Here is a 55,582-nt window from a genome sequence, read left to right on the forward strand (position 1 = left end):
CCGCGAGCAGCGCGTGACGGGCCGACGACCGGGCCCGTGCCCGGTCCCGGGCCCCGCCCGACGGAACGACCTTGCTCACCTGCGCGCTCCCCACCCCACCGCACCGCACCGCACCGAGGCTCCGGGCTGCGGCCGGGAGCCGCAGGGCAGCCTACGGCCTCCGGGCGGGCACGCACGAGCGCCGGCCGTGGGGCGCCCGGTGCCGTCCGGCCGCGTGGGCGAGGGCGGGGGCCCGGTGCCGTCCGGCCGCTTGGGCTGGGGGAGCGGGCAGCGTGGTGTGGGCTGGGTGGTGCGGGCACGGGGGCGCGGGCTGCGGGCACGAGGCTGCGGGCACGAGGGCGCGGGCTGCGGGCACGAGGCTGCGGGCACGAGGGCGCGGGCTGCGTGGTGCGGGCACGGGTGCGGCAGCGCGGTACGGGCGTCAGGGCGGGTGTCGGCGCCGGTGCGGGCGCCCGTCGGGCCGTCCTGGTCGTGCGTCCGTGCGCGGGCCGGCGTACCCGCGCGCTGACGGGCCGTCACGGCCGGTCGGCGCGCGGCGGCCCGCCGTCGGTCCCGGGGCTCTGGGTGTCAGAGGCGGGGGCCGGGCTTCTCGTCCTCGCGGTCGTCGTCGCGTTCGCCCTCCGCCTGGGACGGGGTCGGGTGCGGCGGCGACTGGCGCTCGGGCGTGCCCGGCTCGTCGTCACGCTCGCCCTCGGCCTGCGACGGTGTCGGTTGGTCGATCATGGTGCCTCCTGCTGCCGGGGCCCGGCCGTCGGTCCGGCGGGCCGGTCGCCGAGTACCCCGCCCGGCGCCGGCACCACCCGCCCGGTGTTCCTCCGCCCGGCGCGGTGCTGCCGGTCCGCTTCCTCGGTGCCCCGCCCGGCGTCGCGCCGCCCGTCCGTCGCCGCGGTTCCGCGCCCTCACACGCCCACCGCCCAGTGACCGTGCGGTACGCACCCCGTGCGCTCAGCGCCCGTGCCGGGCCACCGCTGTCCGCAGGGCCGCGCGGATCTCCGGCGGCGGGGGCGGGCCGTCGTTGCCCGCGCTGGCGGTGACCGCCTCGGCGACCGTGCGGAGCTTGGTGTTGGAGAGCTGGGACGCCTCCCGCAGGATGTCCCAGGCCGCCTCGGACGTACAGGAGTGGACGGCCATCAGCACGCCCCGGGCCTGGTCGATCACCGGACGCGAGACGATCGCCTGCCGCAGTTGCTCGACCTCCTCCTGGAGGTCGTGCAGCCGCTCCGAGCGTTCCAGCGCCACCGGCGAGGACGAGGACGAGGGGGCGGGCCGTGGCTCCGAGGTGCGCAGGGGGTCGTCGGTGTCCAGGCCGGCCAGCTCCAGGGTCCGGCGGGGCTGGCCGCGCCAGTGCCCCGTGGTCACCGTCAGCGTCCCCCGGTGACCGTGCCCGTCGAGGAGGTCCAGGAACTGGAGCCCCGCCGTGTCCATGAACACCACGTGCCGCATGTCCACGTCGACCCGGCCGGTCCCGGGCGGCAGCCCGGCCAGCGCCTCGGCCAGCAGCTCCGTACACCCCTGGACCAGCTCGCCCCGGGGGACGAGCAGCGCCCGCTCCTCCGCCACCCGGCACTCGATGACCAGGTCGGCCGGCCTGTCCGTCAGACGTGGTGCCGCTGAGGTCATGTCACCGCCTTCTCGGTCCTCATCGGTGTCGCAAGTGCGCCTGCCCGTCGTCGGCGTGAGTACACCCGCGTACGGGGGTTGGCCCGGCGGGAGCTGGGTAGGGGCGCCTGGTCCGGGAGTAGGGGAGAACACAGTGGGCACTCAGGGCGAGGCGCCGTCCGGGTCCGTGCGAGCGGCGCCGGGGCTGACGGTGTCCCCGCTGCCCGGGCGCGACGGCGTGCGGGCGGCGGGGGAGATCGTGCTGACGACGCGCGAGACATGGCAGCGGGCGCTGGAACAGGCGGTGCGTGAGGGTGGCGACGTGCATGTGGAGATGTCGGGCGTGACATTCGTCGACGTGGACGGGGCACACACCCTCGCGGACGCCGCCCGCCGGCTCCCGGAGGGCCGGCGGCTCGTGCTGCACCGGCCGCCTGCCACACTGCGACGGGTGCTGGAGATGTTCTGGCCCGACCAGCCGGCGATCGAGGTGTCGATGTCATGAGTACCGTGACCGAACCCACCGCCGGCATGCCGGAACCCGGCGACAGCGACTTCGTCCACCCCGCGCTCTTCTACCGGGGCGACGACGAGTACCTGGCCGGTACCGTCCCCTTCGTCCGCGAGGGCCTGGCCGGCGGCGAGCCCGTCGCCGTGGCGGTCCCCGGCGAGCGGCTCGACCTGATCCGCGACGCGCTCGGTTCCGACGCCGCCGCGGTACGGCTGCTGGACATGCGGGAGGCCGGACGCAACCCCGGCCGGATCATCCCCGGGGTGCTGCGCGCCTTCGCCGACGCCCAGCCGTCCGGCCGCCGGGTGCGGATCATCGGCGAGCCGATCTGGGCCGGCCGCAGCGGCACCGAGTACCCCGCCTGCGCCCAGCACGAGGCGCTGATCAACGACGCCTTCCGGGGCCGCGCGGTGACCATCCTGTGTCCGTACGACGCCGAGGGCCTGGACGCGCGCGTCCTCGCCGACGCCCACGCCACCCACCCCGTGGTCATCCCGGCCGGCTCCCGCGCGGAGGCGGTCAGTACCGCCTACGACCCCTCCGGCGTCGTCGCCCGCTACAACGAGCCGCTGCCGCCGGCGCCCGACGTCCCGGTCGTCTCCTTCCTGGCCGACACGCTCCCGGACGCCCGGCACACGGCCACCGCCGAAGCCGCGCGGCTCGGCCTCACCGGGATCCGGCTCGACGACCTGGCGCTGGTCACGGCCGAGCTGACCACCAACAGCGTGGTGCACGGCGGCGGCGCCGGTGCGCTGCGGGTGTGGGCCGAGGACGGGTACGTGGTGTGCGAGGTGCGGGACTCGGGACGGCTCGCCGACCCGCTGGCCGGGCGCCGGCCCGCCGCCCGCGACCAGCGCGGCGGCCGCGGCCTGCTGCTGGTCAACCTCGTGTCGGACCTGGTCCGGACGCACACCGGGCCGGACGGTACGGCGGTGCGCTGCTGGTTCGCCGTGTGACCGGCGGGCCGTGACGTCAGTCGGCGGTCGCGTGCAGGTCCAGCGGCTCGATCTGGCCCTCCAGCATGGTGCCCAGGCCCTGTACGGCGCAGATGTCCGGCCGTTCGGCGATGTGCACCGGCATGCCCGTCGCCTGGCGCAGCATCTGGTCGAAGCCGGGCAGCAGTGCGCTGCCGCCGACCATCATGATCCCGCGGTCGGCGAGATCGGCGACCAGGTCCGGCGGACAGTCCCGCAGCACCTTGCCGAGACCGTCCAGGACGGCCGTCAGCGGCGTCTGGATGGCGTTGCGCACGGCGGCGGTGTCCACCTGCACGCTGCGGGCGAGGCCGGTCGCCACGTCCCGGCCGTGGATCTCGGTGGAGGCGGGGCCCTGCGCGGTGAGCCCGTTGCCGCACAGGGCGACCTGGAGCGGCCGTACGGACTGGCTGGGCAGCACCAGTTCGTGGTGGTGGCGCAGGTGCTGGACGATCGCGTGGTCGACGGCCTCGCCGCCGACCGGGATGCGCGCGGCGGTCACGATCGAGCCGAGGGAGAGCACCGCGACCTGCGTGGCGTGCGCCCCGCACACCATGATCATCGTGGCTTCGGGCTGCTCCACGGGCAGTCCGCAGCCGACCGCCGCGGCGATGAGCGTGTCGACCAGCTCCACCCGGCGGGCGCCGAGTCCGACGAGCGTCTCGACGGCGGCCCGCTGGGCCAGCGGATCGGCGCCGTGCGGGGTGCAGACCGCCGCCCGCAGCCGGGGCTTGCGGCGCAGCGAGCGGCGCACCTTGTCGCCGAGCAGGTGCCGCAGCATGCGCTGGGCCATCTCGATGTCGACGATCGTGCCGCCGGAGACGGGCCGGACGACCCGGATGTAGTCGGGGGTGCGGCCGGTCATCTTCTCCGCCAGCTCACCGACCGCGATCAGCGCGCCGGTACGGGTGTTGACGGCGGCGGCGGACGGCTGGTCGACGACGAGCCCGGCGCCCTTGACGTACACGCGGGTCCGTGCCGCCCCGAGGTCGACGGCGAAGTGGCAGCGGCGCAGCTGCTCCAGAGTGGCGGTCATGGCAGATCCTCCCGAGAGCGCAGACCGTGGGGCCGGCGGGGGGCCGGCCTCCCTGGCATCGTGCGGGCGGACCCGGACCGGCGCCTGTCCGAGGGGGCCGGGCGGGGGGCCGCTGAACGGGGGGTGGTGGCGTGGACCAGTCCCCCTCTTGGCCCTCAGACTCTTCCGGGACCTTCTAGTCTCCTGCTCTCCCTGGTCGTCCCTCCCGGTCTTCCCGGTCTTCCCGGTCTTCCTGGCCTTCCCGGTCCTCCTCGTCCTCCCGTCTCTCCGGGTCGAACGGCGGAAAGCCGGCCGGCGTCTCCGGGGCGGGGCCCGTCTCCGGCAGCGCGCCGGCCGCCTCGTCCGGCAGGTCCTCCGGTTCCGACAGCAGCGGTGTCCACCGGTCGTCCTCCGTCGGGAACGGGCCCTCCGGCAGTTCGTCCGGCGCGGCCATGTCCGGGGACCCGTCCGACGCGTCCCCCTGGCAGGCCCCGGGTTCGTCCACCGGCACGGCGTGGTCCTGGCGCAGTTCCCGGCCGAGGGCCAGCAGCTCCGGGTTGCCGCCGCCGGACAGCTCGTACTCCTCGTACGCGTCCAGCGCCTCGTCGAGGCGGTCCAGGCGGCGCAGCGCGATCAGGTGGAGGCGGAGGAAGGTCTCGTGGAGCGGATGCGTGCGCAGCAGGTCGGCCAGGCTGCGGGCCGCCCGTTCGGCGTCGCCCAGCGCCAGGTCCAGCCCGGCGAGCCGGGCGTGCAGGGCGAGGCGGAGCTGCTGGAGGCGGCCCCGGGCGGTGCGGGCGGCGGGGCCGGGCAGGCCGGGGAGCGGGTCGCCGGAGCGCCAGAGCGCCAGCGCCTCGGCGACCAGCTCCCGCGCCTCGGTGTCGGCGCCCGCCGTCTGCGCCCGGTCAGCCGCCCGGACCAGTTCCTCGCAGTGCACCACGTCCACGAAGTCGGCGCTGGTGTGCAGCGCGTACCCGTGCGAGGGGGTGGCGAGCACGCCGGGGCCGAGCGCCTCCGTCAGCCGTTCCACCGCCCGGCGCACCCGGGACCGCCAGTCGCGCGGCTCGTCGGCCGGGTCCCACAGGCCGTACCGCAGCTCCTCGTGGGTGACCGTACGGCCGTGCTTGAGCAGCAGTACGGCGAGCAGCGCGCCCGCGTCCGGCGGCAGCTCCGGGGAGCCCTGCGGCCCCTCGACGCGCAGCGGGCCCAGGGCGTAGTAGAACCGCTGGTCGTACGCCTCCCGCGCCAGCCGGGGCAGCTCCGGGTCGGTGAGCAGGTCCCGGCCCTGGCGCTGCGCCCCGAGCGACGGGGACATCAGCAGGTCCAGGGCGTGCGCGAACGGGCCGCGCAGGGCGGGCGGCAGCAGGACGAGCCGCCGGGAGTCGACGGGCACGGTCAGCCGCGAGGTACCCGACGTCAGCAGCAGCACCACCTCGCACAGCGCGCGCAGGTCCTCCGCCCGGCCGCCCGGCCGTCCGCCCCGGCCCGGCGCGAAGAGGCTGAGCCGCACCGTGCCGTCCGGCAGCAGCACCAGCCGGGACAGCTCCGGCGCCCCGTGCACGGTGCCCGCCTCGTGGACGGCGGTGAGCGCCCGGGCCAGTTGCGCGGCGACGCCCACGGTCAGCGGCGCGGGCAGCCGGTTGCCGTAGGGGCGGGTCAGGGTGTTCAGGGCGATGCCGTCGAGGTGTTCCATGACGACGTAGGGCGTGTCGTCGTCGTCCACGCCGGCGTCGAGGACGGCGACCACGTTCGGGTGCCGGATCTCCCGCAGCAGCCGGGCGTCGCGCAGGAACGCCTCGCGCCGGGCCCGGTCGGTGACGGGGTCGTGCCGACGGACCGTCACCGTCCGGCCGGTCCCGGTGTCCTCGGCGAGCCACACCCGGCCGGTGGGGTTGAGGCGCCGGATCAGCCGGTAGCGGTCGGCCGGCCGGCCGGGGGGCGACTGCGGCGTGCGGACCATGCCGGTGTTGCCGACGCCGCTCAGCCACCGGGCGCCGCGCTCGCTGATCTCGGCGATCGCCTCGCCGCGCGGGCCGGTCTCGGTGCCGTTCGCGGCCGGGGTCAGGGCGGGGATCTCGCCGGGGAACCGGCCCGCCCGCTCCTCGATCAGGTCGCCGGTGCGCAGCAGCAGGTCACGGGTGCGGGCGCGGGCGGTGCGCGGCAGCCCGCGCAGCAGCAGGCCGCGTACGCCGGGCCGCCAGGCGTACGAACCGGGCGGCCCCGGCAGGGCGGAGAGCAGGCCGCTGAGGATCACCTCGGCCAGGTGCGCGGGGCGCGGCTCCGGTTCCACGGCGGCCTGCACCAGCCGCATCACCGGCAGGTCCGGGCGGCCCAGCGCGAGGTGCCCGGCCAGCCGGTACGCCTCCTGGGACGCGGTCGCCCGGAACCTGAGCACCAGCTCCTCGGCGGGCAGCAGGGCCACGTCGGTGCGGTCGTCGGCGTCGGCGGGCAGCGGACGCAGCAGCGCCGCCGCCGCGCCGGGGTGCCCGGCGCCGCCCGGACCGGCCACCAGCGCCGCCCAGTTGGCCAGCCACTCGGGGCCGGGTTCGAGGACCGGCACGGGCACGGCGCCCTCGGGCGGGGCGTCCTCGGCGGTGTCGTACGGGGTGAAGGTCAGCGCGGCGCTGGGCGCGGCCCGGTAGGGGGCGGAGAGCCGGCCGGCGACCGGCGGCAGCGCCGTGTCCCGCCACAGGTGTTCGGGCAGCGGCTGGACGACGGCCAGCGGCATCCGGCGCGCCCAGCGGCGCAGCGCGGCGAACCAGCGGGTGCCGGCCGGTCCGGCCCGCCACTGCGGGCCCATGCAGTCGCTGATCAGGAGGGTGACGGTCCGGCCGTCGGCGACGGCGTGCACGCCGTCACCGGCCACCGTGCCGTCGGGCAGCGCCCGGTGCAGGGTGACCGTGCGGAAGACGCCCGACTGGGCGAGGGCGGTGTGCAGTTCGCGGACCAGCGGACGCCAGACCGGCATCGTCGGACCGTCGTCGTACACCAGGTTCAGCCGGAGCCAGCGTTCCCGGGCGGGGCGCATGACCGGCAGCCACCAGCGGGGGTCGGCGCCGAGCCGGGCGATGCGGTCGGCGGTCGCCGCCTCGTCGACCTCCCGGACGGCGGGCGCGTCGGTACGGCGCCGCAGCGGCCGCAGGGAGCGCTGGAGGGCCAGCGGGTGCGGCAGCATCGGCGGCGCCGGGGCCAGCACGGCGGCGTGCGGCCGGGCCTCCGGCGTTCCCGTCCCCGCCTCCTGCTGCCCCGTCCCCGTCGCGGGAGTCGCCGGTGTCCGGGAGGGCAGGTGCAGCGGGGCGCGCGGCGGGGCCGGGGGGCAGGGCGGGGACGGCGGCTGCCGCCGATGCGGGCGGGTGTTCGTCTCCGGTGTGCGCGGCGAAGGCGGGGCGGCCGGCGCGGGGGTGTCCGGGGGCCGTGCGGGCGGGGACGCCGGGGGCGGGCCGGCGCGGTCCGGGGCGGGCGCCATGTGCCCGGCCAGCCAGAGCAGTTCCGCCAGCTCCAGCGGGGTCGGGCGCGTGCCGGAGGCCGCCCGGCCGAGGACGTCGGCCAGGCGGGCCACGGGCTCCGGTACGCCGGAGGGGTCAGAAGGCATGCGGCTGCGGGGACTGGCCCAGGTACGGCATCAGCTGCTCGGCCAGTTCGTCGAGGGAGCCGGCGGCCAGACCGGAGGCACGGGCCAGGTAGATGGCGTTGAGGAGCTGGTCGGTGGCGAGGTCGCCGCTGCCCACCCGGGACAGGAACCGGTCGATGAGCTGCCGGGCGTAGGCGTCCGGCTCGCCCAGGTGCGCCCGGACGATCTCGGCGAGGTGCCGGTCGTCGGGCTGGCGCAGCCGCAGGGTGACGCAGCGGCGCAGGAAGGCGGGCGGGAACTCGCGCTCGCCGTTGCTGGTCAGCACCACGAACGGGAAGGCGTGGCAGCGCACCCTGCCGTGCCGCACCGGGACCCGCCGGTCGGTGCCGTCGGCCATCACCTCGGCCCGCCCGTCCGGGACGTCGCGGGCGGCGCGCACCAGTTCGGGGATCTCGTACTGGCCTTCCTCCAGCACGTTCAGCAGGTCGTTGGGCAGGTCCAGGTCGCTCTTGTCGATCTCGTCGATGAGCAGGGCCCGGGGCCGGGCGTAGGGGAGCAGGGCGGTGCCCAGCGGGCCGAGCCGCAGATGGTTCTCGACGCCGGCGCCGGAGGCCGCCCCGGGGCCGCCGTCCTCCTCCGTCGCCTGCCGGGCCGCGTAGAGCCGGGAGAGCGGGTCGTACTGGTAGAGCCCGTCGTGCAGGGTGCTGCGGCTGGTGATGTTCCACCTGAGGACCGGGCCGAGCCGCAGTTCGCGGGCGACCGCGTACGCCAGCGACGACTTGCCGGTCCCGGGCGGCCCGGTGACCAGCAGCGGACGGCGCAGGTACAGGGCCGCGTTGACCAGTTGCACCGTCTCCTCGGTGGCCTGGTACGTGCGGGCGCGGTGGGTGCGGTCGGGCGAGGTGGCGGCGGCGTCGTCGTGCTCGTCGGGCGGTTCGAGCACGGGGTGCCCGTCGAAGGCCCGCCACGGCGGCGGCGGGGGCAGCCGGGTGATGCCGTCGTGCGGTTGCGTCGCTCCGGTGTAGACGGGCCACAGGGCCATGGGGTTTCTCTTTCGGGTTCGGGGCGCGGCGGTGCGGCCCGGCGGGTGGTTCGTCAACCGAGGGGTGCGACGGGCGAGTGCAGGCAGGCGGCGGGCTCGGAGAAGCAGCGCGGATCGTCCCACAGCAACTGCACCTCCCGCGCCCAGTGCCCCTCCGGATCGTCGGCCGCGTACGCCTCCTCGCGCAAGTCCAATACCCGGCGCGGCAGTTCGGCCGGAGGCACGCCGTCGACGGACTCGGTGAGCCGGTCCAGGAACGCCGTACCGGCGCACGGGCCGCCGCGGTCGCCGTGGTGGCCGTGGTCGTCGTCGGGACAGTCCGAGCGGCGCCACAGCAGGACCGGGACCGGGAAGTGCAGGCCGGTCGCGAAGTGCTCCCGCACCGCGGCGGGCGGGGCGGCGAACCCGGCCAGCGCCGCGTCCCGCAGCCGCGGGCGCAGGCTGCGGGAGTTCTCCCGGGTGCCGCACTCCACCCGGTGCAGCCGGACGCCCGACGCGCCGTCCAGCTCCTGCCACCGCTTGGTCAGCTCGTGGCGGAGCCGGCCGCTGCGGTGCCGGGCGCGCTCCGCGACGACCAGGGGGTGCGCGCAGCCCAGCGGGGTGGAGTCGTAGGCGCTGCACGCCCAGTGCGCCACCGGCTCGTTCAGCCACTCGGCCGGCAGGACGAAGGTGATCAGCGCCTCGGCGTCGCGGTCGAGGTGGTTGAACGCCTCGTCCACCCGGTCCTGGACGTAGGAACGCACCGCGTCCTGCGGCAGCCGGCGGGTGCCCACCGGACGGCGGTGCCCGCCGCGGTAGGCGGACACCTCCACGGTGACCTGGTCGGCACCGGCGCCGCTGCGGACGAGTTCTACGACGATGGGGGCCCAGGACGGTCCGGGGGTGGACGCGGGCGCCCCGACCGGCCCGCGCGGGACCCGTCCGACCGGCTCCTCGTGGCGGCTGCCGGCGGCGTGCGCGCGGGCGGTTCGGCCGTCGGCCGGGTACGGGTGGCCGGGGTGCCGGTCGTCGACGGACCGGTGGCCGGCGTGCCGCTCGTCCGTGAGCCGGTGGCCGGGGTACTGGTCGTCCGCGAACCGGTGGTCGGCGGCCGGGGCCGCGCCCCGGGGTCCGGGCGCGCGGAGCGGCCGGCCGGCCGCCCACTCGTCCAGGACCCGCTGGAGCCCGTCGGCGAACCGGTCCTCGGCGGCCAGGTCCGGGACCTCGGTCCGCACGTACTCGGCGGCCTGGCGCAGCGAGGTGAACGGCCGCTCGGGCTGCGGGGCGAAGAGGTCCACCGCGGAGGCGTACAGCCGGTTCGGGTCGCAGTCCGGACGGACCCGCTCGGCCCGTCGCAGCAGCGTCTCCAGCCGCCCCGCGTCCGGCCCGGGGCGGGGCGCCGGCATCAGGTCGCCGAGCCCCTTCCAGTAGCGGGCCATGACCTCGACGGGCAGCATCCTGCCGACGTGCGAGCCCGTGGTGGAGACGACCATGCCGACGACCGAGTGGTCGCGGAGCGTGACCGCCGCCCCGCTGAACCCGCCCACCAGCGTCTGCCCGTGCGCCGTGAGCGCCTCCAACTGCATCCACTCGTCCGCGATGAGCGGTCCGGGCACGGCCCGGTAGGTGGCGAGCACACCGTCGTCCAGCCGGGACGGGAAGCCGTAGGCGACCAGTTCGGGGGCGCGGTGCGCCGCGCCGGGCGGGGCGAACACGGCGGGGCGCACGGACACCTCCCGGGCCAGTTCGAGGACCACCAGGTCGCCGCGGTCGTCGGAGTCCTCCCGCCAGGGCCCCCGGTCGACGACGCGGGCGGTCAGGTCGCCCAGGTCACGGTGGCCCGGGAAGGACACCGTGACCGGCTCGGTGCCGTGCCGTACGACGACGTGGGCGCAGGTGAGCAGCAGGCGTTCGGTGACGAGGAACCCCGCGCCGACCTCCCGGCCGCATCTGATCCGGGCGTGCCAGGCGGCCGTACCCCCGGTCACGAGCCGGCGGCGGCCTCCCCGTCCGCCGGTGCCGTGGGGGCCGACGCCCCCGGTGACCAGTGCAGTCTCACCACCAAGTGGCCTTCCGCGGTGCCCTTGGCGATGACCGCGCCGGCCTCCGCGCTCAGCCGCACCCCGAACTCCAGCTCCACCGAGTCGGGTCTGAGGCTGCCGTCCCGGAAGACCCGCAGCGCGGACGAGGCCGCCGCGCGCACCCCCTCCAGCGCGCCCTCGAAGGTGCGTGCCGCCCGCGCCGGGCCGTCGCCCCGGGAGACCAGGCGGGCGCCGGTCTCCTCGTCGACGGCCTCCACCACCACCTGGGCACCGTCCTCGGTCGTGAACTCCAGCAGTCCGTCCATGGTGCCGTTCGCTCCCCGTTGTGCCGTTCTTCCGCGCGTCTTCCTCACGCGGACGGACCTCATTGTGACGGACCGTGCTCGCTGGTGTCCTCTGTTATGCCGGTCGTCCACCGGGGCGCTGGCGGAAAACCGCCACTGCGCGCATCCGCCAGGGCCGGGCAACTCCCCTGTGGCGCACGGGCCGTGAGACTCATCCGGAGCGACGTCACGGAGAGGGGCGTGGATGATCACGAGAGGCGCGAGACAGATGAGGCGCATGAGACGCGGGGGTTCCGGCCCGGCCCTGGTGGCCGCCGGACTGGTGTGCGCGCTGCTGCCGGCCGGCCCGGCGGCGGCGTCGGCGGCGACCGCCGCGACCGCGACCGCGACGGCCCCGGAGCCCGCCGCGCACGCGGACGCGGACGCCCGGACCGTCACCCTGATCACCGGCGACCGCGTCACCGTCACCGAGGCCGGGGGCGGGAAGAAGACGGTCACGGTCGAGCGGCCGAAGGGCGCCACCGGCGCCGTACGCACCCAGAACGCGAACGGCTCCGTCACCGTCGTACCCGACGAGGCCCTGCCCTACCTGCGGGCCGGCACCCTCGACGAACGGCTCTTCGACGTCACCGGGTTGCTGCGCCAGGGGCTCGGCGACACCGGCTCCGGCGAGCTGCCGCTGATCGTGACGTACGAGAAGGGCGCGCCGGTCGTCACGCCGCGCGGCGCCGAGCGGACGCGGGCGCTGCCCAGTGTGCGCGGCGCCGCCGTCGAGGCGGCCAAGGGCCGGGCCTTCTGGCGGGACTTCACCCGGCACGGCGGGGACATCGACGGCGTCTGGCTCGACGGCCGGGTCAGCGCGGAGATGGCCGAAAGCAACGCCCAGATCGGCACCCCCGAGGCGTGGGACGCGGGCCTGACCGGCAAGGGCGTCACCGTCGCCGTCCTGGACAGCGGCGTCGACGCCGACCACCCGGACCTGACCGGACGGATAGCGGCCGCCCGCAGCTTCATCGAGGGCGAGGAGGTCGCCGACCGGCACGGCCACGGCACCCACGTCACCTCCACGGTCGGCGGCAGCGGCGCCGCCTCCGACGGCAGGGAGAAGGGGGTCGCGCCCGGCGCCACGCTCGCCGTCGGCAAGGTCCTCGGCGACCAGGGGTCGGGCAGCGAGTCGCAGATCATCGCCGGCATGGAGTGGGCCGCGCGGGAGGTGAAGGCGGACGTCATCTCGATGTCCCTCGGCTCCACCGAGCCCAGCGACGGCACCGACCCGATGGCGCGGGCCGTCGACACCCTGTCCGCCGAGACCGGCGCGCTCTTCGTGATCGCCGCCGGCAACACCGGCTCCCCGTCCTCCATCGGCTCGCCCGGCGCCGCCGACGCCGCGCTGACCGTCGGCGCGGTCGACTCCGCCGACGCGGCGGCCTGGTTCACCAGCGCCGGCCCGCGCTTCGGCGACCACGCCCTCAAGCCCGACCTGTCCGCCCCCGGCGTCGGCATCCTCGCCGCCCGCTCCACCCTCACCGAGGGCACCGGCGCCTACACCGCCATGGACGGTACGTCGATGGCGACCCCGCACGTCGCCGGGGTGGCCGCCCTGCTCGCCGAACAGCACCCGGACTGGACCGGCGCGCGGCTGAAGGACGCGCTGATGTCGACGTCGAAGCGACTCGACGCCTCCGCCTACCAGCTCGGCGCGGGCCGGGTCAGCGTGCCGGACGCCATCGGCGCGGACATCACCGCCACCGGAAGCGCCGACCTCGGCTTCCACTCCTGGCCGTACGAGGAGAACGAGCCGGTCACCCGGACCGTGACCTACTCCAACTCCTCGGACACGGACGTGGAGTTGCAGCTCTCGGTGCACGGCGCCCCCGAGGGCGTCGTCACCCTCGCCGGCACCAGCCTCACCGTCCCCGCCCACGGCACCGCGTCCACCACCGTGACCGGCGACGGCACCGACGCGCCCGTCGGCACCACCAGCGGCCGGATCGTGGCGGCCGACGCGGCCGGGAAGACCGTCGCGCACACCGCGTTCGGCCTGGTCAAGGAGGAGGAGCGGTACACCCTCACCGTCCACGTCAAGGACCGCTCGGGCGCGCCCACCGCCGCCGACCTGACCGTGCAGCGGCTGGCCGAGGGCGTCGACCCGGTCCCGGCGTACGTCGGTGACTCCGGCACCCTCGCGCTGCGCCTGACGCCGGGCACGTACAGCCTCGCCACCTTCCTCGACGTGCGCGGCGCTCACGGCGCCGACTCCCTCGGCCTCGGCTTCCTCGCCGCCCCCGAGGTGGTCGTCGACCGGGACCGCGAGATCACCCTCGACGGGCGCACGCTCCGCGAGATCCGCGCGGACGTGGACCGGCGCACCGAGACCCGGCAGCTCCTCATGGAGTACGACCGCAGCGCGCACGGCGCCGAGCTGTTCGGCGCGGTCCAGGTGCCGGTGACCTACGACAGCGTCTTCGCCGCGCCCACCGGCCGGGAGGTCACCGAGGGCGGCTTCGAGTACCGGACGGTGTGGCGGCTGGGCAAGCCGCTCCTCACCGTCAAGGGCGTCGGGGAGGCCACCGTCCAGTCCGGCGGCACCCTCGCCGAGGGGCGTACCCGGCTGCCGCTGGTCGACGTCGGCGCCGGGCCGGTCACCGGGGCCGAGGGCAAGGCGGTCCTCGCCCGGCTCACCGACGGCACCGACCCGGCCGTCCTCGCCCGGGCGGCCCAGGACGCGGGCGCGCGGGCGCTGTTCGTGACCGACGACAAGCCCGGCCGGCTGTCGGCCTGGTGGGGCACGGACGACAACGCCGACCGCCCGCTGACCATCGCCACCGTGAACGCCGCCGACGCGGCCCGGCTGCGGCAGGCGGGCCGCGTCGACATGACCGGTACGCGCGACACGCCGTACACCTACGACCTGTCCGAAGGCCATCCCGGCGCGATCCCCGACCGGGACCTCGCCTACCGCCCCGGCAAGCGGGACCTGGCCGTGCTGGACGCCAAGTACCACGGCGCCGGGCCGTCCACCGGGGGCGAGTTCCGCTACTCGCTCACCGGCACCTTCCCCCTCGGCCTCGGCTTCAAGGAGCGGATCGGGTTCCCCGCCGAGCGCACCGAGTACGTCTCCACCGGCCCCGGCCAGCTCTGGCACGAGTCGGTGGACTCGGCCGGCGGCGCGCTGGAGCAACGCGGCGGACTGGTCTCCTACGAGGGCGGATCGCGTCCCACGCTGAACTGGTTCAAGCCGGTCTGGCACCCCTACCTCGGCACCGGCCTCGGCTGGGGGCAGCAGCGCGCGGGCGACCGGATGCGGTTCAACGCGCCCGGCTGGGGCGACTCGGGGCCGGACCACACCGGGTTCGGTGACGTGTACGGCACGGACAGCGGCCTGACCCAGACCACGGCGGTGTACCAGGACGGGGAACTCGTCGACCGGATGAACGGGTCGACCGCCTACGTCCAGGACGCGCCGGCCGACGAGCACACGTACCGGCTCGTGACCGACACCGCGCTGGACGCGGAGCGCTGGGGGACCGGGGCGACGGGCCACGCCGAGTGGACCTTCCGGTCGTCGGCGACCCCGGAGGACCGGTACACCTACCTCCCGCTGATCAACCTCTCCTTCGACGTCGGCACCGACCTCGCGGGCACGGTGCGCGCCGGCCACCGGCTCGGCATCGGGCTGGGCGCGGAGCACGTGGCGGGGGCGCCGGACACCGGGACCCTCGGCGGCGGGAAGCTCGACGTCTCCTACGACGACGGGACGACCTGGACGTCCGTCCGGCTGACCGGCGGCAAGGGCGCGACCTGGCACGGCACGCTGAACGTGCCCCGCGACGCGGCCTCCGTCTCGCTGCGCGCCTCGGCGCGGGACGACCGGGGCGGCTCGGTGACGCAGGAGCTCGTCCGGGCGGTGGGCGTCCGCTAGAGAACACGCGGACGGCGCCGCCTCCCTGGGACGGGGAGACGGCGCCGCCGCTGTTCTGCCGTACGTACCTCAGACCAGCCAGCCCACGAAGTGGACGAGGCCGGCGAGGATGTCGGTGAGAACGTTCATGTGAGTACTGCTCCTTGCGTGATTACTGCGATGTGGGACCTACGCCGACCACGGTCTGCAGCCCGTCGCTTGCGCACCGTCAGTCTCGTCGGTCTCACCGGCCGCAGGCGCGCTCATGAGCGACGATCACCTGTTCCAGGGAACACCTGCTCGCTTGTTCGGATCACGCCAAGTTCGGCCACGTCCTGGGGCCGCAGCCGCAGTTGGTCGGCGGTCTCGTCGGCTCGCTCCGGCGGCCGTTTCAGGATCGACGCCGCCGCCTCCGGTCCGATGACCGAGAAGTAGCTGTCCGGGGTGGCCCAGGTCCGCCCCGGTGCCGCCAGCGCCAGCGCCCCGCCCGAGCCGCCCTCGCCGATGAGCAGCGTGGTGACGGGCGTACGGGCGACGGCCACCGCGCCGAACAGCTCGGCGATGGCCGGCCCCGCCCCCCGCCGCTCCGCCTCGGCGTCGTTGGCGGCGCCCGGGGTGTCCACCAGCGTCAGCACCGGGATGCCGAGCCGGTCCGCGAGCCGGATCAGCCGGGCGGCGGTGCGGTACCCGGCGGGGCGGGTCGCGGTCCCGGTCTGGGCGGCGTACGCGACGGTCCGTCCGGCCCGGGTGCCGAAGCCGCACAGGATGCCCTCCGGGTCGGTGCCGCCGCAGCGGTCGCCGCTGATCTCGGCGCGGTCGGTGAAGTAGGCGTCCAGGTAGGCACGGGCGCGCGGACGCTCCGGCGCGCGCGCCCGGCGTACCGCCTCCCGGCCGCTGTCCGGAGGCGCGGTCGCGCCGAGCGGGGCGGGGACGGGGGCCGGTTCGCTGGAGGGGCGGGTGAGCAGCCGCAGCCAGTGGCCCAGCGTCCGGCGCAGCTCGCCGGGGGGTACGACGGCGTCCGCCGAGCCCGCCGCGACCTGCGCCTCGGCGGTGTACGCCGCCGGGTCGGCGTCCGGCGGCCGGACCCGGGACCCGGCGAAACCGACCTGCGCGCCGGGCAGCGCCAGCACCACGTCGGCCCCGGCCCCGAGGGTCGCCCAGCCGCCCCCGGTGGTCGGGTCGCGCAGGACGGCGATCTGCGCCAGCCCGGCCTCCCTGGTCAGCGCCGACTGCCGGGCCACCCGCTGGAGCTGGGTCAGCGCCAGCATGCCCTCCTGCATCCGGCTGCCGCCGGTGGCGACCAGCGGGACGACCGGCAGCCGGTGGGCGCGGGCGTGCGCGTACGCCGCCTCCAGCCGGTCCCCGGTGCGCTGTCCCAGCGAGCCGCCGAGGAAGCCGAACTCGAAGGCGATCAGCACGGCCTCGGTGCCCTCGATCCGCCCGGTGCCGCAGACGACGGACTCCGACTCGCCGGTCCGCTCGGCGGCACGGGCGCGGGAGGCGTCGTAGCCCGGCCAGCCGAGGGGGCCGTCGGGTCCGTACTCCCTTTCCGGATACGGGAGTTCGGTGAAGTCGTCGGTGAGCCGGGCGAGCAGGCGGCGGGCGGGGAGCCGCTCAGTCATGGTTCAGCGACCGCTTCATGATCTTCCCCATGTCGTTGCGGGGCAGGGCGTCGAGGTGGCGCAGGACCCGGGGCCGCTTGTGCGGGGCGAGGCGGGCGGCGACGTGGTCGGCCAGTTCCGCCAGCGCGGGCGGGGCCTGCGGGTCGGCGGGCACCACCCACGCCACGATCCGCTCGCCGAGGTCGGCGTCCGGCTCGCCCGTGACGGCCGCCTCCTTCACCGCCGGGTGTTCGAGCAGCGCGTTCTCGATCTCCCCGGCGCCGATCTTGTACCCGCCGCTCTTGATGAGGTCGGTGGCCTTGCGGCCGACGATGCGGACATAGCCGTCGGGGTCGCGGACCGCCATGTCGCCGGTGCGGAAGTAACCGTCGGCGGTGAAGGCGGCGGCGGTGGCGTCGGGGCGGTTGAGGTACTCGGTGAACAGGTTGGGCCCGCGCACCTGGATCTCGCCGACGGTCTCCCCGTCGTACGCGGTGACCTCCGACCCGTCCTCCTCCACCAGCCGCAGCTCCACCCCCGGCAGCGGCACGCCCACCGTCCCGGCGCGGGCCTCGCCGTCGGCGCGGACGCTGGTGTTCATCAGCGTCTCGGTCATCCCGTACCGCTCGACGACCCGGCGTCCGGTGGCGGCGGCGATCCGCTCGTGGTCGTGGACGGGCAGCGCGGCGGAGCCGGAGACCAGCAGCCGGGCCCCGGTCAGCGCCTTCACCAGCTCGGGTTCGGCGGGCAGCGCCTCCGCGATGCGGTGGTACATGGTCGGCACGCCGAAGAGCATGGTGGCGCCGTCGTTCAGCTCGCGCGCCACGCCCTCGGTGGAGAACCGCCCCAGGTGCCGCACCGACCCGCCGCGCCGGACGGGCCCGAGGGTGCCGAGGACCAGCCCGTGCACGTGGAACAGCGGCAGCCCGTGCACCAGGACGTCGTCCCCCGTCCAGCCCCAGGCGTCGGCGAGCGCGTCGAGGGTGGTGGCGACGGCCCGGCGGGGCAGGACGGCGCCCTTGGGCGGGCCGGTGGTGCCGGAGGTGTAGACGACCAGCGCCGGGTCGCCGTCCCCGGCGTCCGGCGCCGGAACCGGCCCCCGGGCGTCCACGTCGACGTCGACGCGGGCCAGGGCGGCGAGCGGCGCCGGGAGCCCGTCGCCGGGGGCGGCCAGGACCAGCGACGGCGCGCTGTCGGAGAGGATGTGCCGCAGCTCCTTCTCGCCCGACTTCGGGTTGAGCGGTACAGCGGGCACGCCGGCCAGCAGCGCGGCGATCACGGCGACGGCGGTCTCCAGCGACGGGGTCGCCCAGACGGCCACCCGGCCGGCCCCGCCCAGCCGCTGGGCGGTGGCACCGGCCGCGGCGGCCAGCTCCGCGTAGGTCAGGGAGCGCGCGCCGAACCGCAGGGCGGGCCGGTCGGCGGGGGCGCCGGTGAGGGCCGGGAAGAGTGAGGACACGAGTACTGCTCCTTTGCTCCTTTTACAACCGCTTACGAGCGCATACGAGCGCTTACGAGTTGGGCACGACCAGCACCAGCCACGCCAGGGCCGGCACCACCGCCACCACGACTCCTCCGTACACCATCAGCTGCCGGAAGAAACGGTCACGGTCGACGTCCGGTGCCGCCGCCAGCACCAGCGCCCCGTTGGTCGAGAACGGGCTGACGTCCACCACCGTCGCCGACACCGCCAGCGCCGCGACCATGCCCACCGCCCCGATCTCGCCCTGCGCGAGGAACGGCACGGCCAGCGGGATCAGCGCCCCCATGATCCCCACCGAGGAGGCGAACGCCGACACCAGCGCGCCGATGTAGCACAGCAGCACGGCCGCCAGCAGCGGGACGCCGATGCCACCGACGCCCTCGCCGGCCCAGGTGATGGTGCCCATCTCCTGGAGGACACCGACGTAGGTCAGCACACCGCAGATCAGCAGCACCGTGGACCAGGCGATCTCGGTCACCGCGCGGCGGCTGTCGTCCGGCCAGACGGTGCTCAGCAGCACGGCCAGCGTGACGGCGGTCAGCCCCGCGTCCAGGTCGAAGCCGAGGACGGCCACGACGAGGGCGGCCAGGGCGGCGAGGGTGGCGACCCGGGCGGGGGAGAGCCGTACCGGCCCGTCCTCGTCCACGTCCGCCGCCGGGTCGTCGGCGGCCCCCCGCGCCCACAGCTTCCGCCCCCCGAACAGCGCGAACACCACCCCGGCGATGACGAGGTTGGCGAGCAGCGACGCGAGGAACAGCCCGACCTCGCTCCCCGGCAGCTTCTCCCGCTCGACGATGCCGTTGACGATCGACCCGTAGATGCTGATCGGTGAGAACCCGCCGGCCTGGGCGCCGTGCACGACCATCGTGCCCATCAGCAGCGGACTGATCTTGTACCGGGTGGCGAAGCTGAGCGCGACCGGCGCGACGATCGCGACGGCCGCCGGACTGACCGCGCCGATCGCGGTGAGCGCCCCGGTGAGCGCGAACATCACCCACGGGATCAGCGCCACCCGCCCCCGCACCAGCCGCACCGCGGCGTGCACCAGCCAGTCGGTGGTGCCGTTGGCCCGCGCGATGGCGAACAGGTACGTGACACCGACCAGGACGACGAAGAGATCACCGGGGAACCCGGCGAAGATGCCGTCCGCGTCGAGGTCCGCGACGAGGGTGCCGACCCCGAAGGCGGCGGCGAAGGCGAGGGCGCCCATGTTGACGGAACGCGTGGTGGCGACGGTGAACACCACGACGAGCACGAGGATCGAGACGAGTTCGGGGGACATGCGGGCTCAGCGTGGGCCCGCCACCGGACACCGTCAAGGGGTCGCGCACGAATTGGCTCAGCCACTGGGCCACTTCGCCGGGGTGTTAACCTCCCCGTCGGGAGGGGGAACCGTGACCGATGCCTTGCGCCCGATGCCCCGGCGGCGCCTGTACGAGCAGGTGCTCCAGCGGCTGCGGCAGTACGTCGCCGAGGGCGGCCTGCGCGCCGGCGACCGCCTCCCGCCCGAACGGGACCTCGCCCAGCGGCTCGGGGTCAGCCGGGCCTCGGTGAAGCAGGCCATCGTGGTCCTGGAGGTCCAGGGCCTGGTGGAGGTGCGGCACGGCGGCGGCACGTACCTCGTCCGGGACAGCCTCGACGTGGAACCGGTCGAGGAGATGGTGGAGCGCCGCCGGCGGCTGCCGGACGTCCTGGAGGCCCGCGAGGCCCTGGAGACCAAACTCGCCGAACTGGCCGCCGAGCGCCGCACGGACGCCGACCTCACGGCGATGCGGTCCGCGCTGGAGGTCATGGCCGAGGAGATCGCGGCGGGCGGGCACGGCGTCGAGGGCGACCGCCTGTTCCACGCGGCGGTGACGGCGGCGGCGCACAGCGGCCTGCTCGCGGAGTTCATGCGCTCCATCGCCCCGCAGATCGCCGAGAGCCGCACGGAGTCCCTGCGCCAGCCCGCCCGCCCGGCCCGCTCCCTCGCCCAGCACCACGCCATCCTGGACGCGATCACCGCGGGCGAGCCCCGCCGGGCGGCCACCGCCATGCGCCGCCACGTCCGTACGGTGGCGAAGGTCCGGCTGCTGGACTGGGAGCCGGAGGGTGAGAGTCCAGGGGAGGGCTGAGCCCGTCTCCCCGGAGCCGAAGTGCCATCCGCTTCGAGGGGGTTGCTAGCCTGCCCGGCGGTCAGAGCGTCCTACGAGCCGTCCTACGAGGTTGGAGCCCGCCCGTGTCCCGTATCGCCCTCGTCACCTGCCGTCCCGGGCCGCAGGTCGGCGTCGACCGTGATCTGCCGGTGCTGGAGAGCGCGTTGCGACAGGCCGGGGCCGACGTGTCCGTCGCCGTGTGGGACGACCCCGGCGTCGACTGGGACCGGTTCGACCTCGTGCTCATACGCTCGACCTGGGACTACAGCTGGCGGGCGGAGGAGTTTGTCGCCTGGGCGGAGAGGGTGCCGCGGCTGGCCAACCCCGCCGGGATCGTGCGGTGGAACGCCGACAAGCGGTACCTCGGGGATCTCGCGGACGCCGGTGTCGCGGTCGTCCCCACCCGCTACCTCGCCCCCGGCGACCCCGCCGGCCTCCCCGACGACCACGAGTACGTGATCAAGCCGGCCTCCGGCGCCGGGGCCCGGTACGCCGCCCGCTACACACCCGGCGAACAGGCCACCGCCGTACGGCACCTGGAGCGGATGCACGCCGAGGGGCTGACGGCGATGGTGCAGCCGTACCAGCGGGGTGTGGACACCGGCGGGGAGCGGGCGTTCCAGTACTTCGGCGGGGAACTGCTGCACGTCAGCCGCAAGGGGGCGGTGCTCGCGCCCGGGACGCCGTTCGACGAGCGCAAGGTCGCCCACCCGGGCCTGGAGCCGTGGACGCCGTCGCTGGAGGAGGCGGCGGTCGCGCGGCGGGCGCTGGCCAACGTGCCGGGCGGGGAGGAGCTGCTGTACGCGCGCGTGGACCTGGTCGACGGGGAGGACGGGCGGCCGCGGGTGATGGAACTGGAGCTGGTCGAGCCCAACCTCTTCCTGTGGCTGCACCCGGGCTCCCTGGAGCGGGTGGTCGCGGCGGTGCTCAAGGCCGCGGGCGGTCACTGACCGCCGTGCGTTGCAGCAGACCCCAGGTGAACTCGGCGACCACGTCGCGCGGGGTGCCGTCCGGGTCCGGGGCGGTGAAGGCGAGGCCCCAGCGGGTGGGGGCCGAGCCCTGGAGGGGCCGGGCGGGGGCGAAGGCGCGGGCCGCCTCGTCGACCGTGCAGGACCAGGGGGTCAGGTCGGCGAGGGTGCGCAGGGCGGGGCCCGCGGCGCCGGGGGCGCGGACCAGCCACGTGTTCCACACCGTGCCGTCCGCGCCCACCAGGACTTCGAAGCGCAGGTCCGGCCAGAGGGGGAGGGGCCACTGGCGGGCCTCGCAGTCGAGGTCGCCGACGCGGCGGGGGAACGTCGACTCCGGGGGGCCGAGGACCGAGCGGTAGCGGGAGGCGGCCGAGCGGGAACGGGGGGAACGGAGCATCGCCTGCCAGCGCCTGTTGGCCTCGCGCATCTCCGCGGGCGAGGCGCCGAGCGCGCGGCGGGCGTCGTCCACCAGGCCGGGGTTGTGGTCGGCCATGCGGCGCAGCAGGACCAGGTGGAAGTCGACGGGGGTGAAGGGGCGCGGTGCGGACGGCATGGAGTCATCGTGTCGCACCGCGTCGCAGGACCGTTGCCCGCACGGAAGGCGTGTGGTTAGCCTTTGTTCGCGATTCCGATCGCCTGTTGAAATATCGAACGCTGAGAGAGGGGGAGCCGTACATGGGACGTCTCGTACCAGCCGTGACCAGGGCTCTCGACATCCTTGAGCTCTTCCTCGACGGGGACGGCACACTCTCCGCCCCCGACATCGTGCGCCGGCTCCAGCTGCCGCGCACCACCGTGCACGAGCTGGTCACCACGCTCGCCGCCCGCAAGTACATCGTCCCCGTCTCCGGGCAGCCCGGACGGTACCGGCTCGGCGTACGTCCCTACCAGCTCGGGGCGCGCTACGCCGAGCACCTCGACCTCGCCGCCGAGGGGCAGCAGGTCGCCCGGACCGTCGCCGAGACCTGCGACGAGACGGTGCACGTGGCGATCCTGGAGGACACCGACGTCATCTACATCGCCAAGGTGGACTCCACGCACGCCGTGCGGATGGTGTCGGCGGCCGGGCGGCGGCTGCCCGCCCACTGCACCTCCGTCGGCAAGATGCTGCTGGCGTCCCTGCCCGCGCACGAGCTGGCGGCCCGCCTGCCGGACGACGCCGAGCTGACCGGGATGACGCCGAACAGCATCACCGACCCGGCCGCCCTGCGCGAGGCCCTGGCGGAGATCCGGGAGCGGGGCATAGCGGTGGAGAGCCGCGAGTCCAACCCGGACGTCAGCTGCGTGGCCGCCCCGGTCCGCGACCGCACCGGCCGGGTGGTGGCGGCGCTGTCCATCTCCGTCCCCATGATCCGCTGGAGCGACGAGCGCCGCGCGGAACTGGAACAACTCGCCGCCAAGGGCGCGGCTGACCTGTCGGAACACCTCGGATACCGGAGCGCGGCATGACGACCATCGACGTGGCGGTACGGGCGGAAGCGGAGCTGGGCGAGGGGCCCACCTGGGACGCGGAGGCCGCCCGGTTGATCTGGGTGGACATCCTCGGCTGCCGGGTGCACACCTACGACCCGGCCACCGGCCGCCGTACCGTCCGCACGACCGAGCAGCACGTGGGCGCCGCCAAGCCGCGCGCGGGCGGCGGCCTCGTCCTCAACCTCCGGGACGGCATCGCGCTGCTCGACCCCGACGGCTCGCTGCGCATGGCGCACCGCGAGGCCGTCCCGGGCCGCCGCGCCAACGACGCCGCCGTCGCCCCGGACGGCAGCCTGTGGGCCGGCACCATGCGCTACGACGAGACACCGGGCGGCGGCACGCTGTCCCGCCTCACCGCCGACGGCACGCACACCACCGTCCTGGCCGACGTCGCGGTCAGCAACGGCACCGGCTGGAGCCCCGACGGGCGGCTGATGTACTACATCGACTCGCCGACCCGCCGCGTCGACGTCTTCGACCACGACGGCGGCCGGATCTCCGGCCGGCGGACGCTGGCCGTCGTCGAGGACGGCGCCGGGTTCCCGGACGGGCTCACCGTCGACGCCGACGGCTGCGTGTGGGTGGCGCTCTGGGACGGGGGAGCCGTCCGCCGGTACACCCCGGACGGGCGGCTGGACCGGGTGGTCGAGCTGCCCGTGCCGCGCGTGACGGCGTGCGCCTTCGGCGGCGCCGACCTCACCGACCTGTACGTCACCACCGCCCGCACCGGCCTCACCGCCCCGCACCCGCTCGCCGGGTCGGTCCTGGTGGTACCGGGGGCGGGGAAGGGGCTGGCGCAGCCGCCGTTCGCGGGGTGAGGTGGGGGTGACGGGCCGGTCGGCGGGCCGGTCGGCGGGCCGGTCGGCGGGGCTGGTCCGCCGACCGGTCTACGGTCCCGTCGGCGGGGCTGGTCCACGGGCCGGTCCACGGTCCCGTCGGCGGGCTGGTCCACGGGTCGGTCGGCGGGTCGGTCGGCGGGCTGGTCCCCGGACCGGTCGGCGGGCTGGTCCGGGACCGGTCGGCGGGCTGCCCGTGGGCCGTTGTCGTCAGCCGCTGTCCGCCGCCGTCAGCCGCCGACGCGGTCCAGGCCGCGCAGGACCTCCCGTTCGCCGGGCGTCAGCGGCGGCTGGGCGGCGGGCGGCAGCGCCGGTCCGCCGAGGGTGGCCAGCAGGGTGTCGGGGCGCAGCAGCCGCCCCGGCCCGGTGCGCAGACTCGTCACGTCCCACAGGGCGGCGGCGGCCGGGTACGAGCCGGTCGCCGTCCGCGTCAGCCGGCGGGTGAACGCGGCGACGAGGTGATCCGCGGCGTTCGGCCGGCCGCCGCGCGCCTCGGGGTACCGGACGTCCTGGCTGACCGCCATCGCCCAGGCCGCGTCGACCGGCCGGGCCGCCCCGCGCTGCACCCGGCGGGCCAGCCCCGGCACGTCCACGCCGCCGCGTCGCACCTCGCGGCCGAGCACCCGTGCGCCGAGCGCCGCCACCGACATGCCCTGCCCGTAGGCCGGGTTGAACGTGGCCAGCGCGTCCCCGAGCACCACGAACCGCTCCGGCCACTGCCGGGCCCGCTCCACATAGCGCCGTACGTTGCTGGTGGAGCGGCTGACGTGGACATCGGTCAGGGGCTGGGCGCCCGAGATCAGCCGGCCGACGATCGGGTCGGGCAGGTCCAGGGTGTACTGGAGGAAGCCCTCCGGGTCGGCGGGGGGTTCGCCGCCCCGGGTGCCGGCCAGGCTGACCATCCAGCGGCCGTCCTCGATCGGCAGCACCATGCCGCTGCGGCCGGGCCGGCCGGCGTGCGGGTCGGCCTGCACGATGGTCAGCGGGAACCGCTCGGCGCCCTCCGGTGTCCGGTAGACGCGGGTGGCGTTGACCAGACCGGCGTCCACGGTCCGCTCGCGCACCGCCGGGACACCGAGCCCGCGCAGCCAGTGCGGGAGGCGGCTGCCGCGTCCGCTCGCGTCCACCACGAGGTCGGCGTCGAGGTCCGCCTCCCCGTCCCCGGCCGCGATCCGCACCCCCGTCACCCGCCGCGCGTCGCCCGCCGGGCCCAGCACGTCGGCCTTGCGGACGGTGACCCCGGTGGTGTGGTCGAGGACGGCCCGGCGTACGGCCCAGTCCAGCAGGGCGCGGCTGCACGTGATCATGTGCGGTCCCTCGCGGCGCCAGCGGCGCAGCCAGCCCTCGGGGCTGAGCGCCAGCATGCCCGAGGCGAGGGATATCTCCCGGGCGCCGGCGGCCAGCAGCCGCGCCCGCAGGTCCAGCCCGGGCACGAGGTCGTCCATCGCCGCCAGACCGCCGGCCATCAGCAGGTGCGCGTGCCGGCCCTGGGGCACGCCCCGGCGGTGGTCCGGACCGTCGGGCAGGTCGTCGCGTTCCAGTACGACCACCTCGTCGACGGCGGTGGACAGGGCCGCCGCGGCCAGCAGGCCGGCCAGGCCGGCACCGATGACGACAGCTCTACGCGACATGGGTCTCCCTCGGTCCGGCCGGGTCAACGGCCTTGGTGTCAGCCTTCGTTCGGGCCTCGTTCAGCCCTGGTCGCGGCCGTGGGCGGCCCTCACCGTACCCTCGCGCACCGCGCCGGCGGGTGATCGTTCCATGGCCTGGGCCAGTTCGACCAGACCGCCGGTGCCGGAGACCTCCGTGGCCCGCAGCCGGTAGGTGCTCGGGCTGTCCAGGGGTTCCTCGCGGGCGGCGGCGCGGCGGGCGGCGTCGGTGAGCATCGCCGCCTCCGCGGCCAGCCGGGCCCGGTGCGGGTCGCAGCCCGCGCGCAGGGCGGCGTCCCGGGCCGTGACCCGCACCCGGTCGTCGAAGTACGGGGCGAGCGCCAGCAGGGCGTCGTGGATGGACACCTCCCGCCACTGGAGGCGCTCGCGCGGGGAACGCCACCAGGAGGCGGCCGGTCTGGGAGCGGTCGGCACGAACCGCAGCAGCGCCGCCAGCGGGGCCAGCCGCCGGTAGTCGCCCAGGCCCCGCCAGTGCGCGACGGCGCTCGGCAGCAGCCGCGGCAGGACGAACCCGGCGGAGCAGGTCAGCGCGCCGAGCGAGGCCATGGGCGGGGCGACGTAGGTGGACAGGAAGTCCAGGTCGTGCCCGGTCAGCCGGGCGACGACGGCGGTGTACTTGGTCGCCTGGAAGCCGATCGTGTCCAGCAGCACGCCCACCATGATCAGCCGCAGCCCGGTGCGCAGCAGGCCGGTGACCTCGCGGCCCCACTTCAGGCACATCACGCACATCGCCAGTGTCGCCGCGGTGTGCCCGGCGAGGTAGAGCAGGATCATCTCCCGCAGGTACGGCGTGTTCGCGTAGTAGGTGTCCAGGTCGGAGAGGCGCTCGGTGTCGGCGTCGGCCAGCACGAACAGGACGACGAGGGCGGTGATCAGCAGCGTGTACGCGGCGATCGTGCCCAGCACCAGGCGGCGCACCCGGTCCCCGGGGCCGCCCCGCCACAGGATCAGCAGCACCACCAGCGAGCAGCTGTACGCCGAGAGCATCCCGTAGGTCAGCGGGGCGCCGAAGTTGGGGACGCCGGTGAGGTCGTTGACCGTGGCCAGCGTCAGCGGGGCCGCGCAGACCAGGACGAGGGCGCCGAGGAGGATGGCGGCGCAGGTGGACAGGACCGTGGGGTTGCGCACGGCGGTGGCGGGCCGGCGCAGCAGTACGACGCAGGACAGCCCGAACACCAGGGCCGCCACATACACGACGACACTCATACCGGCCTCCGCGCGTGCCGTCGCGTGCGCTGTCGCGCGGGTGCCGCCGGGTTCACGGGGTCCCCGTGGGCGTGGACGCGGTGACGTCGAGGGCACGGGCGGCGGTACGGGGGAGAGGGCCGGCCAACGCGTCGGCGACCCGCGCGAGCGCCTCCGGACCGGGCACGCGCAACGGCCCCCGGTCGTCGCGGTCGGGGGCCGGCGCCCGCGTCGCCGGGCCCAGGCCGGCGTCCGGGCCCGGCCAGGCGTCCGGGCCTGCGTCCGGGCCTGCGTCCGGCCAGGCGGCCGGGCCTGCGCCTGGCCTGGAGCCCGCGCCCGCTCCGGTGCTCAGCCTCGGGGCCGGCGCCCGCGTCGCCGTGCTGAGGCCGGCGCCCGGGTCCGCTGCGGCGCCCGGCCTGGAGCCCGCGCCCGGCCAGACGTCGGGCCCGGCGCCCGCACCCGCCCTGGTGCCCAGCCTCGTCTCAGCCCCGGCGCCCGGCCCGGCGCCCGCACCCGGCCCGGCACCCGCAACTGCTCCGGCGCCCGCACCCGGCCCGGCGCCCACAACTGCTCCGGCGCCCGCACCCGGCCCGGCGCCCGCCCCCGTCGCGTCCCGTTGCACCGCCTCCGTGATGATCACCGCCCACGCCAGGGCCGCCGCCCGTTCCGGATCCCCCGTCTCGCGCAGTGCCGCCCGGCGGGCCCGGTCGTACAGCTCGGCGTCGAAGTGGGCGTCGAGGTGGCCGAGCGCGTTGTGGATGCTGGTCTGGCGCCACATCAGCCGCGTCGCCGGGGACGCCCAGCGGGGCCGCGGCAGGCGCAGGGCGCGGCGGGTGAGGACGTCCTCCAGGGCCCGTTCCAGCGGTTCGAGCCGGGCGTAGGTCCGCCGGGCCCGCCGCCACCGCGTCACCCACGGGGCGGCCAGCGGGATCAGCACCCCGGTGACGGTGAGCAGCGCGCCCAGCCCCGCGGCGGCCGGGGAGACACCGGTGACCAGCACCGACCAGTCCCGCCCGGTCCAGCGGGCCAGCACGGCGACGAGCTTGGCGACGCTGTACCCGGCGCTGCACAGACTGCCGACGCCCAGCAGGGCCAGCCCGGTCCGCAGCAGGCCGTCCACCTGCCGGGCCCAGCGCAGCGCCGACACCGTGGTGACGCCGGCGGCGGCGAGGTGCCCGGCCAGGTACAGCACGATCATCTCGGCGAGGTACGGCGTGGTCGCGTAGTAGACGTCCAGGTCGGTACGGCGTTCCACCGGCGCCTCGCCCAGCGCGAACGTCACCGCGATGCCGACGACCACGCCCGTGTAGGCGAGGATCCAGCGCCGGGCGACCCGGTGCACCGCCGGTCCGCCGCGCCAGTACACGACCAGTACTTGGGAGGCGGCGCTGTACGCGGTGATCGAGGCGTACGTCAGCGGCGCGGCCAGGTTGGGCGTGCCGCCGAGCCGGTTGACGGCGCCGACCGTCGGCGGGGCGCCCAGGAAGAAGCAGAGCCCGGCCAGGCCCAGCACCGCGCAGATCGCCCGCAGGTACGGGTCGTGCCGGTGCCTGAGCAGGTCCGGCGCCTTCACCGCCAGGCAGATCCACAGGACGGTACAGCTCGCGTAGTTGAGCAGGGCACTCATCCGCGCTGCCCGCGGTAGTTGAGCGCGGCGCCGATCCGCCCGGCCAGCCCCTCGGCGTCGGCGCCCTGGTCCGCGTACCCGGTCTCCTCCGGTTGCTGGAGCCAGGTCCGCAGCCGGCGGCCCATCAGCATGCCGAAGCGGTCGGCGTCCTGTTCCTCGGCGAGGCTGAAGTCGGTGCGGGCGGCGGCGGGCCGGGGCGCGGCGCCGGGGGCGGGCGGGGCGTCGGCGTCCCGGCGGCTCATGTGCCAGACCTCGTGACACAGGATGACGATCTGGTGCCACACGGCGGCCCGCCGGTCGACCACCACCACGTCCTGGCTCGCCCCCTCCAGCCACAGCCCGCTGGCGGTGTGCGGCGGGAACGTCTCGCGGCGCACGACGAGTTCCCGGCCCCGCCAGGCGGCGACGGACTCCACCAGCGCCTCGAACAGCACCTCGGGGTCGGCGGGCAGCGGCACCCGGATCGGGTCGATGAGCGCGTCGGCGAGGCGACGCATCTGCCTGCTCTTACGCACCGCTTTCCCCTTGCTCGCCCATGCCCGTGCCGACGCCCATGTCCACACCCGTGCCCATGTCCACGCCCGTGCCCGTGTCCACACCCGTGCCCGTGTCCACGCCCGTGCCCGTGTCCACGCCCGTGCCCATGTCCACGCCCGTGCCCGCCCGGCCTCGGGCGCGGGGGCGGCGCGCGGTCACCCGTGCAATATGCCAAGCCGGCCGGCCCTTCGGCCACTCCTTCCCGAGCACCGAAACCCTCCCGCTCACTCGGCCACCCGCGCCGTCCCCCGCGGCCCGCCCCGGTCACCCCGCCCGCCCCGCCCGGCGGTGATCAGCGGCAGACACGACCCGCAGAACGCGGTGAGCGGCGAATACACCCAGGGCGCCGAGACGGTGCGCACCCCGGTGAGCCGGTTGACGCGGGCGACGGCCGAGGGTGCGGCGGAGACGAACACCGCGAAGTCCATCGCTCCCCCTTCGCGACTCCTCCGGCCCGCCGTCCGGCGGGGTACAGAGCGTACGCGCCTGTGGATGTGCGCGTCATCGTGTCCAACCCATTGACGTGGGGGGTGTTCGACTTTACGGTCCGTTCGAAGTTACGGGCATCATTCGAGATACCGAACAACAGGGGACCGGTGTGCCCGGTCACCGACGGACAGATGGGGCAGGGCATGGGACGACCTGGCCTGAATCGCAGGCAACTTCTCGCCGGACTCGGCGGGTTGACGGTCGCCGGAAGCTTCGGCTTCGCGGCGCTCGGAACCGGAGCCGACGCGCTCGCCTCCGGAGCGGACACCCGCGTGCGCTACTGGAACCTCTTCAGCGGCGGCGACGGATACAACATGATCGCGATGCTGGACTCCTTCCGTAAGGAGAATCCGGGCATCGAGGTGAAGGACTCCACCCTCCAGTGGGGCAGCCCCTTCTACACCAAGCTCGCCATGGCCGCGGCGGGCAACCGCGCACCGGACCTCGGCGTGATGCACCTGGGCCGCGTCACCGGTTTCTCGCCCGGCCGCCTCCTGGACCCCTGGGACGTCGACCTGCTCGCCAAGTACGGCGTGCGCGAGCGGGACTTCAACCCCGAGCTGTGGAAACGCGCCGTCATCGACGGCAAGCTCTACGCCCTCCCGCTCGACATCCACGTCCAGCTCTGCTTCTACCGCAAGGACGTGCTGAGGAAGGCGGGCCTGCTCGGCACCGACGGGCACATGGTGTCGCCCACCTCGGTGGACGAGTGGTTCGCGATGCTGAAGGAGGCCAAGGCGGCCACCAAGAAGGGGCTGCAGACCATCGGCCTGTGGCACAACGACATGAACTTCCAGTGGTGGTTCTTCGTCGCCTTCTACACCCAGCTCGGCGGCACCTGGTTCAGCGCCGACAACACCAAGGTCACCTTCGACACCGACAAGGCCACCCAGGTCCTGGAGTTCCTGCGCCGGCACCTCGCCGAGGGGTACGCCGATCCGGGCTTCGGCGGCAACGCGGGTGCCGAGCAGTTCGTCAACGGCTCCCCCTTCTGCTGGGAGGGCAACTGGTCGGTACCGGTCTTCGACAGCGCCAAGGTCGAGTACGGGGCGGTCCCGCTGCCGCCCGTCTTCGGCACGCAGGCCACCCACGCCGAGTCGCACTCCTTCGTGCTGCCGCACCAGTCCGGCCGCGGCGGCGCCACCAACGAGGGCGCCCACCGGCTCGCCGCCTACGTCGTCAAGCACGCCCGGCAGTGGGCGGCCGGCGGCCACATCCCCGCCTACACCCCCACCCTGACCACGGCCGCGTACCAGAAGCTCCAGCCGCAGAACGAGTACGTCACGGCGATGGACCACCAGGCCACCGAGCCCAAGGTGTGGTTCGCCGGGTCCACCGGCATCCTCGCCCAGCGGGTCGGCCCGATCGTCGTCTCCTCGACGACCGGCTCCGCGAAGCCGGACGCCGTCGCCCGCAAGATGAAGAGCACCCTCGCCACGCTGCTCGCCATGAAGAACCCGATGGACGGCAAGACCGCCGCCGAGGGAGGTGCGGTCGCATGACGACGACCAGCGCTGAGACCGTCGTCCGCCCGGCGCGCGCCAAGGCCGCCGCCGACAGCGTGACCGTCCGCCGCAAGCAGGGCTTCCAGCACGGCGGCTGGTTCGTCGCCCCGTTCCTGCTGCTGTTCACGCTCTTCGTGATCTGGCCGCTGCTGCGCGGCGTCTGGCTCAGCTTCACCGACGCCAACATCTCCGGCGACGCCGCGAGCTTCGTGGGCCTCGACAACTACCGGGAGGCCCTGGGCGACTCGCTGATGTGGGACGCGCTCGGCCACAGCGCGTTCTTCACGCTGCTGGTGGTGCCCTGCATCACCGTCCTCGCCTTCCTCCTCGCGATGCTGGCCCACCACATCGAGCGCGGCAAGTGGCTGTGGCGGCTCTGCTTCTTCCTGCCGTTCCTGCTGCCGTCCACCGTCGCGGGCAACCTGTGGCAGTGGCTGTTCAACCCCGGCAACGGCATGATCAACCACGTCTTCGGCCTGGAGACGCCCTGGCTGACCGACAAGTCGTACGCCATGTTCGCCATCGTCATCTGCACCCTGTGGTGGACGGTCGGCTTCAGCTTCCTGCTCTACCTCGCCGCCCTCCAGGGCATCCCCGCCCACCTCTACGAGGCCGCGCGCCTCGACGGGGCCAACGCCTGGCACCGCATGGTCCACATCACCCTGCCGATGCTGCGCAACATCACCGGTCTGGTCGTCGCCCTGCAGATCCTGGCCTCGCTCCAGGTCTTCGACCAGGCCGTCGTGATGACCGACTTCACCACGGGACCGGAGGACAGCACCCGCACCTTCGTGCAGTACACCCTCGAACAGGGCTTCACCAGCTACCGCGTGGGCTACGCCTCCGCGATCTCCATCATCTTCTTCGTGCTCATCGCGGCCGTCGCCCTAGGACGGATGTGGCTGCTGCGCAACCGTGAGGAGGGCGGCCGATGACGACCGTACCGATGACCAGGCGGCCCCGCCGGTCCTGGACCCCCAGCCAGATCGTCCTCACCCTGCTCGGCGTCGCCGTCTCCGCGGTGATGCTCTCCCCCCTCCTGTGGGCCCTGTTCACCTCGCTCAAGTCGGAGACCGAGTCCGTCGAGGTGCCCACCCACTGGCTGCCCGAGGACTGGACCGGCCAGGCGTGGTCGGCCATCTTCGAGACCGGCAACATCACCAACTGGTTCGTGAACTCCCTGGTCGTGTCGGTGTGCGTGACCGCCGTCGTCCTCCTGGTCAGCAGCCTGGCCGGATACGGCTTCGCACGCACCGAGTTCCGCGGCAAGGGACTGCTGATGGGCGTCGTGATGGCGGGGCTGATGATTTCCCCGGCCGTGCTCGGCGTCCCCTTGTTCACCACCGTCCAGCAGATGGGCATGGTCGACACCTACTGGGGCATGATCCTGCCGCAGTGCGCGCCCGCCGCGATGGTCTACATCCTCTACAAGTTCTTCCAGGGCGTCCCGCGCGAACTGGAGGAGGCCGCGTTCATCGACGGCGCCGGCCGCTGGCGCGTCTTCTTCACGATCATCCTTCCGCTCTCCCGCCCCTCCCTCGCGGCGGTCGGCATCTTCACCTTCATCAGCTCCTGGAACAACTTCCTGTGGCCGTACATGGTGACCAACAACCCCGACCTGATGACCATGCCGAACGGCATCGCGACCGTCATGAACTCCTACGGCATCCAGTGGGCCCAGCTGATGGCCGGCGGCCTGATGGCGGGCCTGCCCCTGATCGTCGTCTTCGTCTTCTTCCAGCGGCAGATCGTGGCGGGTGTGGCGCACACCGGCCTCGCCGGCCAGTAACCCACCCCCAGGGAACCCGACTTGAGACGCTTCCGACTCGCGGCGCTGCTCGCCGCGGCCGTCGTCGCCCTGCTCCCGTCCACGGCGACCGCGGCCACCTACCCCGACCCGCGGCCCGTCACGGGCCAGCAGATCATCCACGACCCGACCGTCATCCGCCTGAAGTCCGGCGGCTACGTGGCGTACTCCACCGGCGGGGTCATCGGCGCCCGCACCTCCACCGACCGTGAGCACTGGGAGGACGCGGGCAACGCCTTCGCCACGCCCCCGTCCTGGTGGTACGAGTACAACGCCACCGGCGACCCGTGGGCGCCGGACATCAGCTACCGGGCCGGCCGCTACTGGCTGTACTACGCCGTCTCCTCCTGGGGCACCAACCACTCCGCGATCGGCGTGGCCACCTCCCCGACCGGCCTGCCCGGCACCTGGACCGACCAGGGCAAGGTCTTCACCTCCGAGACCACCGACACCTGGAACGCCATCGACCCGGCGCTGATCCGCGCCGACGGCAGACTGTGGATGGCGTTCGGCTCGTACTGGTCCGGCATCCGCATGGTCGAACTGGACCCGCGTACCGGCAAGGCGCTCCCCGGCACCACCGTCCACCACCTGGCCACCCGCCCCGACGAGCCGTACGCCGTCGAGGGCCCGTACATCGTCAAGCACGGCCGCTACTACTACCTCTTCGCCTCCTACGACGCCTGCTGCTCGGGCGTGAACTCCACGTACAAGATCCGCGTCGGCCGCTCGGCGTCGGTCACCGGCCCCTACACCGACAGCACCGGCACCCCGATGCTGGAGGGCGGCGGCGACCTCCTCCTGACGGGCCACGGCCGCTACATCGGCACGGGCGGCCAGTCCGTGTTCCGCGACCGGGGCCGCGACGTCCTCGCCTACCACTACTACGACGCCGAGGACGAGGGCACGCCCAAGCTCGGCCTGAACGACCTGACCTGGCAGAAGAACGGCTGGCCGGTGGTCCGTTAGCCACCGTCCCCCGCCCCGGACCGGACACCGACCCCCTGGAAGGAAACAATGCGCACCGCCCGCTTCACCCTCGACCCCGCCTTCACCGTCGCCGAAGTGAACCCCCGCCTCTTCGGCTCCTTCGTCGAACACCTCGGCCGCTGCGTCTACACCGGCATCTACGAGCCCGGCCACCCCACCGCCGACGAGGCCGGCCTGCGCCAGGACGTCCTGGACCTCGTCAGGGAACTCGGCGTCACCGCCATCCGCTACCCCGGCGGCAACTTCGTCTCCGGCTACAAGTGGGAGGACTCCGTCGGCCCCGTCGAGGACCGCCCCCGCCGCCTCGACCTCGCCTGGCGCTCCACGGAGACCAACCGCTTCGGCCTCTCCGAGTACATCGCGTTCCTGAAGAAGATCGGCCCCCAGGCCGAGCCGATGATGGCCGTCAACCTCGGCACCCGGGGCGTCGCCGAGGCCCTGGAACTCCAGGAGTACGCCAACCACCCCTCCGGCACCGCCCTGTCCGACCTCCGTGTCGAGCACGGCGACAAGGACCCCTTCGGCATCAGTCTGTGGTGCCTGGGCAACGAGATGGACGGCCCCTGGCAGACCGGCCACAAGACCGCCGAGGAGTACGGCCGGATCGCCGCCGAGACCGCCCGCGCCATGCGCCAGATCGACCCCGGCGTCGAACTGGTCGCCTGCGGCAGCAGCGGCCAGGCCATGGAGACCTTCGCCGAGTGGGAGGCGACGGTCCTCAAGGAGACGTACGACCTCGTCGACTACATCTCCCTGCACGCCTACTACGAGCCCCTCGACGGCGACGTCGACTCCTTCCTGGCCTCCGCCGTGGACATGGAGTCGTTCATCGAGAACGTCGTCGCCACCTGCGACCACATAGGCGCCCGCCTGAAGTCCAAGAAGAAGATCAACCTCTCCTTCGACGAGTGGAACGTCTGGTACCTCTCCCGCACCGACGCCGAGGTCGCCGCCCTCGACTGGCCCGAGGCCCCCCGCCTGCTGGAGGACAACTACAGCGTCACCGACGCCGTCGTCTTCGGTTCCCTGCTGATCGCCCTGCTCCGGCACGCCGACCGCGTCACCGTCGCCTGCCTCGCCCAGCTCGTCAACGTCATCGCCCCGATCATGACCGAGCCGGGCGGCCCGGCCTGGCGGCAGACCACCTTCTTCCCCTTCGCCGCCGCCTCGCAGTACGGCCGCGGCCAGGTCCTCGACGTCCGGGTGGACTCACCGACGTACGAGACGAAGAAGTACGGCGAGGCCGACCTGCTGCACGCCACCGCCGTGCGCGCCGAGGACGGCACGGTCACCGTCTTCGCCGTCAACCGCTCCCGCACCGACGCGCTCCCCCTCGACGTGGCCCTCAACGGCCTGGACCTCACCGAGGTCGTCGAGCACAGCGCCCTCGCGGACGCCGACGCCGAGGCCCGCAACACCCTCGCCGAGCCGGAGCGCGTCGTCCCGCACCCGGTGGACGGCACGGCCCTGGACGGCGGCCGGCTGACCGCCACCCTGGAGCCGCTGTCCTGGAACGTGATCCGCCTGGCCTGAGCCGCGCTCAGCGGCCGGGGGAGGACACCGCCTGGAGCGGCACGCCCCCGGCCGCGCCGCCCAGCACCGTCAGCCGTACGGTGCCGGGCCCGGCGTCCGTCGTCCCGTCGGTCAGCACCGCGAGCGCGAGGGTGTTGGCGGAGCGGGGGCGCAGGATGCCGCCCGGCAGGACGAAGGTGTGCTGGGCGCCGTCCTGTGCGGGGGCGTACTGGCCGATGTTCCAGCCGTTGAGGAAGATCTGCGCGCGGCAGGCGCCGCCGCCCTCCAGGACGAGCCCGAACGAGGCGTCGACCCCGGCGGGCACCTCCGGCCGGAAACCGGTCCGGTACCAGGTCTCGCCCTGCCGCCGCCCGGTCCGCGTCGACTCCACCGGCTCCCAGCCGTCGCCGTCGGCACCCGGCAGGTGCCAGCCCTCCCGTTCCCCGTGCAGCCCGCCGTTGTTGAGGGGCCCGCGCACGGGGTCGGGGGTGCCCGCGCCCCGTATCCGCCACGCGGCCCGCGGCGCGGCACCGCGGAAGGACACCTCCGTCAGCCCCCGGGCCGTCTTGCGGTCGTCGTGCGGCCCCGGCCGGACCAGTACGGCCAGTACGGCCTCCCCGTCCCGGTCCGCGAACCGCTCCCGCAGCCGCCCGGGCAGCCTGAGGACCGTCTCCGTCTCCCCGTCCGCCCCGCCTCCGCCGCCCAGCGGTTCCCCGTCCAGCCAGGCCAGCACCAGCCCGTCCGGCCCGGTGCGATGGGCCAGGGACACCGACGTGAGGCCGGCGGGGTCCGTCAGCCGCGCCCGGTACCAGACGTCGCCGTAGTGGCAGCCGTAGTCGTCGGCGAAGAGCACCGGCCCTCCGGCGGGCACGGGCGTCGTGCTGGACGACTCCGTGCGGTCGGCGCGCGTCCAGTCCGCGTCGTCGAAGCCGGGCTCGGACTCCGGGTTCCCCCTCCGCCGCCGCCAGCCGTCCAGCGCGGGCGGCGGCACCGGGGGCGCGCCCGGCAGCATGCCCTCGACGGTCAGGCTGCCGGCCCGGGTGACGTTCGCGCGCCGCGCGGTGCCGTTCCAGGTGACGGACGCCATCCCCGGCGGCCCCCACACCTCAAGACCGGTCGCCCCCGTCGTGTCCCCGGTGAGGTGCGCGGTGGAGCCCTTCAGCGTCACGCCGCGCAGCAGCGCCGGGCCGTAGACGAGGAAGGTCCCCGCGCCGGTCTCGTACGGCCACATCCGCAGCGAGGTCGCGTCGTCGGCGAAGAGCAGGATCAGCGTCCGGTCGGACCCGCCGCCCGCCACCGACACCCGGGCCAGACCCCCGATGCCCAGCGGCACGCTGACGTTGAGCCGGCCGTGGTCGTACGCCCAGGCCGCCTCCGCGTCCAGCCGCATCGTCTCCGGCTCGCTCGGGCACTCCAGCACCACCTGCGCCATCTCGCCGTGCCGCCCGGCGAACACTGCGATGTCCTGGCCGCCCACGTCGCTCAGGAACAGCATCGGCTGCACGGTGGAGTACGCCAGCTTGCGCTCCCCGCCCATCGACAGCCCGGTGGCGAGCAGCTTGGCGTCTCGTGCCGCGACCTTCACCGGCGCCTCGACGGCGGTGCCCGGCAGGGTGGTGGTGACCTCGTCGTCGGAGTCGTTGCGCAGGACGTACACCTGGGTGCCGGTGTCCGGGTTGGCCAGGTGCCGCACGCTCACCCGCCGGTCGCCCGCCCGCACCCGCGCCGCCTCCGTCAACCGGGCGAAGTCGGGCACGTGACGCGTCAGCTGGCCGAGCTGGTGGACCGGCGCCAGCCGGGACGTCGGCTTCCGGCCCCCGTCGAAGGCGGCCCCCTCGTCGTACCGGGTGGGCAGCGCCGGCGCGCCCAGCCACCCCGGGCTGATCCCGCCGAAGGCCAGCGGCCCGGCCGGCACCGCCGTCCCGCCGGCGCCGAGGCCCGCCAGCCGCAGCCGCCGTTCCTCCTCGGGCCCCGAGGTCCGCCGGACCTCCGTACCCCCCGCCACCAGGGGTACGTCGATCCCGTCCGCGCGCACCTTCCCGCGCACGTGCCGGGCCAGCGCCCGCGCGTCGGCGGAGTCCCCCGCCTCCTCCAGCCGGTAGAGCAGGACCGTGCCCTTGCCCCGGCTGTACAGGTGCCGCCGGACGGTCGCGTCGACCCGGGTCAGCCACGCGTCGGCGTGCCGCAGGTAGGCGGCGTCGGTGGTGCGCGGCCGGGCGCCGGTCGCCGCCAGCCACCCCGGCAGACCGCCGCCGTCCACGTCCGCGCCGATGTACGGGCCCGGCCGCACCACCACGTACAGGCCGGTCCCGGCGGCCGTGCGCAGGAACAGGTCCAGGTCGCGGACGCCGGTGAAGTCGTAGCGGTCCGGGGCGGGGGAGTGGACGTTCCAGGCCACCGGGATTTCGACCGCGTTGTAGCCGTGCGCGCGCATCTTCTCCAGCGCGTCCCGCCACAGGGAGGGGCTCGGCAGCCGGAACGGGTGCAGTTCGCCGGGCCACAGCACCAGACGCCGACCGTCGACCAGCAGCGAGTACCGGTCCCGGCCGACCCGGTGGCGCACCCCGTCGGCCCGGGGCCGGGGCGGCGGCGGGCCGGTGGGCACCGTCCGGCCGGCTCCGTCGGGCACCGCGCCGCTGCTCCCGCCGCCGAGCACGAGACCGAGGACGGTGGTGCCGGCGAGGGCGCTGAAGGTACGTCTGGTCAGCTCCAAGGGGGAGCGCCTCCCATCGAGCGCCGCCGTCGGCGCGGGTTCATGCGCTGTTCATGTGCGGCCCCATTCTGTACATCGGACCCCCGAATGGTCATATGGCCAGTTGAGAAGGGGTGCGTCGAACTCTCAGGTCCCGCTCAGGTTGGTGCCTTACCATCATCCCCGGCCTTTCCCTACCAGTCCGATGGGAAAGCCAGGGAACCTGTGTCACCTCCGCGAACCCGGAAAGGACGGCGGGCCGACGATGCGCACGCTGATACTGCTCGCCCTCGCGGGCCTGGGAGCCCAACTGGTCGACGGCAGCCTCGGCATGGCCTACGGGGTGACCTCCACCACCCTGCTGCTGGCGATGGGCACCAACCCGGCCGCCGCCTCCGCCACGGTCCACCTCGCCGAGATCGGCACCACCCTGATGTCGGGCGCCTCGCACTGGCGCTTCGGCAACGTCGACTGGAAGGTCGTCGCGAAGATCGGCGTCCCGGGCGCCGTCGGCTCCTTCCTCGGCGCGACCGTCCTGTCGAACCTCTCCACCGAGGTCGCCGAGCCGGTGATGTCCCTGATCCTGCTCGGCCTCGGCCTGTACGTGATGTCCCGCTTCACCCTGCGCGGCCTGCCCAAGGACCGCCTCGGCAAGCCGCTGCGCCGCCGCTTCCTGACCCCCCTGGGCCTGGTCGCCGGGTTCCTCGACGCGACCGGCGGGGGCGGCTGGGGCCCGGTCGGCACCCCGGCGCTGCTGGCCAGCGGCCGGATGGAACCCCGCAAGGTCATCGGTTCCATCGACACCAGCGAGTTCCTGGTGGCGATCGCCGCGAGCCTCGGCTTCCTCTTCTCCCTCGGCTCCCAGGGCATCGAGTGGACCTGGGTCGTCGCCTTCCTCCTCGGCGGCCTGGTCGCCGCGCCGATCGCCGCCTGGCTGGTCCGGATCTTCCCGCCGCGCGTCCTCGGCTCGGCGGTCGGCGGCGTCATCATCGTCACCAACGTCCGCACCCTGATCAACAGCGACTGGGCGGGGGTGTCGGGCACCCCCGCCGTCCTCCTGTACGTCGCCCTGTACGTGCTGTGGGCGGCGGCGCTCGCCTACTCGATCCGGGCGCACCTGCGGGAGCGGGCGGAGGAGGAGCGGACGCCCGCCGGTGCGACGGCCGCCGATGCCGGGGCTGCCGGCGCCACGGCCGCCGACGTCACGGCCGACGTCACGGCCGACGTCACGGCCGACGTCACGGCCGACGGACCGGCCGACGGACCGGCCGGGCGGGTGCCGCAGCCGGTCGGCGAGTAGGCCGGCGCGGCAGGGTTCGCCGCGGCGGCGCTCACCTCGGCAGGGTGAGGATCTCCGCGCCGTCGTCCGTGATGGCGATCGTGTGCTCGCTGTGGGCCGTGCGGCAGCCCGTCGCGCTGCGGAGCGTCCACCCGTCGGCGTCGGTGACCAGCTCGGCGGTGTCCGCCATCACCCACGGCTCCAGCGCCAGCAGCAGGCCGGGGCGCAGAGGGTAGCCGCGGCCGGGCCGGCCGGTGTTCGGGACGTGCGGGTCCTGGTGCATCGTCGATCCGATGCCGTGGCCTCCGAAGTCGGTGTTGATCCGGTACCCCGCCTCCTTCAGCACCGTGCCGATGGCGTGCGAGAGGTCGCCGATGCGGGCGCCGGGCCGGGCGGCGGCGATCCCCGCGGCCAGCGCGCGTTCGGTCGCGTCGATCAGCGCGACGCTCTCCGGGGGCCTCGCCTCGCCCACGACGAAGCTGATGGCGGCGTCCGCGGCGACACCGCCGAGGGAGACGGCGAGGTCCAGGGTGAGGAGGTCGCCGTCGGCCAGCGCGTAGTCGTGCGGCCGTCCGTGCAGTACGGCGTCGTTGACCGCCGTGCAGATGTAGTGCCCGAACGGGCCCCGGCCGAAGGACGGCGCGTAGTCGACGTAGCAGGACTGCGCCCCCGCCTCGAAGATCATGTCCTTGGCCCAGCGGTCGATGTCCAGCAGGTTCGTGCCGACCGTGCTGCGGCGCTTCAGCGCGTGCAGGATGTCGCCGACGAGAGCGCCGGTGTCTTTCGCCCGGGTCAGCAGGGTGGGGTTGAGGATCTCGATCACGGGGCGTCCCGTCCTTCTGGTGTGGCCAATAACTATACCGGCCATACTATACCGGTATTGAAATTGCCGCCGTGTCCGCCGTGCCCTCTGCGCACGCCGTGCCCTCTGCGCACGCCGTGCCCTCTGCGCGCGCCGTGTCCGCCGGGCGCGGCGCTCACCTCGAAGGCGGCGGGCGGGTCCGGCTGCCGGGTGCCGGACCCGCGGCCGGACTCCGGCCGGGCCGCCCGCCCGCTCACCGCCCCCCGTACGCCCCCGCGTCGATGTCCTCCAGCAGGGTCGGCCCGGTGGGCGTCCAGCCCAGCAGTTCCTGGGTCGCGGTGCTGGTCGCGGCCCCGTTCATGCCGAAGAACGTGCCGATCCAGCCGAAGTGGTTCTGCGCCTCGGCCGGGTCGACGGAGGCGACGGGCAGGTCGTAGGCGCGGCCGATCGCCTCCGCGATGGCGCGGGTCGGCACACCCTCCTCCGCGATGGCGTGCAGCCGGGAGCCCGCCGGCGCCTTCTCCAGGCCGAGCCGGACCATGCGGGCGGCGTCGGTCACGTGCACGGCGGCCCACCGGTTGGTGCCGTCGCCCGGGTAGCCGGAGAAGCCCTTGTCCTGGGCCACTGAGGCGATGATCGAGACGAACCCGTGGTCGCCGGTGCCGTGCACGGTGGGCGGGAAGCGCAGGCTCACGCTGTGCACGCCGCGCTCGACGTAGTCCAGGGCGAGGTTCTCCGTGCCGCCGCGCGGCGAGTCGGGGCCGTGGGCCGGGGACGGGTCGTCCTCGGTGGCGGGCCGGCCCTGCGCGAGGCCCGCGATCCCCGCCGCGAGCAGGAACGGCCGGCCGCTCCCGGCGAGCGCGTCGCAGATGGTCTGTACGGCGGCCCGCTCGGCCGCCGCGGTCGCCACCGGGTCGGTGAAGTCGTGCTTGTTGGCCAGGTGGATGACGGCCTCGGCGGCCTCGGCGCCGAGCCGGATGCCGTCCAGGTCGTCGAGGTCGCCGCGGCGGACCAGGGCGCCCTTCGCCTCCAGGGCCGCGGCGGAGGCGTCCGACCTGGCCAGACCGGTGACCTCGTGACCCGCGGCGAGCAGTTCGTCGACGACGGCGGAGCCGATCCAGCCGGTGGCTCCGGTGACGAAAACGCGCATGACGTGCTCCTCGTGTTCGGACATGCGGTGATGTCTGTGACTGACGTCAGTCACAGACATCACTGTACGCCGGTACGACAGTCACTGTCATCACTTGGCGCGCGGCCTTAGACTCACCGCATGGCGAGATGGGAACCCGGAACCGCGAAACGGCTGCAGGCCGCCGCGCTGGAGCTGTTCGCGACCCGCGGCTACGAGCGCACGACCGCGGCGGAGATCGCCCAGTCCGTCGGCCTGACCGAGCGCACGTTCTTCCGGCACTTCAGCGACAAGCGCGAGGTCCTCTTCCACGGGACGCAGACGCTGACGCTGGCGCTGGTCGACGGCGTGCGGGAGGCGCCGCCCGACGCGTCGCCCCTCGACGCCGTCGCCCGCGCCCTGTGGTCAGCGGCGCCCTTTTTCTCGGCGGAGCGCCGCCCGCACTCCCGTACCCGCAAGGCGGTGATCGACGAGAACCCCGCGCTCGCGGAGCGCGAACTGCGCAAGATGGACGACCTCGCCGCGACGCTCGCCGGCACCCTCCGCGCGCGCGGCGTGGACGACCTCGCGGCCACCTTGGCGGCGCAGACGGGCGTCGCGGTGTTCGGGGTCGCGTTCGGGCGCTGGGTGCGCGACGGCGAGGAGCGGTCCTTCGAGGAGATCGTGACGGAGGTGTACCGGGAACTGCTGTCCCTGGCCGGCGCGGCGGCTCCGGTGCCGCACGGGACGCGGTGACGCCGGAGCCGCCCGCCCCTCAGCCCTGGTCGACGCCCAGGGTCAGGCTGCCGGTGTAGCCGGCCGCGGCCGAACCGGTGACGGTCATCAGGCCGGCCGCGGCGCCCCCGTTCCCGTAGATGCCGTCCTGCGCGAGCGTGGTGCGCGGCACGGTGTTGGTCGAGTACGGGGAGACGCGGGCGACCGCGGTGGTGATCGCCTCGTCGATGAAGAGCTGGCCGGTGTGCAGCTCCTCACCGCCGCTGAACGAGCCGTCCGAGGTCAGGGTGACGTCCGTGTGGACCTTGACGTGGATGTGCACGCACCGGCCGCGGTACCAGCCGGGATAGATGGTGCTGATGCGGGCGACACCGTCGCTGCCGGTGAGGATGCCGCCGCGCAGGAACGTGCCGTTGTCCGGCTCCTGGTGCCCGTTGTTGCCGACGAAGCCGGAGTACTCGCCGAGCGCGTCGCAGTGCCACAGCTCCACGAGGGCCTCGTTCAGCGGGGCGCAGGTGGCGTCGTCGACGACGGTCAGGACCAGCTCCAGCGGCACGCCCGGTTTGTCCTCGGTGAGGTCGGCGCGGACGAGCGCGCCGTCGAGGTAGTACGGGCCCTCGGTCAGCTCCTTGGTGAGGGTGCAGACGGCCGCGGCGGCGACGGGAGCGGTGCGGTCGGTCTCCGCGCCCTCGGCCGTCACGGCGTCCTTGGCCGACACGGCGCCGACGGTGAGCGCGGCGGCCGTGGCGCCGGTACCGAGCAGGACGGTGCGGCGGCGGATGTGGGGGGTGTGGGGGTCGGTGTTGTCTGTCATGAACACGGCACCGTAGGGAGATCACCTGGCAGAGCGCTGTGAATTCGGCAAAGTGACGAAGCGTCAAGTCCCGTACCGGTCATGCCCGGAACCTCGCCGTCCGGCTCGGGCGCCGCCGACGGGACCTGACCTGACCTGACCCGACCGGACCGGTCCGCCGCGGTCGGGCCGGACGGTGCCGCGTTCTGCGACGGTGGTCACCGGAAGGAGGCACGGTGATCTCAGCGCTGAACGAACTGGTCGACCTCGTCGAGGAACACCTGGCCGAGGACGTCGACATGCACGCACTGGCCACGGGGCTCGGTACGACCGAATACCACCTGCGCCGGATGTTCTCGTCCCTGGCCGGCCTGCCCCTGTCGGAGTACGTGCGGCGGCGCCGCATGACCGTGGCCGCCGCCGACGTGGTCCGGGGCGAGGACGACCTGCTGAGCATCGCCGTCCGGCACGGCTACGGCTCCACGGAGGCGTTCGGACGCGCGTTCCGCGCGGTCCACGGCGCCGCGCCCCGCGAGGTACGCCGTGACGGAGGCCCACTGCGCACACAACCCCGGCTCAGGTTCCGCCTGACCGTAGAAGGGAGCATCTCCATGGACACCCGTATCGCCGACCGCCCCGCGTTCCGCCTGATCGGCCACGCGGCGCGGGTCCCGCTCGTCCACCGGGGCGTCAACCCGCACATCCAGCGGCACGTCGCCGCGCTGCCGCGGCAGGAGCACGAGCGGCTGAAGACCCTTTCCGACACCGACCCGGCCGGCCTGCTCCAGGTCAGCGACGACCTCGCCCCGGACGCGCCGGAGGGCACTGAACTGACCTACCTCCACGGGGTCGCCGTCACCGGGGACACCCCGGTCCCCGACGACCTCGACGCCATCGAGGTGCCGGCCGGGCGGTGGGCGGTCTTCCGCAGCGCCGGGCCGTACCCGGAGACCCTCCAGACGACGTGGGCGGCGACCGCGGCCGAGTGGTTCCCGTCCAACCCGTGGCGCCTGCGGCCGGGCCCGTCGATCGTCGCGGTCCTCGACCGCGCGGAGGATTTCAGTACGGCGACGTGTGAACTGTGGCTGCCGGTGGAACCGGCCGCTCCGGAACCGGACCGGGGCTGATCAACGCCCGCCGCCCGCGCCGCCGACGGGCTCCGCCCGGTAGGTGGGGTAGTCCGTGTACCCGACGGGTCCGCCGGTGTACATGAAGTACTTCGCCCGTACGTCGTTGACGGGTGCCCCGGCGCGGATACGGGCGACCAGGTCGGGGTTGGCCAGGAAGGGCCGGCCGAGCGCCACGAGGTCGGCCCCGGCCGCGAGGAGGCGTTCCCCGGCCGCCCGGCCGCCGTCGGCGGGGAGGCGGTCGGCGGGCAGGACGGGGTTGGCGATGAGCGTGCCGGTCCACAGTTCGCGCAGCCGGTGGAACAGCGGCCGGTCCGGATCGGCGTAGGCGAGGTGCAGATAGGCGAGCCCCTGTCCGGAGACGGCCGCCAGCAGGGCCGGGTAGAGCGTCTCGGTGTCGGTCTCGGCGATGCCGTTGACCGTGTTGCCGGGGGAGACGCGCAGCCCGGTCCGCTCGGGCCCGATCGCCTCGGCCACGGCGGCGACGACCTCCGTGGCGAACCGGACGCGGCCGTCGACGCCACCGCCGTAGCCGTCGGTCCGCCGGTTGGTGCCGGACGCCAGGAACTGGTGCAGCAGGTGGCCGTTGGCGCTGTGCACCTCGACGCCGGCGAAGCCCGCGTCGACCGCGCGGCGGGCGGCGGAGGCGAAGTCGCGGACCGTCCGCCGGATGTCGTCGGCGGTCATCTCCCGCGGCGTGACGCTCGGCCGGGGGCCGCCGGGCGTGTGGATCGTCCCGGGCAGCGGTACGGGGGAGGGGGCGACCGGGGTCAGGCCGCTCGTGTCGGGGTGGCCCACCCGGCCGCCGTGCTGGAGCTGGACGAACACGGGTCCGCCTCCGGCCGCCCGGACGGCCTCGACGACCCGCCGCCAGCCGGCCTCGTGGCGGTCGGTGTGCAGGGCGGTGATGTTCGGGTAGGTCTGCCCCTCCGCGTTCGGCGTGGACGCCTCCGCGATGATCATCCCGGCGGTGGCGCGCTGCGCGTAGTACTCGGCCATCAGTGGCGTGGGCGTGCCGTCGGGCTCCGCACGGTTACGGGTCATGGGGGCGATGACCAGGCGGTTCGCCAGCCGGTGGCTGCCGAGGCGGGCCGGGTCGAGGAGCGGGGAGGTGGTCGGTCCGTAGGTCATGCGCTTACGCTAGAACTTGACATGACTGTCAGATTCAAGGCGGAAAGGTGTGACGTGCGTCATGCGCATCGGTGAGCTGGCCCGCCGTACGGGTGTCAGTGAGCGGTCCCTGCGGTACTACGAGCAGGAGGGCCTGCTGTGGGCCTCGCGCACTCCCGGCGGGCACCGCGAGTTCACGGAGGCCGCGGTGGAACGGGTGCGGCGTATCCAGGAGTTGTACGCGGCCGGGCTGTGCAGCTCGAAGATCGCCGAGCTGCTGCCGTGCATGCGCGACAGCGACGGCGGCCCCTCCCGCACCGCCGACGCGCGCCTCGTCGAGGAACTGATGGCGGAACGGGCCCGAATCGACCGGATGATCGACGACCTGCGCCGGTCGCGTGCGCTGCTGGACGCCGTGATCGAGGCGGCGTCAGCCTCGTAGGCGCGTGAGGAAACCGTCCCAGGCGGCGGGGGAGAGGGCGAGGCGGGGGCCGGTCTTGTCCTTGGAGTCGCGGACGTGGACGGTGTGGGGGGTGGTGGATATCTCTACGCAGTCGTCGCCGGAAGCGCTGCTGTGGCTGGACTTGCGCCAGGCGCGGGCGACTTCGACGCAGTCACCGTCGCCGCCGCTGCTGTGGCTGGACTTGTGCCAGGTGAGGGCGACCTCTACGCAGTCGCCGTCGCTGCTGCTGCTGTAGCTGGACTTGAACCAGTTCAGTCGGTCGGTAGTCATAGATTTCCTCGCATCCGCCGCAACAGGCTCGCGGAGTCCGGGACGGTGAGAGCCTGTGAGCGCATACTGGCATACCGCTTCAGCAACACGCTGACTACTTTTCGGTCCGTGATCAGCTGTCCGCTCTTCTGCCCCTCGTTGTAGGCGAGCCACTGGTTCTCGGGTGTCTCCAGCAGATGGATAGGGCCCTGCAACCCGGCGTGTTTCTCCTGCACCAGGGGCATAAGCTGAATTTGGACATTGCGTAGCTCAGCAATTTCCAGCACGTGGTCGATCTGTTCCCGCATCACTTCGGCTCCGCCCGTACGCCGCAGGAACACCTGCTCTTCCAGGATGAAGCTGAACGTGGTGTTCGGACGCTCTCTCAGCAGTTTCTGCCTCTCTGCTCGCGCGATCCACCGTTCCGTGATCTCGTCGTCGCTCAGCGGCGGCACCGCAGCTGCGGACAGAGCGCGTACATAGGCCTCGGTCTGCAACAAGCCGGGAATCATCCGGCACTCGTACGTGTACAAGGCGATGGCCATCCGCTCCAACTGTGCCCACCGCCGGAACCACGCCGCCAACCCCGGTTGCCGCACCAGATGCACCGCCGCCTTCCGCAGCGCGCCCGTGTTGCCCGTGGCCACCTCGCCCCGCTCGACGAAGTCGACGTCGGGCATCCGCCTCCCCAACTCCACCGAAGCCACCGTGTGCTTGGAGAACCGCACCAGCTCCGCGAACTGCTCCCGGCTCAACCCCACGTGCTCGCGCAACGCCTGGACCACCGCACCGAACGTCCGCAGACTGTCCGAAGACTCATCGACCACAGTCGGCCACCTCCCGCACCCATGGTCACGGCACGTGACGAGTACTGTCCAGTCAGTCACCGCGTACTCTCGCGCGGAGTACGCACTGCCGCCCTGGTGAAGCGGGCGCAAGGGCGTCAGATTGGGCGCATGACCGCACCACCCGCCCGGCAGGGCGTCGTCACCGTACGTGTGTTCGCTCAGCGTCTCAGTGCCACCCCGCGCGGCGCCCGCCTCGCGCGGCGGCTGGCGGAGAACCAGTTGGAGGAGTGGGGCATCCCCTACGGCTCGGACGTCTCCGAGCGGGCCGCCGTGATCGTCGCGGAGCTGGCCGCCAACGCCGTGACCCACGGCCGGGTTCCCGGCCGGGACTTCGAACTGCGTCTCACCCTCCGCCCGGAGGGCCTCCGGATCGAGGTGGCGGACACGCACACCGGCCCGCCGCGCCCGGCCGTACGCCCAGTCGGGCCGCTCGACGAGCACGGCAGGGGGCTGGTGCTGGTCGAGGCGCTGGCGGACCACTGGGAGGTGCTGGACGGGGATCCGCCCGTCAAGACGGTTCGCGCGGACATCACTCGTGTGAGCGGCGAGAACCGGCCAGGCCGAGCGCCGTCACCTGGACCTCGACCTCCCCATCGGTGAGCGGACGTGTCACCGGCCGCGCCCGTACCCCGTGCGGCGGGCCCCCCGGGGATCAAACCGGGTGGGGAGACCTTGTCCGGGAACAGGGCGGAAGCGCTGGCCGGAGCTGGCCGGGGGCGGAACCGGCGCCTGACCATGGCCGCACAGCTCAAGCGGGGTTTCCCCCGAGGAGAGGAGTGGCGCCGTGCCCTCGTTCCAGACCGGCAGCGTTCCCCACGGGTTCATCGCCGACGAGACCGGAAAGATCATCCACTACAAGGACGCCGTCGTCGTGCCGGTGCCGCCGCCGCACGGCGGGTACGGCTGGAAGGGACTCTGGTTCTCCCTCGCCTCCGACTTCGGCGACTCCCGCATCCGCGTCTCCGTCTTCCGGAGCGGCAGTTGGAGCTCGAAGACCTTCGACGTGCAGGGGTCGGGTCCCCGGGTCGGGTTCGAGGTGACCGACGGTACCGAGAAGATCAGCCTGGGCCGCGCGATGAAGTCCGCCTCGGACCGGCAGGACGACAACCCCGTGGGCTGGCTGCTGGAAGCCCAGTAGCGCGGTGCCGGTGACATGACAACCGGCGCCTTCATGGGTCTCGCACAGGAACAACTCACGGAAAAATAAGGTCCGTCGGGGAATGTGGCCCCCATGCACGCACACAGACCACGCACCCCCCAGACCGAGCGCACCCGCCGCTGGTTCATGAACCGGTCGCTGCTGCTCGGCGGCGCCGCGGCCGTGGCGACCATGACCGGCGTGGCCGGCTGCTCCACCGACTCCTCCGGTACGTCGGACGCCGCCTCCAGCGGGGCGCCGAGCGGCGGCCCCGGCGGTGACACCGGCGGCATGGGACCGGGTGTCACGGCGGTGAAGTACGCCGATTTCGTCGGTGTCACCACCGACGGCAAGGTCGTCGACGACCTGTACTCGATCCACTCCACCGACGTCTCCACCGACAAGGTGGTCCAGGCCGCGCAGAAGTTCCTGGACGGGCTGACCGCCAAGGAGCGCAAGGCATCCGTCTTCGAGGTGGACGACGACGAGTGGCTGGCCTGGAGCAACGTCGACGGCTACGAGCGCGAGGGCGCCCGGATGGGCGACCTGACCGAGGCGCAGCAGAAACTCGGTTACGCCCTGCTGGGCGCGGCCCTCTCCGCCGACGGGCTCAAGCAGACCCGCGGCATCATGAAGCTCAACGGCTTCCTCGGTGAGTACAACGGCGGCAACCGGGAGACCCTGGAGGAGGGCGCCTACTTCTTCACCTTCATGGGCACCCCCTCGACCACCAAGCCGTGGGGTTTCCAGTTCGAGGGCCACCATGTGGCCATCAACTACTTCGTCCTCGGTGACCAGGTCGTCATGACCCCGACCTTCATGGGCTCGGAGCCGACCGAGAAGACGTACAAGGGCGAGAAGATCTCCCTGTTCAAGTCGGAGACCAAGGCCGGTCTCGCGATGATCCGCTCGCTGACGTCGGCCCAGCGGGCCGAGGTCATCGACTCCAGCAAGGAGAAGAGCGGCACCGACATGATCGCGGGCGCGGGCGCGGACAACCTGGAGCTGCCCTACGCGGGGCTGCCCGGCTCCGAGATGACCGACGCGCAGAAGCAGAAGCTGCTCGACCTGGTCGGCGTCTACGTCGGCTACATGGACGACGGGCACGCCGCGGTGAAGATGAAGGAGGTGGAGGAGCACATCGACGAGACCTACTTCTACTGGCTCGGCGAGACCAAGGATTCCTCCGCGTTCTACTACCGCGTGCACAGCCCGGTCGTCCTCATCGAGTACGACGCCCAGTCGCCGCTGTTCTACGGCACCGACTCGGCGGGGGGCGGCGGTATGCCGAGCGGGCAGCCGTCCGGTATGCCGAGCGGGCAGCCGTCCGGGATGCCCAGTGGTCAGCCGTCCGGTATGCCGAGCGGCGGGCCCGGCGGTGGCGGCGGCATGGGCATGGGCGGCGGTACCCCCACCCAGGAGCACATCCACACCATGATCCGCACCCCCAACGGCAACGACTACGGCGTGGACCTCCTCAAGCTGCACCTGGAGACGGACCACTGACCGCTCGGGGTGGGTGGGGAGGGCGAGTGTCTGCGCGAACCATTGACGCGCAAGGGGTTCGATTCTACGGTCCGTTCGAACTTGCGATCGCTGTTCGGTAGGTCGAACATCCCCCTTCCGCAAGGAGAACCCGTATGAGCCGCAAGCGCACCGCTCTCCTCGCCCTCCCCGTCGCCGCCCTGCTCGCCCTCGTGCCGGGTACGGCGTCGGCGTACCCGAACCCCGGTTACGTCACCGGCTCCGTCGTCACCCACGACCCGACGATGATCCGCACCTCGTCCGGGCAGTACCTGCTCTACGCCACCGGCGGCGGCATCTCCAGCAAGAGCTCCACCGACCGCACCGCCTTCAGCGCGGGCGCCGACGCGTTCTCGTCCAAGCCGAGCTGGTGGTCGACGTACTCCTCGGTCCCGGAGTCCTGGGCGCCGGACATCTCGTACCACGGCGGGAAGTACCTGATGTACTACTCCGTCTCGTCGTTCGGCGTGAACACCTCCGCCATCGGGCTGGCGGGCTCGACCACCGGACAGCCGGGCAGCTGGACCGACTACGGCATCGTCTACACGTCGAACGGCTCCAGCGACTACAACGCCATCGACCCGAACCTCTTCGTCGACGACGACGGCAAGTGGTGGCTGTCGTTCGGCAGTTGGTGGACCGGGATCAAGATGATCCAGATCAACCCGTCCACCGGGAAGCAGCTGTCGAGCAACACCACCCGGTACTCGCTGGCCTCCCGCCCGACCGGGACCAAGGCCGTCGAGGCGCCGTACATCGTCAAGCGGAACGGGTACTACTACCTCTTCGCCTCGTACGACACCTGCTGCGCCGGCACCAGCTCCACGTACAAGGTCAAGGTGGGGCGGGCCACCTCCGTCACCGGGCCCTACTACGACAAGAACGGGGTGTCGATGATGAACAACGGAGGCACGCCGGTGCTGGAGTCGCACGGCAGCGTCATCGGTCCCGGCGGGCAGTCGATCATGAACGACTCCGACGGTGACCTGATCGTCTACCACTACTACGACGGCAACGACGGCGGCACCCCGAAGCTCGGCATCAACCTGCTGAACTGGAGCACCGGCTGGCCCGTCGCCTACTGACCGGCACCGCGCGGACCCCGCCGGCCGGGCAGGGCGGCGGGGTCCGCGCGGCAGGGCGGCCGGTCACACGCGCCGCAGGTTCACCACCTGGCCGCTGTTCCGGCCGAGCCAGATCGCGGGATTGCCGGCCAGCCGCAGGTTGTCGTAGCGGGCCGGGAGGTCGCCGCCGGGGTTGACCGTGACGATGACCCGCTCCAGGCGCCACGTCTCGTCCGGCTTGTCCGACGGCGGCGCGTAGCGCAGGTAGACCGGGTAGCGGTCCAGGTCGTCGGTGTCCAGTTGGGGATCGCGGGGATCGTTGCGCTCGGGCTCGTAGATGTTGGCGCCGTCCCCCAGCACATAGGTGACGTCGGTGCCGGGCTCCCACTCGTCGCGGCTGGAGTCCAGGGCGAACTCCCGGCCGGCGACGTTGACGTAGACCCAGCCCCGCACTCCTGACGGGCTGTTGCTCGCCGTGACGATCCGTACGTCGATCCGCTCGATGGCTGCCATGTCGTTCCCTTCGGTGCAGGTGCCCCCCGCGTCGGCGGGGGCCACCCCCATCGCTACCCTCCGGGGTCGGGCGAATGCGCTTCGTGGCGGCAAGTCCGGGGCGTGCGGCGGCACTTGGGCGGTGGCCGGCGGATCACCGGCCCGTCCGCGCGCCGGAGCGGGCAACGGGTGTCACCCCGTCCGGCCCACGCCCGCCGCGTCCGGCCAGCGCTGCGCCCCGGGCCAGCCCGTCGCCGGGGCCGCCGCCAGACCGTCGGTGCCCCGTACCTGGGCGGCGGTGAGCCCGCCGCGCGCGGGAACGCCGGGCGGGGTGGGGCCGGCGGGCGCGGCCGCGGCCGCCGCTGCCGGTATCTGCGGCTGCGGGGCCGGCATCGGCATCGGCTGGGGTGCCGGCTGAGGCATCGGCGGCGGGAACTGCTGCGGGATCTCCTGCGGTGCCGCCGGCATCGGCATCGCGGCCGCGACGGCCTGCGCGGCCAGCCCCCGCGTTCCGCCGCCGTTGGTCTCGCCCATCAGCCGGTCCACCGCCGCCGTGCCCGAGCTGTAGCCGCTCCCCGTGGCCTGCTCGGGCACGGCGGCTCCCCTCCTGGTCCCGTAGAGCACCTGTTCCAGGCCGGACACCAGACGGCGTACGTCCACCTGGGGGCGCACCACGAGCCGCAGGAAGCGGCTGGAGGAACCGATCTTGTTGCCGCACTCGCGGACCAGCACCCGGTGCTCGGTCAGCAGCCGGTCCCGGACCACGGTGCCCTCGGCGCCGACGGGGAGGCGGACGAAGAGGAAGTTGCCCTGGGAGGGGTAGACCGTCAGGCCGGGGAGGGAGGAGAGCCGGCTGGACATCTCCAGGCGGTCGCGCCGCACCTCGTGCAGGCTCTGCGCGTACTCCGCGCCGTGGTCGCGCAGCATGAAGACGACGTGCTCGGCAAAGGAGTTGAGGTTCCACTTGGGCAGCATGGAGCCGACCTTGCCCGCGAGGGCCGGGTTGGCGACCAGGTAGCCGAAGCGGATGCCGTGCAGGCCGAAGTTCTTGCCGAGGCTGCGCAGGACGATGACGTTGGGGCGGAGCATCGCCTCCTGGACCACGCTCGGCTCGGCCTCCGCGTCGGCGAACTCCAGGAACGACTCGTCGATCACCACCAGGTCCAGGTCGGCCATCGCGTCCATGAACTGCACGAGCGCGTGCTTGTGCAGGAAGCCCCCGTCGGGGTTGTTGGGGTTGCAGATGACGGCGACCCGGGTGCCCCGGGCCCGGATGAACTCGGCGTACTGCGCGAGGTCCAGGGCGAAGCCGCTGGACTCCTGGAGCGGGAACATGTCGACCCGCTTGCCGGTCTCCATCGGCTGGTCGGTCCAGCGGCCGAAGGTGGGGACGGGGACGGCGAGGGACTCGCGGACGAGGAGGTGGTCGATCCAGGTGATCAGTTCGGTGGAGCCGTTGCCCATCGCCACGCACTGCGGGGGCAGTTGCAGCAGTCCGCACAGCTCGGCGGTGATGGTGTCGGCGCCGCTCGGGTAGTACGTGATGATGTCCCGCAGCCGCCCCGCCATCTCCTGGAACATCTCCGGCGTCGGGAAGTACGGGTTGCAGGGGATGCAGAAGTCCACGGGCCCCGCGCCGTCGCCGGTCTCCCGGGTCAGCGCCGCCATCGACGGGCTGTGCGCCGAGGCGGAGCGGAACAGCGAGGTGACGTTGCCGGCCAAGGGAACCTCCGTAGCGGGAACGGCCCGCGCGGGGGAGCGCGGGCCGCCCATGAGTACGGAGGCGCCCGGGCCGGTGTTCACCTCATGTGAGGGAAGTGTGACGACCGGGGCTCAGGAGTCGAACGAGTGGACGGTCGTCGTCCGGTAGGTCTCGCCGGGGCGCAGCACGGTCGACGGGAACGACGGCTGGTTCGGGGAGTCCGGGTAGTGCTGGGTCTCCAGGCACAGGGCGTCGCCCTGCCGGTAGAGCCGGCCGCCGGTGCCGGTGAGGGTGCCGTCGAGGAAGTTGCCCGAGTAGAACTGGAGGCCGGGCTGGTCGGTGGCGATCCTCAGGGTGCGGCCGGAGGACGGGTCGCGCAGGGTGGCGATCTGCTCGGGGCGGGCGGTGATGCCCTTGTCGAGGACCCAGTTGTGGTCGAAGCCCTTGGCGAGGACCAGCTGCGGGTGGGCGGCGCGGATGTCGCGGCCGATCGGCTTGGCGCGGCGGAAGTCGAAGGGGGTGGCGGCGGTCGGGGCCAGTTCGCCCGTCGGGATCAGGCCCGCGTCGGTGGGTGTGAAGCGGGACGCGGCGATGGACAGCTCGTGGTCCTCGATGGTGCCGCTGCCCTCGCCGGCCAGGTTCCAGTAGACGTGGCTGGTGAGGTTGACGACGGTGGCCTTGTCGGTGGTGGCCTCGTAGTCGATGCGCCAGTCGCCGGAGCGGGTGAGGGTGTAGGTGACCGTGGCCTTGAGGGTGCCGGGGTAGCCCATCTCGCCGTCGACGCTGGTGTAGTGCAGGACCAGGCCGACGTCGGAGCCCTTGGTGAACGGCTCGACGTCCCACACCCGGTAGTCGAAGCCGAGGGCGCCGCCGTGCAGGGAGTTCTCGCCGTCGTTGACGGAGAGCTGGTACGTGGTGCCGTCCAGGGTGAAACGGCCCTTGGCGATGCGGTTGCCGTAGCGGCCGATCAGGGCGCCGAAGTGCGGGCTGCGGGCCACGTAGTCGTCGAGGTTGTCGAAGCCCAGGGAGACGTTCGCGTACCGGCCGCGCCGGTCGGGGATCTCCAGGGACTGCACCACACCGCCGTACGACAGCACCTTCATCCGGGTGCCGCCGTTCTCCAGCGACCAGCGGTACACCTTCGTGCCGTCGGCGAGCTTGCCGAAGAGTTCCTTCACCGGCTTCCTGCCTCCCCCTGCTGCGTGTGCCGTGGTGCCGATCGCGGTGGCGGCGACGCCCGCCGCGGCGGCGCCTGCGATGACCGTGCGTCTGCTCAGTTCCATGCGGCTCTCCTGAAAGGGATCGGCCCCCCGCCCGGGCGGGCGGGGGGCCGGAACTGACCTACGAACCCACCTTGCGCTTGTTCCACACGTCGAAGCCGACCGCCGCCAGCAGCACCAGGCCCTTGATGACCTGCTGCCAGTCGGTGCCGATGCCGACGAGGTTCATGCCGTTGTTCAGCACGCCCAGGACCAGACCGCCGATGATCGCGCCGAGGACCGTGCCCACGCCGCCGCTCATCGACGCCCCGCCGATGAACGAGGCGGCGATGGCCTCCAGCTCGAAGTTGAGGCCCGCCTTGGGCGAGGCCGCGTTGAAGCGGGCGGCGAAGACCAGACCCGCCAGGGCCGCGAGCATGCCCATGTTCACGAAGACCAGGAAGGTGACCTTCTTGTCCCGCACACCCGACAGCTTCGCCGCCGGGAGGTTGCCGCCGATGGCGTAGATGTGGCGGCCGATGATCGCGTTGCGCATGACATAGCCGAAGCCGACCAGCAGCACGCCCAGGATCAGCAGCACGATCGGGGCGCCCTTGTAGGAGGCGAGCAGCATGGTGACGACGAGGATGGCGGCGCCCAGCGCCACCAGCTTCAGGCCGAACAGCTTGGCCGGCAGCACGTCCAGGTCGAACTCCTGCTGGCGCTTGCGGTCCCGCAGCTCCTGGAAGACCACGAACGCGATCAGCGCGATGCCGAGCAGCAACGTCAGGTTGTGGTAGTTGGTCTCCGGACCGACCTCCGGCATGAAGCCGTTGGCGACCTTCTGCAGGCCCTCCGGGAACGGGCCGAGGGTCTGGCCCTCCAGGAAGATCTCCGTCAGACCGCGGAAGATCAGCATGCCGGCCAGGGTCACGATGAACGACGGTATGCCGCCGTACGCGATGAAGAAGCCCTGCACCGCGCCCGCGACCGCGCCCATCAGCAGGCACAGCACCAGCGCGAGCGGCCAGGGCAGATCGTGTTTGACCATGAACACGGCGGCCATCGAGCCGATGAACGCCGTCAGCGAGCCGACCGACAGGTCGATGTGGCCCGCGATGATCACCAGCATCATGCCGATCGCGAGGATCAGGATGTAGCTGTTCTGCAGGACCAGGTTGGAGACGTTGCGCGGCAGCAGCAGGTCACCGCCGGTCCAGACCGCGAACAGCACCACGATCAGGCCGAGGGCGAACAGCATGCCGTACTGCCGCATGTTGCGGCGCATCCCGTCCAGCATCAGCTGGAGCAGGCCGTCGCCGCCGGCCGGCCCGCCCTTCCCGGCCGGCGCGGGGGCCGGCGACTTGGCGGTCACATCCGTGCTCATCGGGTTACCTCTTTGTCCTTCGTCATCTGACGCATCAGCGATTCCTGCGAGGCCTCGGCCCGCGAGAACTCACCGGTCAGCCGCCCCGCGGCCATCGTGTAGATGCGGTCGCACATGCCGAGCAGCTCCGGCAGCTCGGAGGAGATGAAGACGACCGCCTTGCCCTCGGCGGCCAGTTGGTCGATGACCGTGTAGATCTCGTACTTCGCGCCGACGTCGATGCCGCGCGTCGGCTCGTCCAGGATCAGCACGTCCGGACCGGCGAAGATCCACTTGCTGAGGACGACCTTCTGCTGGTTGCCGCCGGACAGCTTGCCCACCGGCTCGAACACGGTCGGTGCCTTGATGTTCATCGACTTGCGGAAGCCCTCGGCGACCTGACGCTCGCCGTGCTCGTCGACGACCCCTCGCTTGGCGACCTTGCCCAGGGCACTGAGCGAGATGTTGCGCCCGATGGTGTCGATGAGGTTGAGCCCGTAGTGCTTGCGGTCCTCGGTGACGTACGCGATGCCGTGCTTGACCGCCTCCGGGACGGTCTTGGTACGGATCTCCGTGCCGTCCTTCAGTACCGTGCCGCCCGCGTACCGGCCGTAGGTGCGGCCGAAGACGCTCATCGCCAGCTCGGTGCGGCCGGCGCCCATCAGGCCCGCGATGCCGACGATCTCGCCGCGCCGTACGTTCAGCGAGACGTCGTCGACCACCTTGCGCTGCTGGTCGATGGGGTGGTGCACGGTCCAGTTGCGGATCTCCAGGGCCGGTGCCCGGCCCTCCTCCGGCTGGTGCGGGGAGCGCTCGGGGAAGCGGTGCTCCAGGTCCCGGCCGACCATCCCGGAGATGATCCGGTCCTCGGTGGTCTCCTCGGCCTTCACGTCCAGCGTCTCGATGCTCCGCCCGTCCCGCAGGATGGTCACCGAGTCGGCGACCCGGCGGATCTCGTTCAGCTTGTGCGAGATGATGATCGAGGTGATGCCCTGTTCCTTCAACTGGAGGATCAGGTCGAGCAGTTTGCCGCTGTCCTCGTCGTTCAGGGCCGCCGTCGGCTCGTCGAGGATGAGCAGCTTCACCTTCTTCGACAGCGCCTTGGCGATCTCGACGAGCTGCTGCTTGCCGACACCGATGTCCGCGACCCGGGTCTCG

Annotated in this window: 50 protein-coding genes (2 of these 50 cut by a window edge); 20 read left to right on the top strand and 30 right to left on the bottom strand. The window is 73.6% G+C overall.

The features are described 5' to 3' along the window. From ACIQR3_RS21970 to ACIQR3_RS21980, 3 genes are all read right to left on the bottom strand, one after another. Positions 1-79: the start of a diacylglycerol/lipid kinase family protein gene (locus ACIQR3_RS21970; RefSeq protein ID WP_403541350.1), read on the bottom strand. It extends 1,262 nt beyond the left edge of the window; only the first 79 of its 1,341 coding nucleotides appear in the window; the start codon lies at positions 77-79; its stop codon lies beyond the left edge, outside the window. Positions 80-567: 488 nt separating this feature from the next. Next, positions 568-723, bottom strand: a complete 156-nt coding sequence (locus tag ACIQR3_RS21975) for a hypothetical protein (RefSeq protein WP_403541353.1) — start codon at positions 721-723, stop codon at positions 568-570. A gap of 222 nt (positions 724-945) precedes the next feature. Next, positions 946-1,620 carry an ANTAR domain-containing protein gene (locus ACIQR3_RS21980; protein WP_403541354.1) on the bottom strand — a complete coding sequence of 225 codons (675 nt, stop codon included), beginning with the start codon at positions 1,618-1,620 and terminating at the stop codon, positions 946-948. A 133-nt stretch (positions 1,621-1,753) separates the two neighbouring features. Between ACIQR3_RS21980 and ACIQR3_RS21985 the strand changes: the two genes are divergently transcribed. Together ACIQR3_RS21985 and ACIQR3_RS21990 are read left to right on the top strand one after the other, a co-directional pair. Further along, positions 1,754-2,104, top strand: coding sequence for an STAS domain-containing protein (locus tag ACIQR3_RS21985; protein WP_403541356.1), 351 nt, complete (start codon positions 1,754-1,756; stop codon positions 2,102-2,104). Continuing rightward, positions 2,101-3,066 (top strand): anti-sigma factor RsbA family regulatory protein, encoded by a 966-nt coding sequence (locus ACIQR3_RS21990; RefSeq protein WP_403541358.1) that lies wholly within the window; start codon positions 2,101-2,103, stop codon positions 3,064-3,066. Before ACIQR3_RS21985 ends, ACIQR3_RS21990 begins: the two co-directional genes overlap by 4 nt. Positions 3,067-3,082: 16 nt before the next feature. Here ACIQR3_RS21990 and ACIQR3_RS21995 read toward each other — a convergent pair whose 3' ends face one another. The 5 genes from ACIQR3_RS21995 to ACIQR3_RS22015 form a co-directional block, all read right to left on the bottom strand. Further along, entirely contained in the window at positions 3,083-4,120 is a 1,038-nt protein-coding gene (locus ACIQR3_RS21995) for a rod shape-determining protein (protein WP_403541361.1), read from the bottom strand. A gap of 175 nt (positions 4,121-4,295) precedes the next feature. Then, positions 4,296-7,688: an SAV_2336 N-terminal domain-related protein gene (locus ACIQR3_RS22000; RefSeq protein ID WP_403541364.1), complete on the bottom strand. Its 3,393-nt coding sequence runs from the start codon at positions 7,686-7,688 to the stop codon at positions 4,296-4,298. Beyond that, on the bottom strand, positions 7,678-8,709 hold the full coding sequence (locus tag ACIQR3_RS22005; protein ID WP_403541367.1) for an AAA family ATPase: 1,032 nt from the start codon (positions 8,707-8,709) through the stop codon (positions 7,678-7,680). Before ACIQR3_RS22005 ends, ACIQR3_RS22000 begins: the two co-directional genes overlap by 11 nt. Before the next feature lie 53 nt (positions 8,710-8,762). Next, on the bottom strand, positions 8,763-10,676 hold the full coding sequence (locus ACIQR3_RS22010; protein WP_403541369.1) for a trypsin-like peptidase domain-containing protein: 1,914 nt from the start codon (positions 10,674-10,676) through the stop codon (positions 8,763-8,765). Further along, the gene (locus tag ACIQR3_RS22015; protein WP_403541371.1) at positions 10,673-11,035 is read right to left on the bottom strand and encodes a CU044_2847 family protein; all 363 of its coding nucleotides are present in this window, start codon (positions 11,033-11,035) and stop codon (positions 10,673-10,675) included. The genes ACIQR3_RS22010 and ACIQR3_RS22015 overlap by 4 nt, the downstream gene beginning before the upstream one ends. Positions 11,036-11,291: 256 nt before the next feature. Between ACIQR3_RS22015 and ACIQR3_RS22020 the strand changes: the two genes are divergently transcribed. Then, the gene (locus ACIQR3_RS22020) at positions 11,292-14,936 is read left to right on the top strand and encodes a S8 family serine peptidase (RefSeq protein WP_403541374.1); all 3,645 of its coding nucleotides are present in this window, start codon (positions 11,292-11,294) and stop codon (positions 14,934-14,936) included. Positions 14,937-15,178: 242 nt separating this feature from the next. On the opposite strand, the gene ACIQR3_RS22025 is transcribed toward ACIQR3_RS22020, so the two are convergent. Genes ACIQR3_RS22025 through ACIQR3_RS22035 form a run of 3 tightly spaced genes read right to left on the bottom strand, consistent with a single transcriptional unit; the run spans position 15,179 to position 19,281 of the window. Beyond that, positions 15,179-16,537: a carboxyl transferase domain-containing protein gene (locus ACIQR3_RS22025; protein WP_403541376.1), complete on the bottom strand. Its 1,359-nt coding sequence runs from the start codon at positions 16,535-16,537 to the stop codon at positions 15,179-15,181. Continuing rightward, positions 16,530-17,975, bottom strand: a complete 1,446-nt coding sequence (locus tag ACIQR3_RS22030; protein WP_403541378.1) for an acyl-CoA synthetase — start codon at positions 17,973-17,975, stop codon at positions 16,530-16,532. Before ACIQR3_RS22030 ends, ACIQR3_RS22025 begins: the two co-directional genes overlap by 8 nt. A 52-nt stretch (positions 17,976-18,027) precedes the next feature. Further along, positions 18,028-19,281 (bottom strand): SLC13 family permease, encoded by a 1,254-nt coding sequence (locus ACIQR3_RS22035; protein WP_403541380.1) that lies wholly within the window; start codon positions 19,279-19,281, stop codon positions 18,028-18,030. Between the two features lie 112 nt (positions 19,282-19,393). Between ACIQR3_RS22035 and ACIQR3_RS22040 the strand changes: the two genes are divergently transcribed. Both ACIQR3_RS22040 and ACIQR3_RS22045 read left to right on the top strand, forming a co-directional pair. After that, positions 19,394-20,113: a FadR/GntR family transcriptional regulator gene (locus tag ACIQR3_RS22040; protein ID WP_403541383.1), complete on the top strand. Its 720-nt coding sequence runs from the start codon at positions 19,394-19,396 to the stop codon at positions 20,111-20,113. Between the two features lie 104 nt (positions 20,114-20,217). After that, positions 20,218-21,084, top strand: a complete 867-nt coding sequence (locus ACIQR3_RS22045) for a RimK family alpha-L-glutamate ligase (RefSeq protein WP_403541386.1) — start codon at positions 20,218-20,220, stop codon at positions 21,082-21,084. Here ACIQR3_RS22045 and ACIQR3_RS22050 read toward each other — a convergent pair. Next, a complete protein-coding gene (locus ACIQR3_RS22050) occupies positions 21,062-21,655 on the bottom strand; it encodes a hypothetical protein (protein WP_403541389.1) in 594 nt (197 codons plus the stop codon). The genes ACIQR3_RS22045 and ACIQR3_RS22050 overlap by 23 nt on opposite strands. Before the next feature lie 122 nt (positions 21,656-21,777). On the opposite strand from ACIQR3_RS22050, the gene ACIQR3_RS22055 reads away from it, so the two are divergent. Both ACIQR3_RS22055 and ACIQR3_RS22060 read left to right on the top strand, forming a co-directional pair. After that, entirely contained in the window at positions 21,778-22,551 is a 774-nt protein-coding gene (locus ACIQR3_RS22055) for an IclR family transcriptional regulator (RefSeq protein WP_403541391.1), read from the top strand. Next, positions 22,548-23,393, top strand: coding sequence for an SMP-30/gluconolactonase/LRE family protein (locus ACIQR3_RS22060; protein ID WP_403541393.1), 846 nt, complete (start codon positions 22,548-22,550; stop codon positions 23,391-23,393). The genes ACIQR3_RS22055 and ACIQR3_RS22060 overlap by 4 nt, the downstream gene beginning before the upstream one ends. A gap of 248 nt (positions 23,394-23,641) precedes the next feature. On the opposite strand, the gene ACIQR3_RS22065 is transcribed toward ACIQR3_RS22060, so the two are convergent. The 6 genes from ACIQR3_RS22065 to ACIQR3_RS22090 form a co-directional block, all read right to left on the bottom strand. Next, on the bottom strand, positions 23,642-25,042 hold the full coding sequence (locus ACIQR3_RS22065) for an NAD(P)/FAD-dependent oxidoreductase (protein ID WP_403541395.1): 1,401 nt from the start codon (positions 25,040-25,042) through the stop codon (positions 23,642-23,644). A 60-nt stretch (positions 25,043-25,102) separates the two neighbouring features. Beyond that, positions 25,103-26,287, bottom strand: a complete 1,185-nt coding sequence (locus ACIQR3_RS22070; protein ID WP_403541396.1) for an MAB_1171c family putative transporter — start codon at positions 26,285-26,287, stop codon at positions 25,103-25,105. Positions 26,288-26,339: 52 nt separating this feature from the next. Then, on the bottom strand, positions 26,340-27,893 hold the full coding sequence (locus ACIQR3_RS22075; protein ID WP_403541399.1) for an MAB_1171c family putative transporter: 1,554 nt from the start codon (positions 27,891-27,893) through the stop codon (positions 26,340-26,342). After that, a complete protein-coding gene (locus ACIQR3_RS22080; RefSeq protein ID WP_403541546.1) occupies positions 27,890-28,390 on the bottom strand; it encodes a toxin in 501 nt (166 codons plus the stop codon). Before ACIQR3_RS22080 ends, ACIQR3_RS22075 begins: the two co-directional genes overlap by 4 nt. Positions 28,391-28,400: 10 nt before the next feature. After that, positions 28,401-28,589: a hypothetical protein gene (locus tag ACIQR3_RS22085; RefSeq protein WP_403541401.1), complete on the bottom strand. Its 189-nt coding sequence runs from the start codon at positions 28,587-28,589 to the stop codon at positions 28,401-28,403. A 65-nt stretch (positions 28,590-28,654) separates the two neighbouring features. After that, positions 28,655-28,858: a hypothetical protein gene (locus tag ACIQR3_RS22090; protein ID WP_403541403.1), complete on the bottom strand. Its 204-nt coding sequence runs from the start codon at positions 28,856-28,858 to the stop codon at positions 28,655-28,657. A 204-nt stretch (positions 28,859-29,062) separates the two neighbouring features. Here ACIQR3_RS22090 and ACIQR3_RS22095 point away from each other — a divergent pair, with 204 nt between their 5' ends. From ACIQR3_RS22095 to ACIQR3_RS22115, 5 genes are read left to right on the top strand one after another with little or no spacing between them, the layout of a single operon-like run. Further along, positions 29,063-30,421, top strand: coding sequence for an extracellular solute-binding protein (locus ACIQR3_RS22095; protein ID WP_403541405.1), 1,359 nt, complete (start codon positions 29,063-29,065; stop codon positions 30,419-30,421). After that, the gene (locus ACIQR3_RS22100; RefSeq protein WP_403541408.1) at positions 30,418-31,359 is read left to right on the top strand and encodes a carbohydrate ABC transporter permease; all 942 of its coding nucleotides are present in this window, start codon (positions 30,418-30,420) and stop codon (positions 31,357-31,359) included. The genes ACIQR3_RS22095 and ACIQR3_RS22100 overlap by 4 nt, the downstream gene beginning before the upstream one ends. After that, the gene (locus tag ACIQR3_RS22105) at positions 31,356-32,213 is read left to right on the top strand and encodes a carbohydrate ABC transporter permease (RefSeq protein ID WP_403541410.1); all 858 of its coding nucleotides are present in this window, start codon (positions 31,356-31,358) and stop codon (positions 32,211-32,213) included. Before ACIQR3_RS22100 ends, ACIQR3_RS22105 begins: the two co-directional genes overlap by 4 nt. A gap of 21 nt (positions 32,214-32,234) precedes the next feature. Continuing rightward, the gene (locus ACIQR3_RS22110) at positions 32,235-33,200 is read left to right on the top strand and encodes an arabinan endo-1,5-alpha-L-arabinosidase (RefSeq protein ID WP_403541413.1); all 966 of its coding nucleotides are present in this window, start codon (positions 32,235-32,237) and stop codon (positions 33,198-33,200) included. Between the two features lie 48 nt (positions 33,201-33,248). Next, positions 33,249-34,754 carry an alpha-N-arabinofuranosidase gene (locus ACIQR3_RS22115; RefSeq protein ID WP_403541416.1) on the top strand — a complete coding sequence of 502 codons (1,506 nt, stop codon included), beginning with the start codon at positions 33,249-33,251 and terminating at the stop codon, positions 34,752-34,754. A gap of 7 nt (positions 34,755-34,761) precedes the next feature. On the opposite strand, the gene ACIQR3_RS22120 is transcribed toward ACIQR3_RS22115, so the two are convergent. Continuing rightward, the gene (locus ACIQR3_RS22120; protein ID WP_403541419.1) at positions 34,762-37,446 is read right to left on the bottom strand and encodes a beta-galactosidase; all 2,685 of its coding nucleotides are present in this window, start codon (positions 37,444-37,446) and stop codon (positions 34,762-34,764) included. A gap of 244 nt (positions 37,447-37,690) precedes the next feature. Between ACIQR3_RS22120 and ACIQR3_RS22125 the strand changes: the two genes are divergently transcribed. Further along, complete coding sequence (locus ACIQR3_RS22125) at positions 37,691-38,725, top strand: sulfite exporter TauE/SafE family protein (protein WP_403541421.1); 1,035 nt, start codon at positions 37,691-37,693, stop codon at positions 38,723-38,725. A 31-nt stretch (positions 38,726-38,756) separates the two neighbouring features. On the opposite strand, the gene map is transcribed toward ACIQR3_RS22125, so the two are convergent. Then, the gene (gene map / locus ACIQR3_RS22130; RefSeq protein WP_403541423.1) at positions 38,757-39,527 is read right to left on the bottom strand and encodes a type I methionyl aminopeptidase; all 771 of its coding nucleotides are present in this window, start codon (positions 39,525-39,527) and stop codon (positions 38,757-38,759) included. Positions 39,528-39,759: 232 nt separating this feature from the next. Beyond that, positions 39,760-40,656: an SDR family oxidoreductase gene (locus tag ACIQR3_RS22135; protein ID WP_403541426.1), complete on the bottom strand. Its 897-nt coding sequence runs from the start codon at positions 40,654-40,656 to the stop codon at positions 39,760-39,762. A gap of 120 nt (positions 40,657-40,776) precedes the next feature. Between ACIQR3_RS22135 and ACIQR3_RS22140 the strand changes: the two genes are divergently transcribed. Next, complete coding sequence (locus tag ACIQR3_RS22140; protein ID WP_403541429.1) at positions 40,777-41,370, top strand: TetR/AcrR family transcriptional regulator; 594 nt, start codon at positions 40,777-40,779, stop codon at positions 41,368-41,370. Between the two features lie 19 nt (positions 41,371-41,389). Here ACIQR3_RS22140 and ACIQR3_RS22145 read toward each other — a convergent pair whose 3' ends face one another. Continuing rightward, the gene (locus ACIQR3_RS22145) at positions 41,390-42,163 is read right to left on the bottom strand and encodes an intradiol ring-cleavage dioxygenase (protein WP_403541432.1); all 774 of its coding nucleotides are present in this window, start codon (positions 42,161-42,163) and stop codon (positions 41,390-41,392) included. 215 nt (positions 42,164-42,378) lie between these two features. On the opposite strand from ACIQR3_RS22145, the gene ACIQR3_RS22150 reads away from it, so the two are divergent. Continuing rightward, positions 42,379-43,269 (top strand): GyrI-like domain-containing protein, encoded by an 891-nt coding sequence (locus tag ACIQR3_RS22150; protein ID WP_403541435.1) that lies wholly within the window; start codon positions 42,379-42,381, stop codon positions 43,267-43,269. Here ACIQR3_RS22150 and ACIQR3_RS22155 read toward each other — a convergent pair whose 3' ends face one another. Then, positions 43,270-44,400 (bottom strand): alkene reductase, encoded by a 1,131-nt coding sequence (locus ACIQR3_RS22155; protein ID WP_403541437.1) that lies wholly within the window; start codon positions 44,398-44,400, stop codon positions 43,270-43,272. A 61-nt stretch (positions 44,401-44,461) separates the two neighbouring features. Between ACIQR3_RS22155 and ACIQR3_RS22160 the strand changes: the two genes are divergently transcribed. Beyond that, positions 44,462-44,821: a MerR family transcriptional regulator gene (locus tag ACIQR3_RS22160; protein ID WP_403541439.1), complete on the top strand. Its 360-nt coding sequence runs from the start codon at positions 44,462-44,464 to the stop codon at positions 44,819-44,821. On the opposite strand, the gene ACIQR3_RS22165 is transcribed toward ACIQR3_RS22160, so the two are convergent. Both ACIQR3_RS22165 and ACIQR3_RS22170 read right to left on the bottom strand, forming a co-directional pair. Beyond that, on the bottom strand, positions 44,810-45,112 hold the full coding sequence (locus ACIQR3_RS22165) for a DUF397 domain-containing protein (protein WP_403541442.1): 303 nt from the start codon (positions 45,110-45,112) through the stop codon (positions 44,810-44,812). The two genes, ACIQR3_RS22160 and ACIQR3_RS22165, sit on opposite strands and share 12 nt — an antisense overlap. Then, positions 45,109-45,918 carry a Scr1 family TA system antitoxin-like transcriptional regulator gene (locus ACIQR3_RS22170; protein WP_403541444.1) on the bottom strand — a complete coding sequence of 270 codons (810 nt, stop codon included), beginning with the start codon at positions 45,916-45,918 and terminating at the stop codon, positions 45,109-45,111. The genes ACIQR3_RS22165 and ACIQR3_RS22170 overlap by 4 nt, the downstream gene beginning before the upstream one ends. A gap of 129 nt (positions 45,919-46,047) precedes the next feature. On the opposite strand from ACIQR3_RS22170, the gene ACIQR3_RS22175 reads away from it, so the two are divergent. The 4 genes from ACIQR3_RS22175 to ACIQR3_RS22190 all read left to right on the top strand — a co-directional run bounded on the left by ACIQR3_RS22175 (position 46,048) and on the right by ACIQR3_RS22190 (position 49,686). After that, positions 46,048-46,539, top strand: coding sequence for an ATP-binding protein (locus ACIQR3_RS22175; protein WP_403541447.1), 492 nt, complete (start codon positions 46,048-46,050; stop codon positions 46,537-46,539). Positions 46,540-46,723: 184 nt separating this feature from the next. Continuing rightward, positions 46,724-47,077, top strand: coding sequence for a hypothetical protein (locus ACIQR3_RS22180; protein WP_403541450.1), 354 nt, complete (start codon positions 46,724-46,726; stop codon positions 47,075-47,077). Positions 47,078-47,170: 93 nt separating this feature from the next. Then, positions 47,171-48,583, top strand: a complete 1,413-nt coding sequence (locus ACIQR3_RS22185) for a DUF3500 domain-containing protein (RefSeq protein WP_403541453.1) — start codon at positions 47,171-47,173, stop codon at positions 48,581-48,583. Between the two features lie 134 nt (positions 48,584-48,717). After that, positions 48,718-49,686: an arabinan endo-1,5-alpha-L-arabinosidase gene (locus ACIQR3_RS22190; RefSeq protein WP_403541454.1), complete on the top strand. Its 969-nt coding sequence runs from the start codon at positions 48,718-48,720 to the stop codon at positions 49,684-49,686. Between the two features lie 63 nt (positions 49,687-49,749). Here ACIQR3_RS22190 and ACIQR3_RS22195 read toward each other — a convergent pair whose 3' ends face one another. From ACIQR3_RS22195 to mmsA, 5 genes are all read right to left on the bottom strand, one after another. After that, positions 49,750-50,178 carry a hypothetical protein gene (locus tag ACIQR3_RS22195; protein WP_403541457.1) on the bottom strand — a complete coding sequence of 143 codons (429 nt, stop codon included), beginning with the start codon at positions 50,176-50,178 and terminating at the stop codon, positions 49,750-49,752. A gap of 171 nt (positions 50,179-50,349) precedes the next feature. Further along, the gene (locus ACIQR3_RS22200) at positions 50,350-51,879 is read right to left on the bottom strand and encodes a pyridoxal phosphate-dependent aminotransferase (RefSeq protein ID WP_403541459.1); all 1,530 of its coding nucleotides are present in this window, start codon (positions 51,877-51,879) and stop codon (positions 50,350-50,352) included. A gap of 111 nt (positions 51,880-51,990) precedes the next feature. Then, positions 51,991-53,142, bottom strand: a complete 1,152-nt coding sequence (locus ACIQR3_RS22205) for an aldose epimerase family protein (protein ID WP_403541461.1) — start codon at positions 53,140-53,142, stop codon at positions 51,991-51,993. 58 nt (positions 53,143-53,200) lie between these two features. Then, positions 53,201-54,445 carry a multiple monosaccharide ABC transporter permease gene (gene mmsB, locus ACIQR3_RS22210; protein ID WP_403541464.1) on the bottom strand — a complete coding sequence of 415 codons (1,245 nt, stop codon included), beginning with the start codon at positions 54,443-54,445 and terminating at the stop codon, positions 53,201-53,203. Then, positions 54,442-55,582 carry the 3' portion of a multiple monosaccharide ABC transporter ATP-binding protein gene (gene mmsA, locus ACIQR3_RS22215; RefSeq protein WP_403541466.1) on the bottom strand. The gene runs 410 nt beyond the window's last position, so the window shows 1,141 of its 1,551 coding nt (coding positions 411-1,551); its start codon lies off the right edge, out of view; the stop codon is at positions 54,442-54,444. Before mmsA ends, mmsB begins: the two co-directional genes overlap by 4 nt.

The organism is Streptomyces sp. NPDC090994 (assembly GCF_044768905.1).
In the GTDB taxonomy this organism is placed as follows: Bacteria; Actinomycetota; Actinomycetes; order Streptomycetales; family Streptomycetaceae; genus Streptomyces.

What these genes read in the sequence shown, in the direction of transcription:
- ACIQR3_RS22060 (WP_403541393.1), top strand. Translation starts at nt 22,548, where the DNA reads ATGACGACCATCGACGTGGCGGTACGGGCGGAAGCGGAGCTGGGCGAG.
- ACIQR3_RS22155 (WP_403541437.1), bottom strand. Translation starts at nt 44,400, where the DNA reads ATGACCTACGGACCGACCACCTCCCCGCTCCTCGACCCGGCCCGCCTC.
- ACIQR3_RS22140 (WP_403541429.1), top strand. Translation starts at nt 40,777, where the DNA reads ATGGCGAGATGGGAACCCGGAACCGCGAAACGGCTGCAGGCCGCCGCG.
- ACIQR3_RS22065 (WP_403541395.1), bottom strand. Translation starts at nt 25,042, where the DNA reads ATGTCGCGTAGAGCTGTCGTCATCGGTGCCGGCCTGGCCGGCCTGCTG.
- ACIQR3_RS21995 (WP_403541361.1), bottom strand. Translation starts at nt 4,120, where the DNA reads ATGACCGCCACTCTGGAGCAGCTGCGCCGCTGCCACTTCGCCGTCGAC.
- ACIQR3_RS22165 (WP_403541442.1), bottom strand. Translation starts at nt 45,112, where the DNA reads ATGACTACCGACCGACTGAACTGGTTCAAGTCCAGCTACAGCAGCAGC.
- ACIQR3_RS22145 (WP_403541432.1), bottom strand. Translation starts at nt 42,163, where the DNA reads ATGACAGACAACACCGACCCCCACACCCCCCACATCCGCCGCCGCACC.
- ACIQR3_RS21980 (WP_403541354.1), bottom strand. Translation starts at nt 1,620, where the DNA reads ATGACCTCAGCGGCACCACGTCTGACGGACAGGCCGGCCGACCTGGTC.
- ACIQR3_RS22185 (WP_403541453.1), top strand. Translation starts at nt 47,171, where the DNA reads ATGCACGCACACAGACCACGCACCCCCCAGACCGAGCGCACCCGCCGC.
- ACIQR3_RS22135 (WP_403541426.1), bottom strand. Translation starts at nt 40,656, where the DNA reads ATGCGCGTTTTCGTCACCGGAGCCACCGGCTGGATCGGCTCCGCCGTC.
- ACIQR3_RS22020 (WP_403541374.1), top strand. Translation starts at nt 11,292, where the DNA reads ATGAGACGCGGGGGTTCCGGCCCGGCCCTGGTGGCCGCCGGACTGGTG.
- mmsB (WP_403541464.1), bottom strand. Translation starts at nt 54,445, where the DNA reads ATGAGCACGGATGTGACCGCCAAGTCGCCGGCCCCCGCGCCGGCCGGG.
- ACIQR3_RS22090 (WP_403541403.1), bottom strand. Translation starts at nt 28,858, where the DNA reads ATGGACTTCGCGGTGTTCGTCTCCGCCGCACCCTCGGCCGTCGCCCGC.
- ACIQR3_RS22125 (WP_403541421.1), top strand. Translation starts at nt 37,691, where the DNA reads ATGCGCACGCTGATACTGCTCGCCCTCGCGGGCCTGGGAGCCCAACTG.
- ACIQR3_RS22105 (WP_403541410.1), top strand. Translation starts at nt 31,356, where the DNA reads ATGACGACCGTACCGATGACCAGGCGGCCCCGCCGGTCCTGGACCCCC.
- ACIQR3_RS22000 (WP_403541364.1), bottom strand. Translation starts at nt 7,688, where the DNA reads ATGCCTTCTGACCCCTCCGGCGTACCGGAGCCCGTGGCCCGCCTGGCC.
- ACIQR3_RS22050 (WP_403541389.1), bottom strand. Translation starts at nt 21,655, where the DNA reads ATGCCGTCCGCACCGCGCCCCTTCACCCCCGTCGACTTCCACCTGGTC.
- ACIQR3_RS22070 (WP_403541396.1), bottom strand. Translation starts at nt 26,287, where the DNA reads ATGAGTGTCGTCGTGTATGTGGCGGCCCTGGTGTTCGGGCTGTCCTGC.
- ACIQR3_RS22095 (WP_403541405.1), top strand. Translation starts at nt 29,063, where the DNA reads ATGGGACGACCTGGCCTGAATCGCAGGCAACTTCTCGCCGGACTCGGC.
- ACIQR3_RS22195 (WP_403541457.1), bottom strand. Translation starts at nt 50,178, where the DNA reads ATGGCAGCCATCGAGCGGATCGACGTACGGATCGTCACGGCGAGCAAC.
- ACIQR3_RS22005 (WP_403541367.1), bottom strand. Translation starts at nt 8,709, where the DNA reads ATGGCCCTGTGGCCCGTCTACACCGGAGCGACGCAACCGCACGACGGC.
- ACIQR3_RS22025 (WP_403541376.1), bottom strand. Translation starts at nt 16,537, where the DNA reads ATGACTGAGCGGCTCCCCGCCCGCCGCCTGCTCGCCCGGCTCACCGAC.
- ACIQR3_RS22035 (WP_403541380.1), bottom strand. Translation starts at nt 19,281, where the DNA reads ATGTCCCCCGAACTCGTCTCGATCCTCGTGCTCGTCGTGGTGTTCACC.
- ACIQR3_RS22115 (WP_403541416.1), top strand. Translation starts at nt 33,249, where the DNA reads ATGCGCACCGCCCGCTTCACCCTCGACCCCGCCTTCACCGTCGCCGAA.
- ACIQR3_RS22190 (WP_403541454.1), top strand. Translation starts at nt 48,718, where the DNA reads ATGAGCCGCAAGCGCACCGCTCTCCTCGCCCTCCCCGTCGCCGCCCTG.
- ACIQR3_RS22055 (WP_403541391.1), top strand. Translation starts at nt 21,778, where the DNA reads ATGGGACGTCTCGTACCAGCCGTGACCAGGGCTCTCGACATCCTTGAG.
- ACIQR3_RS21990 (WP_403541358.1), top strand. Translation starts at nt 2,101, where the DNA reads ATGAGTACCGTGACCGAACCCACCGCCGGCATGCCGGAACCCGGCGAC.
- ACIQR3_RS22160 (WP_403541439.1), top strand. Translation starts at nt 44,462, where the DNA reads ATGCGCATCGGTGAGCTGGCCCGCCGTACGGGTGTCAGTGAGCGGTCC.
- ACIQR3_RS22175 (WP_403541447.1), top strand. Translation starts at nt 46,048, where the DNA reads ATGACCGCACCACCCGCCCGGCAGGGCGTCGTCACCGTACGTGTGTTC.
- ACIQR3_RS22205 (WP_403541461.1), bottom strand. Translation starts at nt 53,142, where the DNA reads ATGGAACTGAGCAGACGCACGGTCATCGCAGGCGCCGCCGCGGCGGGC.
- ACIQR3_RS22100 (WP_403541408.1), top strand. Translation starts at nt 30,418, where the DNA reads ATGACGACGACCAGCGCTGAGACCGTCGTCCGCCCGGCGCGCGCCAAG.
- ACIQR3_RS22075 (WP_403541399.1), bottom strand. Translation starts at nt 27,893, where the DNA reads ATGAGTGCCCTGCTCAACTACGCGAGCTGTACCGTCCTGTGGATCTGC.
- ACIQR3_RS22015 (WP_403541371.1), bottom strand. Translation starts at nt 11,035, where the DNA reads ATGGACGGACTGCTGGAGTTCACGACCGAGGACGGTGCCCAGGTGGTG.
- ACIQR3_RS21975 (WP_403541353.1), bottom strand. Translation starts at nt 723, where the DNA reads ATGATCGACCAACCGACACCGTCGCAGGCCGAGGGCGAGCGTGACGAC.
- ACIQR3_RS22080 (WP_403541546.1), bottom strand. Translation starts at nt 28,390, where the DNA reads ATGCGTCGCCTCGCCGACGCGCTCATCGACCCGATCCGGGTGCCGCTG.